The organism is Serratia sp. LTN-2 (assembly GCF_059740205.1).
Genome location: NZ_JCAXDO010000004.1, coordinates 337,895 through 395,565 on the forward strand (window position 1 = coordinate 337,895; position 57,671 = coordinate 395,565).

The window sequence follows — 57,671 nt, forward strand, 5'->3', positions numbered from 1 at the left end:
TCTAAATATGGCTGGGGTGCCAGGATTCGAACCTGGGTATGCTGGTATCAGAAACCAGAGCCTTACCGCTTGGCGACACCCCAATTATGGTGGCTACGACGGGATTTGAACCTGTGACCCCATCATTATGAGTGATGTGCTCTAACCAGCTGAGCTACGTAGCCGATGTTACTTTTTACTTCTTTGATTTGCAAGCAGTTTGTTATGGCTGGGGTACCTGGATTCGAACCAGGGAATGCCGGTATCAAAAACCGGTGCCTTACCGCTTGGCGATACCCCACCTGCAAACAAATCTTATGTTGAAACCCCATTCCCGAAAGAATATGGCTGGGGTACCTGGATTCGAACCAGGGAATGCCGGTATCAAAAACCGGTGCCTTACCGCTTGGCGATACCCCATCAACATACTGCGCCGACGATGAAGAGAAATGGTGCGGGAGGCGAGACTTGAACTCGCACACCTTGCGGCGCCAGAACCTAAATCTGGTGCGTCTACCAATTTCGCCACTCCCGCAAATGCAAAAAAGAGATGGTGGCTACGACGGGATTCGAACCTGTGACCCCATCATTATGAGTGATGTGCTCTAACCAGCTGAGCTACGTAGCCCTCTTTTTTTGCTTTGCCTTCATCGGCGTTGCGGGGCGCATTATGCGTATATGACCGATTTGCGTCAACAAGTTTTTTCCCGAAAAAGCGCCCGGAAGCGCCGTTTGTCTGGGTTGTGAACATTATGGCGATAAAATCGGCAATTCAGGCAGTTGGCGGGCGGAAAAGGCAACAAAAAGGCGGGCCAAAAGGCCCGCCCCGGGGAGAATGCCGCGCGATTATTTATAGGCGGCCTGGTGCACGCCGACGGCGCGGCCGGAAGGATCGTCCATCTTCTTGAACGATTCATCCCACTCGATGGCCTTGGCGGACGAGCAGGCGACGGATGGGCCACCCGGCACGCATTCGGCGGCGCTCGGCAGCGGGAACAGCTCCTCGAAGATTTCGCGGTACAGGTAGCCTTCTTTCGAGGTCGGCGTGTTGTACGGGAAGCGGAAACGCGCGGTTTCGAGCTGTTGATCGCTAATTTGCTGCGCAGCGACCTCTTTTAGCGTGTCGATCCAGCTGTAGCCGACGCCGTCGGAGAACTGCTCTTTCTGGCGCCAGGCCACGCTGGCCGGCAAATAGGACTCGAAACATTCGCGGACGATGTGCTTTTCCATTTTGCCGTTGCCGCACATTTTATCTTTCGGGTTAATGCGCATCGCCACGTCGAGGAATTTCTTGTCCAGGAATGGCACGCGGGCTTCAACGCCCCAGGCGGACATCGCCTTGTTGGCACGCGCACAGTCGAACATATGCAGCGCCAGCAGTTTGCGCACGGTTTCTTCGTGGAATTCGCGGGCGTCCGGCGCCTTATGGAAGTAAAGGTAGCCGCCGAACACTTCGTCCGCGCCTTCGCCGGACAGCACCATCTTGATGCCCATCGCCTTGATTTTGCGCGACATCAGGTACATTGGCGTCGATGCGCGAATGGTGGTGACGTCGTAGGTTTCGATGTGATAAATCACGTCGCGGATGGCATCCAGGCCTTCCTGCACGGTGAAGTGGATTTCATGGTGCACGGTGCCCAGATGGTTGGCCACCTCCTGCGCGGCGCGCAGATCCGGCGAGCCCTCCAGGCCGACGGCGAAGGAGTGCAGCTGCGGCCACCAGGCCTCGCTGCGTTCCTGATCTTCCACGCGGCGCGCGGCGTACTTCTTGGTGATCGCCGAGATGACCGAGGAATCCAGCCCGCCCGACAGCAGCACGCCGTAAGGCACGTCGGACATCAGGTGGCTTTTCACCGACTCTTCCAGCGCGGTGCGCAGGGCGGCGGCGTCGGTCACATTGTCCTTGACGCTGTCGTAATCGAACCAGTCGCGGCGATAGTATTCACGAATCTCCCCGTCCTGGCTCCACAGGTAGCTGCCGGCCGGGAATTCCTTGATGGTGCGGCATACCGGCACCAGCGCTTTCATTTCCGAGGCGACGTACAGGTTGCCGTGCTCGTCGTGGCCCATATACAGCGGGATGATGCCCAGATGATCGCGGCCGATCAGGTAGGCGTCTTTCTCGGTGTCATACAGGGCGAAGGCGAACATGCCTTGCAGATCGTCGAGGAAGTCCGGGCCCTTCTCCTGATACAGCGCCAGGATCACTTCACAGTCGGAGCCGGTCTGGAAAGCATAGCGCTCGCTCAGCTGCTGGCGCAGCGCCTGATGGTTGTAAATTTCGCCGTTGACCGCCAAAACGTGGGTGTGCGTAGCGTTGTACAGCGGTTGAGCGCCGTTGTTGACGTCGACGATCGACAGGCGTTCGTGAGCCAGAATGGCTTTATCGCTGGCGTAAACGCCGGACCAATCCGGGCCGCGATGGCGCATCAGGCGCGACAGTTCCAGCGCTTTCTTGCGCAGTTCAACGGGATCGGACTTCAGATCGAGCACACCGAAAATAGAACACATACAACTCTCCTAACGGGCTTTTATGACTGTGATGTTGTTTTTTACTGTTATGGGCAGCATTGCCGATTCATCAGCGATAACGCGGTTTTGCTGCGCTGTGGTTATGAAAATGCGCCTAAAGCTGCAGGAGATGCAAGCGTTTTAGCCCTACGCTGAGAAATAGTTGTTTGTGTGGTGATGGTTTTTGACGGATTTTCAGTTATCGGCGTTAAAAATTATCGATTATGCAATTTTTAACGCGATAGCAGGATTGCCGGCCAGTGCGACCGGCAATCGATTAGCGATTAGGCGATGAGTTGCCACAGGGTGAAGGCGACGTCCGGCGTCCAGGCGACGTTTGAGGTGTGCGCCTGAATGCAGGTGTATTTCTTGCCTTTATAGCTCACCACATCGCCGGCTTTATAGCTGTGGCTGTTCTGCCACTCGGGCGCGCCCGGATCGGGCGGCGTTCCGTCGTTGGCGGTTTTGACCGCCAACGCGCTGCTGGGCAGCGAGGTATTGCCCTGGGTATCGGTGGCGGTAACGAAGTAGCTGTATTGGGTGGCCGGGGTCAGGCCGCTGTCGGCCAGCGACAGGCCGGCGGTCTGGCCGATCGGGTTGCCGTTGCGGTAGACGGTGTAGCTGGCGATCGGGAAAGCGCCGGTGGCGGCGGCCCAGCTCAGTTTCAGCGAAGTGGCACCCAGTTCGGAGACCGTCAGCGCCGTCGGCGCATTAGGCTTTCCCGGCGGCGGGGTAACGCCACCCTGAATCAGCGGCGCATAGCGGGTTTTGAACTCCCAATTGTAGGCTACGCCGGCTTTGCTCTTGCCGTTGTCCCAGTTGATTGACCAGGTCATCAGACCCTTGATCGACAGGTTTTTGGCGTCGAGACGCGAGAAGGCGTTATACACCGCCTGTTTGTTGACCACGTAGCCGGTGGCGGCGGCGTCGTTGTTGCTCGGCAGGCCGATGACGAATTTCGCCGCCGGGATCTTCGCATAGCCGCGGGTGCCGGTGACCAGGCTTTCCGTCAGATAGTAGAGGAAGTCCTCTTTCATGGCGTCGTTATTCTGCGTGATCCAGGCGTTGAGTTCATCGACCCAAATACCGTCGCCGCCCTGGTTGTAATATTGCGGCGCGATAAAGTCGTAATAGCCTTCAAGGGCGTTGATATAATCCAGATAGGTGCCGTTGGTGCGTAAATACGGGAATTCCGGCGCCATGCTGATAATAAAGTTTTTTCCCTGCGCGGCGTAATAGTCTTTTACTTTTTTCAATGCCGCAGGCAAGACGGTTTTATTATTGGCGGCGCCGATCGCCGCCTGTTCCAGATCGATATCCAGACCGTCGAAGCCATAGACTTCCACCAGGCGAATAATCTCGTCTTTCAGCTTGTCTTCGTCGCCGGCCTTCAGCTCGATGTGCGCGTCTGCGCCGCCGAGGGAGATCAGCACCGCGCGGCCCTGGCTGTTCAGCACGCCCACCTGGCGGCGAAACTCGGCGTCGGACAGGTTGTAAGGCTTGAAGGTCGGGATGCCCTGGCCTTTCATAAAGGCGACGGCCACCACGTTGTACTCGGCGGGAATGTCGGTCAGGTTCATATTGGCGAACTGGCCCTGCTGATAGCCGTCACTGGCGCCGGCGGCCCAGTTGTGCCAGAAACCCATCAGGATTTTTTTATTGGCGATCGTCGGCATAGTGGCCGCGTCATCGGCGGCGAGGGCATTAATACTGTTATTTGTGCTCATGGTGGCCTCATTAATCAGGGGTAAGGGTTTTCCGCTCGCCGGCAATATCCTTTATTGGCGGGGCGTAAAGTTATAATGAGGATTTTTAACGCAGGCAGGCTGAAACCTTTTACGGGCATGCGCGAATTAAATTCACGCTGGCGATAAAGAGAGGGAAATAATGGCGGCCGGGCAGCCGCCATGGCCGTATCAGAAAAGGGTGATATCGGCGACGGAAGGGTAGACGTAGCTCGGGCGGAACGGCATGGTTTCGATGTCGCTCAGCGTGGAGACGCCGGACAACACCAGCACGGTTTCCAGGCCGGCCTGGAAGCCTGCCAGAATATCGGTGCGCAGGTTGTCGCCGACGATCACCGTCTCTTCCGAGTGCGCCTGCATTTTGTTCAATGCGGCGCGAATGATCCACGGGCTGGGCTTGCCGACGTAAAACGGTTTGCGGCCGGTGATCTTCTCGATGGGGGCGCACAGCGCGCCGCAGGCCGGCGAGAAGCCGTGGCCGTGGCTATCCGGGTTGGTGGCGATAAAGCGCGCGCCGTTGCTGACGAAGTAGGCGGCTTTGTGCATCATTTCCCAGTTGTAAGAGCGGGTTTCCCCGACGATCACGAAGTCCGGGTTGATATCGGTGATGGTGAAGCCGGCTTTGTACAGCTCATGGATCAGGGCGCCTTCGCCGACTACGTAGGCCTTTTTGCCTTCCTGACGGCGCAGGAAATCGGCGGTGGCCATCGCCGAGGTGTAGAACGCGCTCTCCGGCACTTCCAGCCCGGCGGAGGCGAAGCGGTTCGCCAGATCCTGCGCGGTTTGCGACGGATAGTTGGTCAGCACCACCAGCGGCATGCCTTGTTCCTGGATGCGCGCCAGGAACAGGTCGGCGCCGGGTACCGGCGTATTGTCATGCAGCAGCACGCCGTCGATATCGCATATAACGTTTTTGATTTTCATTTGTCGCTGTTTCTCATGATTACGGCAGGCAAGGGGTGACGATAACACACCTGCCAGAAGCGGCGGATCAGCTTTCCAGCAATCGCTGCAAGAGCACGCCGTTGAGCATCGCGCGTTTGGCCAGGGCGAAAGCGCCGATCGCCGAGCGATGATTGAGTTCGGAGGTCACGACCGGCAAGTTTTTGCGGAAGTCCTTCAGCACCTGGGTATTGATGCAGCTCTGGATGGCCGGCAGCAGCACCTTGTCCGCTTCGGTGATCTCACCGGCGATCACCACCTTCTGCGGATTGAACAGGTTGATGGCGATGGCCACTGCCTTGCCCAGATAGCGGCCGACGTGTTCGATCACTTCGCTGGCCAGCAGATCGCCGCGGTTGGCGGCCTTGCAGATGGCGTTGATGCCGCAGTCTTCCAGCGTCAGTTTGCTCGGGTAGCCCTGGCTCAACAGCTGGCGCACGCGCTGTTCGATCGCCGCGTTGGCGGCCACCGTTTCCAGGCAGCCGAAGTTGCCGCAGTGGCAGCGTTCACCCAGCGGATCGATTTGGATATGGCCGATCTCGCCGACGTTGCCGTTGTTGCCGAGAAAAATCTGCCCGTTGACGATGATGCCGGCGCCGGTGCCGCGGTGCAGGCGCACCAGAATCGAGTCTTCGCAGTCGCGGGTGGCACCGAAGTAGTGCTCCGCCAGCGCCAGGCTGCGGATGTCGTGGCCGACGAAGCTGGTGACGTTGAAGCGCTGCTGCAGATTATCCACCAGTGCCCAGTTGCTGACGCTGATGTGCGGCATGTAGCGCACCACGCCCAGCGCCGGATCCACCAGGCCAGGCAGGATCACCGCGATGGCGATCAGCTCGCGCAGGCGGCGCTGGTTAGCGTCGATGAATTGGGCGATGGCGGTGAACAGCGCATTCTCCAGCGTTTCCTGGGTGCGTTCCGGCAGCGGATAGTGTTCTTCGCTGAGCGATTTACCGCTCATGTCATACAGGGTGATGGTGGCATCGTGACGGCCGAGACGCACCGCGACGGTATGGAAATGACGGGTTTCCGACACGATGGAGATCGCGCGGCGGCCGCCGGTGGAGGCTTGCTGATCGACTTCTTTGATCAGCCCGCGCTCCAGCAGCTGGCGAGTAATTTTGGTGACGCTGGCGGGGGCAAGCTGGCTGAGTTCGGCAATTTGAATGCGCGAGATCGGGCCCTGCTGGTCGATCAGGCGGTAAACTGCCGCGCCGTTAAGTTGTTTGACTAAGTCAACGTTCCCTATTTGTGCTTGTCCGCCAGTGCTCATCAATAATGTTACTCGCTGTTCATTGAATTAAACCTCGTTACCGTTAACGAGCGTTTTGGTGATCTTGAAATCACGGGTGAAGGCGGTCAAGTTAGCCACCTTGCCGGCTTCGATGGTGCCCAGACGGTGCTCGACGCCGATGGCGCGCGCCGGGTACAGCGTCGCCATGCGCAGCGCTTCGTCCAGCGCGATGCCGATATGTTCGACGCTGTTTTGCACCGCTTCGATCATGGTCAGTGCGGAACCGCTCAGGGTACCGTTCTCATCCACGCACAGCCCGTCCCGATAGTATATTGTTTTACCGGCGAAAATAAATTGGTCAATATCTGCACCCGCCGGCGCGGTCGCGTCGGTGACCAGCACCAATTTATCACCTTTCAGGCGTTTGGCGTTACGGATACTCGCCCAAGCCACGTGATGGCCGTCGGCGATGATGCCGGTATAGACCTCCGGCGTATCGAAGATCGCGCCCATCAGCCCCGGTTCGCGGCCGGTGATATACGGCATGGCGTTGTACAGGTGGGTGGCGAAGCTGATGCCGGCGGCGAAGCCGGTGCGCGCCTGATCGTAGGTGGCGTTCGAGTGGCCGGCGGAGACCACGATGCCGGCCTCGGTCAGTTGCTTGATAAAGTGCGGCTCAACCATTTCCGGCGCCAGTGTCACCTTGGTGATCACGTCGGCGTTGGCACACAGGTAATCGATCATTTCCTGAGTTGGCTTGCGAATGAACGCCGGGTTATGAGTGCCTTTTTTCACCGGGCTGAGATACGGCCCTTCCAGGTGCAGGCCCAGCGCCTGGTTTTGGTGCTTTTTCAGATAAGCGCGCATCACGTCGACGCTGTGCTTCATGAATTCGTCGCTGCTGGTGATCAGCGTCGGCAGATAGCTGGTGCAGCCGGATTTCTCGTTGGCGCGCTGCATGATCTCCAGCGTTTCCTCCGAAATCGCTTCCAGCGAATCGTTGAACTGTACGCCGCCGCAGCCGTTCAGCTGCACGTCGATAAGCCCGGGGGCCAGGATGGCGCCACCCAGGTCGCGCGTTTCGATGCCGGCGGGCAATTCAGCCGCCGGGCAGACTCTCTCGATCAGCCCATCAGCGATAATGACTGCATGGTCATCAAGTACGTCGTGGCCGGTATAGATTCGGCCGTGGGTTAAAGCGAACATCGTAGCCCCCTGCAAAGATTAAAGACTTTTAACGCTTTCCGCTTCTAACTCGCGGAAGTATTTGACGGTTTTGACTTTCAGCTCCATGGTGGCCGGTTCGTCGCACACCACCACTGCTTTGGCGTGCAGCTGCAGGCAGCTGATGGTCCACATGTGGTTGATGTTGCCTTCCACTGCGGCTTCTAGTGCCTGCGCCTTGGCGTGGCCGGTCACCAGGATCATCACTTCTTCCGCGTCCAGCAGTGTGCCCACGCCGACGGTCAGCGCATATTTCGGCACCAGGCTGACGTCGCCGCCGAAGAAGCGCGAGTTGGCGATGCGGGTGTCTTCGGTCAGCGTTTTGATGCGGGTGCGCGAAGCCAGGGACGAAGCCGGTTCGTTGAACGCGATGTGGCCGTCGATGCCCACGCCGCCCATGAACAGGTTAATTTTGCCGTAAGACTTGATCTTCTCTTCGTACTGGCGGCACTCGGCGTCGACATCCGCGGCGTTGCCGTTCAGCAGGTTGATGTTTTCACGAGGAATATCAACGTGATCAAAGAAGTTGCGGTACATGAAGGTGTGGTAGCTTTCCGGGTGTTCCTGCGGCAGGCCAACGTACTCGTCCATGTTGAAAGTCACAACATGCTTAAAGCTTACTTCACCTGCTTTGTGCATCGCAATCAGATGTTTGTAGGCTTCCAGCGGCGTGCCGCCGGTAGGCAGGCCGAGCACAAACGGGCGCTCTGCGGTTGGCTTGAATGCGTTGATGCGTTGAACGATATGACGCGCGGCCCATTTGCCGACTTGTGCGGTATCTTTCAGTGGGATAAGTCTCATCTAACACCTCTTGGGATAAGTAAACTAAAGCTATACTGTACGGGCCTGCGGGAGTCGTAAGCGTAACCCAGCTTTATGATTCTCGCGTGAATCGTCCGTCCGGTTGATTTTTTGAATGATAAAATAAGTTTTGTGTGATGGCCAGCAATCTGGGAGGTAAAGACTACTTTTTGGTGATATTTATCACAAAAAGGGAGGTTTTAATTTGCGATACAAAATAAATTTTTTACACTCGGCATGAGTGATACGTGCCATGCGTTGTTTCTAAAAAGGTAGTGAGAGCTCCAAATAAACTACTAATAGGGTCCGTCCGCGGACAACATAGGGGGAAAAGGTGAACATTCTTAGTTATTTGCAAAAGGTGGGACGGGCGCTGATGGTGCCGGTCGCCACGCTGCCCGCCGCCGCCATCTTGATGGGCGTCGGGTACTGGATTGACCCTGTTGGTTGGGGCGGCGACAACGCGCTCGCCGCTTTCTTCATTAAATCCGGCTCCGCTATCATCGACAACATGTCGGTGCTGTTCGCTATCGGCGTGGCCTACGGCATGTCCAAAGACAAGGACGGCGCCGCCGCGTTGACCGGCTTCGTCGGCTTCCTGGTGCTGACCACCCTCTGTTCACCGGCCGCCGTGTCGATGATTCAGAAGATCCCGCTGGATCAGGTGCCTGCCGCGTTCGGCAAAATCCAGAACCAGTTCGTCGGTATTCTGGTGGGTATCATCTCCGCCGAAGTGTACAACCGCTTCAGCGGCGTCGAGCTGCCTAAGGCGCTGTCGTTCTTCAGCGGCCGCCGCCTGGTGCCGATCCTCATCTCCTTCCTGATGATCCTGGTCGCTTTCATTCTGATGTACATCTGGCCGGTGATCTTCAACGGTCTGGTGAACTTCGGTGAACACATCCAGAAAATGGGCTCGGTCGGCGCGGGCATCTATGCCTTCTTCAACCGCCTGCTGATTCCGGTTGGCCTGCACCACGCGCTGAACTCGGTGTTCTGGTTCGACGTGGCCGGCATCAACGATATCCCTAACTTCCTCGGCGGCCAGCAGTCGATCGAAGCCGGTAAAGCGGTTGTCGGCATCACCGGCCGTTATCAGGCGGGCTTCTTCCCAATCATGATGTTTGGTCTGCCGGGTGCGGCGCTGGCCATTTATCACTGCGCGCGTCCTGAGAACAAAGCCAAAGTGGCGGGCATCATGCTGGCGGCCGCTTTCGCCGCCTTCTTTACCGGTATCACCGAACCGCTGGAATTCTCCTTCATGTTCGTGGCGCCGGTGCTGTACGTAATCCACGCCGTGCTGACCGGTATCTCGGTGTTCATCGCCGCCAGCATGCACTGGATCGCCGGTTTTGGCTTCAGCGCCGGGCTGGTGGATATGGTGTTGTCGTCCCGCAACCCGCTGGCGACCCACTGGTACATGCTGATCCCGCAAGGCCTGGTGTTCTTCGTTATCTACTATGTGGTGTTCCGCTTCACCATCAATAAGTTCAACCTGATGACCCCGGGCCGCGAACTGGCGGTTGCCGGTGACGAAACCGACGGCTACGACGTCAACGTCGACAGCAACGCCGGTAAAGACGAGAACGAAACCACCACGCTGGCCCGCCGTTACGTCGGCGCGATCGGCGGTTCCGACAACCTGACCGGCATCGATGCCTGCATCACCCGTCTGCGCCTGAACGTGAAAGACTCCGCTCTGGTGAATGACGCATTGGCGAAACGCCTCGGCGCATCCGGCGTTATCCGCCTGAACAAGCAAAGCGTGCAAGTGATCGTCGGCACTCGTGCCGAACTTATCGCCAGCGCGATGCGCAACGTGATCGCGGCCGGCCCGGTAGCGGCAGCGGCGGCTCCGGCGGCTGCGCCTGCAGCGGAAGCCAAACCGCAGGCGGTGCCGAACGCGCCGAAAGCCGCGTTTGAAACGCTGGTGGCACCGGTAACCGGTGAAGTGGTGGCGCTCGATCAGGTGCCGGACGAAGCCTTCGCCAGCAAGGCGGTGGGCGACGGCCTGGCAATTCGCCCGACCGATAGCATCGTCGTGGCGCCGGCTGACGGCACCGTGGTGAAAATCTTCAACACCAACCACGCATTCTGCCTGGAAACCGACAAGGGCGCCGAGATCGTGGTGCACATGGGGATCGACACCGTCGCGCTGGAAGGCCAGGGCTTCAAACGCCTGGTGGAAGAGGGCGCGGAAGTGAAAGCCGGTCAACCGATTCTGGAACTGGATCTGGATTATCTGAACGCCAACGCACGTTCGATGATAAGCCCGGTGGTGGTCAGCAACTCTGACGACTACGCCGGCCTGGCGGCACTGGCCAGCGGCTCGGTGGTCGCCGGCCAGACCAAGCTGTACGAGATCCAGAAATAAGGCTGTTTTTACCTGAGTAGTACCTGGGGCCGGTCACGCATCATGGCGGAGTTTGCCCCGACTTGGCGGGAAGAGAGCGATCTCTTCCCGCTTTTTTTATCCCGTTTCGCCCCACGGCGGTGCGCTGCGCGTCGATGGTGCAATGCGCCGCATTTTTCGTGAAACAAACGGTTGTTTCCAGACGTGGCTTGTTGGATCATAGGCGGTTATGTGTAGCGCTTTGCATTGAGGAACAGTGAAATGAGTGAGGCTGAAGCCCGCCCAACCAATTTTATCCGTCAGATCGTCGATGAAGATCTGGCGTCGGGGAAACACACGTCGGTTCATACCCGCTTCCCGCCGGAGCCTAACGGCTACCTGCATATCGGCCACGCCAAGTCCATCTGCCTGAACTTCGGCATCGCCAAGGACTATCAGGGCCAGTGCAATCTTCGCTTCGATGACACCAACCCGGTGAAAGAAGACATCGAGTTCGTGGAGTCAATCAAGCATGACGTGGAGTGGCTGGGCTTTGAGTGGAGCGGCAACGTTCGTTACTCCTCAGACTATTTCGATCAGCTGCATCAATATGCGGTTGAGCTGATCACCAAGGGTCTGGCTTACGTCGACGAACTGTCGCCGGAGCAGATCCGTGAATATCGCGGCACCCTGACCGCGCCGGGCAAAGACAGCCCGTACCGCGGCCGCAGCGTGGAAGAGAACCTGGCGCTGTTCGAGAAGATGCGCAACGGCGAGTTCGCCGAGGGCGCCGCCTGCCTGCGCGCCAAGATCGATATGGCTTCGCCGTTTATCGTGATGCGCGATCCGGTGCTGTACCGCATCAAGTTCGCCGAACACCACCAGACCGGCAACAAATGGTGCATCTACCCGATGTACGATTTCACCCACTGCATTTCCGATGCGCTGGAAGGGATCACCCATTCGCTGTGCACCCTGGAATTCCAGGATAACCGCCGTCTGTATGACTGGGTGCTGGATAACATCACCATTCCTTGCCACCCGCGTCAGTACGAGTTTTCGCGTCTGAACCTCGAATACGCCATCATGTCGAAGCGCAAGCTGCACCAGCTGGTGGCCGAGAAGATCGTCGAAGGCTGGGATGACCCGCGCATGCCGACCGTTTCCGGGCTGCGTCGTCGCGGTTATACCGCCGCTTCGATTCGCGAGTTCTGCCTGCGCATCGGCGTGACCAAGCAAGACAACAACGTTGAAATGATGGCGCTGGAATCCTGCATTCGCGACGATCTGAACGAAAACGCGCCGCGCGCCATGGCGGTGCTGGATCCGGTGAAAATCGTTATCGAGAACATGGGCGACGCGGTGGAAATGGTCACCATGCCAAACCATCCGAACAAGCCGGAAATGGGCAGCCGTGATGTGCCGTTCAGCCGCGAGATCTATATCGATCGCGCCGACTTCCGCGAAGAAGCCAACAAGCAGTACAAGCGTCTGGTGTTGGGCAAGGAAGTGCGTCTGCGCAATGCGTACGTGATCAAGGCCGAGCGCGTCGAGAAAGACGAAGCGGGCGAGATCACCACCATCTTCTGCAGCTACGATGCGGAAACGCTGAGCAAGGATCCTGCCGACGGCCGCAAGGTGAAGGGCGTGATCCACTGGGTGTCTGCGGCGCACGCGCTGCCGGCGGAAATTCGCCTGTACGATCGCCTGTTCAGCGTGCCTAACCCGGGCGCGGCGGAGGATTTCCTCTCCACCATCAACCCGGAATCGCTGGTGATCAAGCACGGCTTCGTCGAGCCGAGCCTGGCGGCCGCACAGCCGGAGAAGGCCTATCAGTTCGAACGTGAAGGCTACTTCTGCGCCGACAGCCGTTACTCTTCGGCCGAACATTTGGTGTTTAACCGCACTGTCGGCCTGCGTGACACCTGGGCGAAAATCGAAGGCTAATCTTAATCGCCTCGAAAATTAATGTATCAGCGCGGCTTAGGCCGCGCTTTTTTATGCCTGCGATTGAGCAAACAACCCATTCCTCTCCCATTTTCTAGCGGGCGCTAAATTAATTACGGCGCGTTAACCAATAAGCTTCTTGATATTGGCCTTAATAGTATTAACTTTTTCTTATATATTTGTGATGCGAATTAATTTCATTTAGAGAGCGCTCTCAGATTTTATCTTCTGACTGACGAATTAGCTCAGGCTGAAACCATTAATCGTCTCTGGTTGACCTTATATCTGTGTTTATTCTGATTTAATTGAATTTTTTATTCGACACCCTCCATGATCGCTGGCGTAACAAATTATCACTGATATGTGCTCCTTGTCATACTTTGACAAATCTTCCTCATTTTTCATTTGATAATTCGCGTCGCGAAAAATAGTCTGTCTGTAGCAATTAGTGCTGTGGGAATAACATCTCGTCGGCAATATTTTTTACCCGTTCGGGTTTTTTATTGGCAGTCGTGCAGGGCAGTGGTGAACACAGGCGGCTGCAACTTTTAAGTTAAGTCAAAGAGGAATTTCAATATGGGTACGCACGGTGCTCAGCGTAAAACGCTGGCGCTCGCAGTCGCGGGCGCGCTGTTGGGAACAGGGTTTGCCATGGCGCCTGAGGCGAAAGCCGCAGGGTTTATCGATGATTCCACGCTGACCGGCGGCATCTATTACTGGCAACGTGAGCGCGACCGTAAAGATCTCAATCCGGACAGCAAGGATTACAACCAATACACCACCAACCTGTCGCACTCTACCGCCAACCTGAGCCTGGATTTCGCCTCGGGCTACGCCTGGGACATGTTCGGCCTGGATGTCGGCGCCTTCACCGCCATCGAACTGGCTGAATCCAGCGCCAGCGGCCACCCGAACGAGATCGCGTTCTCCTCGAAGAACCGTACCTACGACGAAGACTACTCCGGCGACAAAGGCGGCGTCAGCCTGTACAAAGCCGCCGCCAAGTTCAAATACGGCCCGGTCTGGGCGCGCGCCGGCTACATTCAGCCGAGCGGCCAAACCCTGCTGGCGCCGCACTGGAGCTTTATGCCGGGCACCTATCAGGGCGCCGAGGCCGGCGCCAAGTTCGACTACGGCGATGCCGGCGCGTTGAGCTTCTCCTACATGTGGACCGACAAATACAAAGCGCCGTGGCATATCGAGATGGACGATTTCCGTCAGAACGATAAGAAAACCCGCGTCTCCTACCTGCACTCGCTGGGCGCCAAGTACGATTTCAAAAACGATCTGGTGCTGGAAGCCGCTTTCGGCCAGGCCCAGGGTTACGTGAATCAGTACTTCACCAAGGCGTCTTACAAATTCGATGTGCTGGGCAACCCGCTGACTACCAGTTACCAGTTCTACGGTGCGGAAGACCGCATCAGCAACAAGAACGATCCGAACAGCATCTACGACGGCCTGGCCTGGCTGCAGGCCCTGACCTTCGGTTACACCACCGGTCAGTTCAACTGGCGTCTGGAAGGCACCATGGTCAAGGCGGAAGGCAATCAGGGCTTCTTCCTGCAGCGCATGACCCCGACCTACGCCTCGTCTAACGGTCGGCTGGACGTGTGGTGGGACAACCGCTCCGACTTTAACGCCAACGGCGAGAAAGCGGTGTACGCCGGCGTGATGTATGACCTCAGCAACTGGAACCTGCCGGGCATGGCGGTCGGCGGCTCTTATGTCTACGCCTGGGACGCCAAGCCGAGCACCAACCCGAGCTACGATCAGAGCCAGCGCCTGAAAGAGAGCGCCTGGAGCCTGGACGCGATGTACACCATCCAGGAAGGACGCGCCAAGGGCACGCTGATCAAGCTGCACTACACCCAGTATGACAACCACACCAACATCCCGAGCTGGGGCGGCGGTTACGGCAACATCTTCCAGGACGAGAAAGACGTCAAGTTCATGGTCATCGCGCCATTCACCATCTTCTGATGCGTTCCCCGGCCTCGCGGCCGGGGGCAGTTAAGGGAATTCAACGATGAAAAAAATCATGCTGATGTTGGCGGCCGCCGCGGCCTTGAGCGCCTGCGCGCAACCCGCCGCGCCGCCGGAAGACGCCAAATTGAAGCAGGCTTACAGCGCCTGCATCAACACCGCCGAAGGTTCGCCGGAGCGTCTGCAGCCCTGCAAGGCGGTGCTGAACGTGTTGAAACAAGAGAAGCAGCACCAGCAGTTCGCCGCGCAGGAAACGGTGCGGGTGATGGATTATCAGAACTGCATTATGGCGGTGCACAGCGGTAACGGTCAGGCTTACGACGCCAAGTGCGGCAAGCTGTGGCAAGAAATTCGCGATAACAATAATTAAGAAGGACGAGATCATGAACGCATTCAAACTGAGCGCGCTTGCCGCCTTGACGGCAACGATGGGATTCCTGGGCGGCATGGGAAACGCCATGGCCGATCAACAGCTGGTGGATCAACTGAGCCAGCTGAAGCTGAACGTAAAAATGCTGGATAACCGCGCCGGCGAAAACGGCGTGGATTGCGCGGCGCTGGGCGCCGACTGGGCCTCTTGCAACCGGGTGTTGTTCACCCTCAGCAACGATGGCCAGGCGATCGACGGCAAGGACTGGGTCATCTATTTCCACAGCCCGCGCCAGACCCTGCGGGTGGATAACGATCAGTTCAAGATAGCCCACCTCACCGGCGATCTGTACAAGCTGGAGCCGACCGCCAAATTCAGCGGTTTCCCTGCCGGCAAGGCGGTGGAAATCCCGGTGGTCGCCGAATATTGGCAGCTGTTTAGAAATGACTTCCTGCCGCGCTGGTATGCCACGTCCGGCGACGCCAAACCGAAAATGCTGGCGAATACCGACACCGAAAACCTGGACCAGTTCGTGGCGCCGTTCACCGGCGATCAGTGGAAGCGCACCAAAGACGACAAAAACATTTTGATGACGCCGGCTTCGCGCTTTGTCAGCAATGCCGAGCTGCAGACGCTGCCCGCCGGCGCGCTGCGCGGCCAGATCGTGCCGACGCCGATGCAGGTGAAGGTCCACGCGCAGGACGCCGATCTGCGCAAAGGGGTCTCGCCGGATCTGAGCACGCTGGTCAAGCCGGCGGCAGATGTCGTCAACCAGCGCTTTGCGCTGCTGGGCGTGCCGGTTCAGGCCAACGGCTATCCGATCAAGACCGATATCCAGCCGGGCAAGTTTAAAGGCGCGATGGCGGTGCCGGGCGCCTATGAGCTGAAGATCGGCAAAAAAGAGGCGCGGGTGATCGGCTTCGATCAGGCCGGGGTGTTCTATGGGTTGCAGTCGATCCTGTCGTTAGTGCCGACCGACGGCAGCGGCAAGATCGCTACATTGGACGCCAGCGACGCGCCGCGCTTCCAGTATCGCGGCATTTTCCTCGACGTGGCGCGCAACTTCCATAAGAAGGATGCGGTGTTGCGTCTGCTGGATCAGATGGCGGCCTACAAACTCAACAAATTCCACTTCCACCTAAGCGATGATGAAGGTTGGCGTATCGAGATCCCCGGTTTGCCTGAGCTGACGGAAGTCGGCGGCCAGCGCTGCCACGATCTGAGCGAAACCACCTGCCTGCTGCCGCAGTACGGCCAGGGGCCGGACGTCTACGGCGGTTTCTTCAGCCGTCAGGACTATATCGACATCATCAAATACGCCCAGGCGCGCCAGATTGAAGTGATCCCTGAGATCGACATGCCGGCGCACGCCCGCGCCGCGGTGGTGTCGATGGAGGCGCGCTATAAAAAGCTGCATGCCGCCGGAAAAGAGCAGGAGGCCAACGAATTCCGCCTGGTGGATCCGACCGATACCTCCAATACCACCTCCGTGCAGTTCTTTAACCGCCAGAGCTACCTGAACCCGTGCCTGGATTCTTCCCAGCGCTTTGTCGACAAGGTGATCGGCGAGATCGCCCAGATGCATAAAGAAGCCGGGCAGCCGATCAAAACCTGGCACTTCGGCGGCGACGAGGCGAAAAACATCCGCCTGGGCGCCGGCTATACCGACAAGGCGAAACCGGAGCCGGGTAAAGGCGTCATCGACCAGAGCAACGAAGACAAGCCGTGGGCCAAGTCGCAGGTTTGCCAGACGATGATCAAAGAAGGCAAGGTGGCCGACATGGAGCACTTGCCGAGCTACTTCGGCCAGGAGGTCAGCAAGCTGGTGAAGGCGCACGGCATCGACAGAATGCAGGCCTGGCAGGACGGCCTGAAAGACGCCGAGAGCGCGAAGTCGTTCGCCACCTCGCGCGTGGGCGTCAACTTCTGGGATACCTTGTACTGGGGCGGTTTCGACAGCGTCAACGATTGGGCCAATAAAGGGTATGAAGTGGTGGTCTCCAACCCGGACTACGTCTACATGGACTTCCCTTACGAGGTGAACCCGGACGAGCGCGGTTACTACTGGGGCACCCGCTTCAGCGACGAGCGCAAGGTGTTCAGCTTCGCGCCGGACAACATGCCGCAGAACGCGGAAACCTCGGTCGATCGCGACGGCAACCACTTCAACGCCAAGAGCGACAAGCCGTGGCCGGGAGCCTACGGGTTGTCCGCTCAGCTGTGGAGCGAAACCCAGCGCACCGATCCGCAGATGGAATACATGATCTTCCCGCGCGCGCTGTCGGTGGCCGAACGCGCCTGGCACCGCGCCGGTTGGGAGCAGGACTATCGCGCCGGCCGCGAATACAAAGGCGGGGAGACCCACTTTGTCGACACCAAGGCGCTGGAGAAAGACTGGCTGCGCTTCGCCAATATCCTGGGCCAGCGTGAACTGGCCAAGCTGGACAAAGGCGGCGTCGCTTATCGTCTGCCGGTGCCCGGCGCACGCGTAGCGGGCGGCAAGCTGGAGGCGAATATCGCGCTGCCGGGATTGGGCATCGAGTACTCCACCGACGGCGGCAAGCAGTGGCAGCGTTATGACGCCAAGGCCAAGCCGGCGGTATCGGGTGAGGTGCAGGTGCGTTCGGTCAGTCCGGACGGTAAACGTTACAGCCGCGCCGAGAAGGTCTAAGCCCGGCGCATCGGCCTGTCGTCATGGCGGCGGGCTGCTTAACGAAGGGGGAATGCGTCCGCCTCTGCGCGTGTCGGCGTGAAGCGGACGTGAAAGTGAGAGCAGTACGTGGAGTCGCAGTGCCGCTGCAATTGTAGTATTTCATGACATGATCTTTCCCCGGCTGGTCCGGGGATTTTTTTGCTCACCGTTCAGCAAGCATAAAAAAACCGCCTCAGGGTGAGGCGGTTTTTCATAGCCAGTCAGGCTTATTTCTTGTCGTGCAGCGTTTCGTCTTCGCGGCAGTCACCGGTTTCACAGTGGCCGTACAGGTACAGGCTGTGGTTGGTGAGCTTGATGCCGTGCTGCTTGGCGATATCACGCTGGCGCACTTCGATGGATTCGTCACTGAATTCGATCACTTTGCCGCAGTCCAGGCAAATCAGGTGATCGTGGTGATGCTGTTGGGTCAGTTCGAACACGGACTTGCCGCCTTCGAAATTGTGACGTGTCACAATGCCCGCATCGTCAAACTGGTTCAGTACGCGATAAACCGTTGCCAGGCCGATCTCTTCGCCCATATCAATCAGTTTTTTGTACAAATCTTCCGCACTGACGTGATGGCATTCCGGATTTTGCAGTACTTCCAGGATTTTGAGTCGCGGAAGCGTGACTTTTAAGCCGGCCTTCTTCAATGCGATGTTGTTGTCGGTCATGCGAATTCAGTCCTGTTACTATGCTAATCAAGTTGAGGCGTACTCGCCTGTGGCATCGGTCGGCACAAAGAGTTAATGCGTCTCATTATAGAACCGGTTGTACTAAATGGAAACCGCCGGTTGTTAACAAAGATATAATTGCACTATTGCATGTTTTGCATGCAACGCCTTGATGGGTGGGATAAACCGATAACTCAGTCTACCTTGACGGGGTGGGAAGTTACAAATCTGTAGCTTCTATCGCAGCAATCCCTGCTGCCGATGATGGCCCTGTGCGCACACTATGCACTTTACAGGGCCTTTGTTCAACCTTTCGCCAGTTGCGGCGTTTAGCCGACGATATCGGCCAGGCTCAGCTCTTCGACGATCTGTTTGACCCAGGCATCGACGCGCTCGTTGGTCAGCTCCGGCTGGCGGTCTTCGTCGATCGCGAGACCAATGAAGTGGTTGTCGTCCGCCAGGCCTTTGGAGGCCTCGAAGTGGTAGCCTTTGGTCGGCCAGTGGCCCACGATGGCCGCGCCGCGCGGTTCAATGATGTCGCGGATGGTGCCCATCGCGTCACAGAAGTATTCCGCGTAGTCTTCCTGGTCGCCGCAGCCGAACAGCGCCACCAGTTTGCCGTTGAAATCGACTTCTTCCAGCGTCGGGAAGAAATCATCCCAGTCACACTGCGCTTCACCGTAGTACCAGGTCGGGATACCCAGCAGCAGGATATCGAACCCTTCCAGGTCTTCTTTGCTGCTTTTAGCGATGTCGTGTACTTCAGAGACGTCGTCGCCAAACTGTTTCTGGAGAATTTTCTGGATCATTTTGGCAATGTTTTCGGTATTGCCAGTGTCGCTGCCAAAGAAAATGCCTACAGTAGCCATATCGCGTATAACCTTTAAATTCAAGTAATTGCATTACTCGATGCCAGCACTGCCGCCGCTGACGCCGATTAAAATGATGCCATGACAAGAGCCTTTCGCCACGGGGGCGGGCGCCGACAGGCGCAGTCTCTTGCCGGTAAATGCGTATCATGCCAGAAAGTGGCGCCGGGGTTTTATCGCATTTATGCGATGCCGGAGAATGAAGAAAAGCGTGGTCGATCCGGCGTTGTCCTTAACGCCGCGCCGCGCGTGCGGCCGAAGAGATCAATGTTCCGGCTGTTCTTCCGCCAGTTGCGCCAACAGCATCTGCTCGATGAGTTCGCTGCGGCTAATGTTGCGCTGTTCCGCCAGTTTGTTCAGGGCGTCCACCGCATCCGCGTTGATTTTCAGCTCTACGCGCCGCAATCCACGCACTTTATCGCGCCGTAACTGATTGCGCTTATTGATTCTAAGCTGTTCATCGCGGGAAAGCGGGTTGGTTTTCGGGCGCCCCGGACGGCGTTCATCTGCGAACAGATCCAGCGTCGTGCGATCCGTTTGTTCTTTTGCCATAGGTAGCGGTACTGCAAGGGAGTTTGCATCAAAAAGCGCTCGCACGCTTCCGGAGGCATCGGTTAACACACTTCGGGCCAATAAACCCTAACCCAAATTCACCCCCGAACCGGCGTTCGCGAACGCGCTGGCGCGGCGGCAAAATTATAGCGCGCCATATTACCCCAGCAGATGGAGCGGCGACAATGCCTAACTGCGGGCTAAACGCGCTAAGCCGTTATCTTTAGCGCGTTTTTTCGCCAGATGAGCGTATTTTTCAGGCTTCGTCGAGGAAACGGTGGATGGCGCGCAGCACCGCGTCCGGTTTTTCGGCGTGCACCCAATGGCCGGTGCCGGCGACGACATGGGCGCGAGCCTGCGGGAACTGGCGGGCGATGTCCGCACGATAGCTGTCCTGCACGTACGGCGACAGGCCGCCGCGAATGAACAGCGTCGGGTGCGGCCAGGCCGGCACGTCCTGCCAGCCGGTGATGTCTTCGTAGCGTTCGATCAGCACCGGCAGGTTGAAGCGCCATTCGCCATTGTGGAAGGACTTCAGCAGGAACTGGATCACGCCTTCTTCCTGCAGATAGTCGCGCATCAGCTGGGCGGCCGCCTGGCGTTGGGTGATGCCGGCGGCGCTGACGGCCTTCAGCGCGGCGAAGATCTCATCGTGGCGGCGAGTCTGGTAATCCACCGGCGCCACGTCGATGACGATCAGCTTAGCGATGCGCTCCGGCGCGATGGCGGTCAGCGCCATCGCCGCTTTACCGCCCATCGAATGGCCGATGACGATCGCTTTATCCAGCTGCAGTTCGTCGAGCAGCGCCAGCAGATCCTGCGCCATGGCGGGGTAGTTCATGTCGTCGGCGCGCGGGGAGAGGCCGTGGTTGCGCAGATCGACCTTGATCACGCTGTGCTGCTGGTGCAGATCGCGTGCCAGCACGCCCAGGTTGTCCAGATTGCCGAACAGCCCGTGGATCAGCAGCACCGGCAGCGCATCTGACTCGGCGGCCAGCAGTTGATAATGTAATTTCATGGCGAAGTTCATACTGAGAGAGATTCAGATTAGGGTATCATGATTGAATCGCACGATGAATCATGCGGAATTTTCGCGGCGCGGGCTTGGCAGTGCCGGCTATAGGTATTAGTCTGCATTTGCCGTCCGGAGGCACATTGTTGTGTTCGCTCCAGCGCTTTTAACCTTATAATCCCATGGCTTGAATGCAGGATCTGGCTTCAGGTTCTAAGTAGAAAAAACAGTATTGGATAAAGATGAAAACTATTGAAGTCGACGAAGAGCTTTACCGTTATATTGCCAGCCACACGCAACACATCGGTGAAAGCGCGTCCGATATTTTACGCCGCATGTTGAAATTCACCGCCGGTCAGCCGGTGCGCGCGTTGCCTGCCGCCAGTGCGTCGCAGTCCGTCGAGCTGGAAAAGGCGGCCCCGGCGCAGCGTCCGCGCGATCGCGTGCGCGCCATGCGCGAACTGCTGCTGTCGGATGAATACGCCGAGCAGAACAAAGCGGTCAACCGTTTCATGCTGGTGCTGTCCACGCTGTACACCCTCGATGCCGCCGGTTTCGCCGCTGCCACCGAGGCGTTGACCGGCCGTACCCGCACCTATTTCGCCGGCGATCAGCAGACCCTGCTGGCCAACGGCACGCACACCAAGCCGAAGCATGTACCGGGCACCCCTTACTGGGTGATCACCAATACCAATACCGGCCGCAAACGCAGCATGATCGAACACATCATGCAGGCCATGCAGTTCCCGGCGGAACTGATCGAGAAAGTTTGCGGTACCGTCTAATTTAGCGAACAGCCCGTCATGATGGCCGTGCGCGACATATTGCCCGGTCACCGACAGGGATGAGGGAGATATGTCGATGGCGAATAATCCACGTGCCGGGCAGCCCGCCCGCCAAAGCGATCTGATCAACGTAGCCCAGCTGACGTCGCAGTACTATGTGCTGCAACCGGAAGCCGGCAATCCCGCACATGCGGTGAAATTTGGCACCTCCGGCCACCGCGGCAGCGCGCAGCGCCACAGCTTCAACGAAGCGCACATCCTCGCCATCGCCCAGGCGATCGCTGAAGTTCGTCATCAGCAGGGCACCACCGGCCCATGCTATGTGGGCAAGGACACCCATGCGCTGTCCGAACCGGCCTTCATTTCCGTGCTGGAAGTGCTGACCGCCAACGGCGTCGATGTGATCGTGCAGGAAAACAACGGCTTCACGCCAACGCCGGCGGTATCGCACGCCATTCTGTGCCACAACCGCCGTGGCGGCGCGCAGGCCGACGGCATCGTCATTACGCCGTCCCATAACCCACCGGAAGACGGCGGCATCAAGTATAACCCGCCGAACGGCGGCCCGGCCGACACCAACCTGACGTCGGTGATCGAAAAGCGCGCCAACGACCTGCTGGCGCAGCAGTTGAAGGGCGTTCAGCGCCAGTCGCTGGACAAGGCCTGGAACAGCGGCCATCTGCACGCCAAAGATCTGGTGCAGCCTTATGTCGAAGGGCTGGTTGAGGTGGTCGACATGCCGGCCATCCAACGCGCCGGTCTGAAGCTGGGCGTGGATCCGCTCGGCGGTTCCGGCATCGCCTATTGGCAACGCGTGGCGGAGCACTACAAGCTGGATCTGACGCTGGTGAACGATTCCATCGATCAGACGTTCCGCTTTATGCACCTGGACCACGACGGCATCATCCGCATGGACTGTTCGTCCGAGTCGGCGATGGCCGGCCTGCTGGCGCTGCGCGACAAATTCGATCTGGCGTTCGCCAACGATCCGGATTACGACCGCCACGGCATCGTCACGCCGAAAGGCCTGATGAACCCGAACCACTATCTGGCGGTGGCCATCAACTACCTGTTCCAGCACCGCCCGCAGTGGGGCGCCGATGTCGCGGTAGGTAAAACGCTGGTGTCCAGCGCGATGATCGACCGCGTGGTGGCCGATCTGGGCCGCAAGCTGGTGGAAGTGCCGGTCGGCTTCAAGTGGTTCGTGGACGGCCTGTTCGACGGCAGCCTGGGCTTCGGCGGCGAAGAGAGCGCCGGGGCCTCGTTCCTGCGCTTCAACGGCCAACCTTGGTCGACCGACAAAGACGGCATTATCATGTGTCTGCTGGCGGCTGAAATCACCGCGGTAACCGGTGAAAATCCACAGCATCACTATGACGATCTGGCCAAGCGCTTCGGTGCGCCAAGCTACAACCGCATCCAGGCGCCGGCGACGGCGGCGCAAAAAGCGGCGCTGTCCAAGCTGTCGCCGGAGATGGTCAAGGCCAATACCCTGGCGGGCGACCCGATCACCGCGCGTCTGACTGCTGCGCCGGGCAACGGCGCTTCGATCGGCGGCCTGAAAGTGATGACCGACAACGGCTGGTTCGCGGCCCGTCCTTCCGGTACCGAAGAGGCATACAAGATCTACTGCGAGAGCTTCCTCGGGGCGGAACACCGCGAGAAAATCGAGCACGAAGCGGTCGAAATCGTCAGCGAAGTGCTGGCTTCCGCCAAATAATCGCTGTTCTTGTCTGATAAAAAGCGCTGTTTTTACAGCGCTTTTTTTATGCCTGTAATTTAGATATATCTTTTTCTCGGCGCAGGCTTGCGCATTTAGATATATCGATCTAGATTAGCGTTATCGACGCTGTTTAGATATATCTAAACAACCTCGTATTGATGTTCACTGTTAAAGCGAGGTATCACACCATGTTTCATCGATTAGGTTTGCACCGGCATCACCACCACCACCATGAATGCGAAGCAGGCGATGGCCGCCATCATCGCGGCGGGCGCCATCACTTCGGCGGCGACGGCGAAGAGCATGGCCGAGGCGGGCGCGGTGGCCGCGGCGGGCGTCATCGCCTGTTCGAACACGGCGATCTGCGCCTGGTACTGCTGGCGCTGGTGGCGCGCAAGCCCAGCCACGGGTACGAATTGATCAAAGCGATCGAAGAAGCCTCTTCCGGCCTGTACGTGCCGAGCCCGGGGGTGATTTACCCCACGCTGACGCTGCTGGAAGAGCAGGATTTTCTCGAACCGCTCACCACCGGCAACGGCCGCAAAAGCTACCGCATCACCACGGCGGGCGAGGGCGAGCTGCAAAAGCATCAACAGGTAGTTGAAGTCATTCTGGCGCGTCTGGCGGGCGCCGGCCGCGAGCATCATCGGCACGGCAACCTGGCGGAAGGCATTTACGACGCCATGAACCGTCTGCGCAGTCTGCTGCGCGGCAACGTGATGCGCGCCGATCTTACGCCGCAGCAGGTGGAGCGCATCAACGCCGCGCTGTTGACCGCCGTGGCGGCGATCGAAAGCGAAATGCAAATTCAACCCACGCAGCAGGAGAAGAACTGATGCCCGGCCACCGTTTTAACATTACCGTTGAAGCCCTGAGCGATCGCCAGGGCAACCCCGTCGAGAAAACACCGCTGAGTTTTGAGGTGACTAACCACGACGATATTCTCGAGATCGTCGAGCGCATCCGGGCGCGTGACGATCTGAACTTCGGCCCTGAACAGAGCGCGGCCTTCGCGGTAGGGTTGAAACTGTTCTCCGAAGTGATGATTGAAAACCGCAAACATCCGGTGTTCGCTCCGCTGCGCGAGGCGTTTAAAGAATTTATGGTTGGCTTGAAGAAGGGCCCGGCGGCGTAAAGGCGCGGCAAACCGCGCCCGTCGGGGTTAAGGCATGAAACGATAGCCGACGCCGGTTTCGGTCAGCAGATGTTTGGGCCGGGCCGGATCGGCTTCCAGCTTCTGCCGCAGATGGCCCATGTAGATGCGCAGGTAGTGGCTGTGTTCCACGTAGTTCGGCCCCCAGACATGGCTCAACAGCTGGCGTTGGGTAATCACCTTGCCAGCGTTGGCCAGCAGTTCCGCCAACAGGCGAAACTCTATCGGCGTCAGGTGCAGATCTTCGTCGTTGCGTAGCACCCGGCGGTTGACCAGATCGACGGTGATTTCCGAAAAGCTCACCAGCGGGCTTTCCTGCTGGCTGGCGGAGTGGCGGCGCAGCGCGACCCGCACCCGCGCCAACAGTTCGCCGATGCCGAACGGTTTGCTGAGATAGTCGTCGGCGCCGGCGTCCAGCGCGGCGATTTTGTCCTCTTCGGCGTTGCGCGCCGACAGCACGATCACCGGAATGGCGCTCCACTGCCGCAGATCGCGGATGTAGCTCAGCCCGTCGCCATCCGGTAAGCCCAAATCAAGGATGATCAGATCCGGTTTGCGCGTACCGGCCTCAATCAGCCCGCGTTGCAGGGTTTCACTTTCAAACACCCGCAGGCCTTCGCTCTCCAGCGCGGTGCGCACGAAGCGGCGGATCTCTTTTTCATCTTCAACAATCAGAATGTTGGTTGGCGTTATGCTCACGTTTCCCCTGCGTTGATTACAGATCGAAGGCATCGCCGTCGATCTCGGGCGGTTTTTCCAGCGGCAGCACGAAGCGGAAGCTGGCGCCGCCGTTGGCGCCGTTTTCCGCCCAGATGCGGCCATCATGTACTTCAATAATGGCACGGCAAATGGCTAACCCCAAGCCGACGCCGGGGATCGCCGACTCTTTATTGCCGCGTGAAAACTTGTCGAAAATCAGCTGCAGCTGATCGGCGGGGATGCCGGGGCCGTTATCCCAGACCTCGACTTCCAGCCACTCGGGCAGCGTGCGGGCGCGAATGCCGATGGTGGCCTCGGCGCCGGCGTATTTATTGGCGTTTTCCAACAGGTTGGTGAACACCCGTTCCAGCAGGCTGCCGTCGCAGTTGACCAGGATCTGTTCCGGCGGCAGCTCGACCACGATCGGATGCTGGCTGAGCAGCGGCTCCAGCATGTGCAGCGAGGCGCCGACGATCTCTTCCAGCGACTGCCACTCTTTACGCAGGCTGAAACCGCCGGATTGGATGCGCGCCATATCCAGCAGGTTGTTCACCAGCCGGGTGGTACTCAGCACCTGCTGGCGGATCTGACTGGCCTGGGTGGCGTGATTGGAACCTTCGGCCGCCAGGTCCAGCGTGAGAATTTCCGCCTGGCCGAACAGCACGGTCAGCGGCGTGCGCAGATCGTGCGACAGCGCCGCCAGCAGCGAGTTGCGCAGCTGTTCGCGTTCGGCGTCCAGCTTGGCTTCTTCGGCGCTGCGCGCCAGGTGCAGCCGCTCCAGCGCGCTGGCGATCAGCACCGCGAAAGTCTGCAGCAGCCGCTGCTGTTCCGGCACCATCAGCTGGCGCAGGTTGTTGGGCTCGATCGCCAGCAGGCCGAAGGTCTGCTTGGGGGTATTGAGCGGCAGCAGCTGATAAGGCACGCCGGGCAGGGTGTCGGTGCCGGCGCCGGCCGGCAACCCCTTGTCGAAGCTCCAGCGCGCGATGGCCTCGTCTACCGACAGCAGGCCGCCTTCTTCGCCGACCATTTGCTGCAGCCGGCCGTCCTCCTGCGGCAGCAGCAGTACGGTTTTCGCCTGGAAGCTGCTGGAGAGGAAGTGGCGGCTGGTATTGGCGATGTCGGCCACGGTCAGCGCGCGGCTCAGCCCGCGCGACATTTCGTACAGGTGGCGCGCCCGCTGCTCGCGGTAGCGCGCTACCCGGGCCTGATAACGCACCCCGGCGGTCAGGTTGCCGATGATGATGCCGACGGCGAGCATCACGCCGAAGGTCAATAGGTATTGCATATCGCTAACGGCGAACGACCATTCGGGCTGGACGAAGAACAGATCGAAACTGGCGACGTTGATCACCGCCGCCAGCACCGATGGCCAACGGCCGAAGAACAGCGCGACGATCGCCACGCCGAGCAAATAGACCATCACCAGGTTGGCCTGATCGAAGCCCGGCAGCAGCCACTGGGAGAGCAGGGTAATCAGCGCGCACAGCGCCACGGCGACCGCGCAACCGCGCAGCTGCATGCGCCATTTCTCGTTGAAGCCGCGGCCGTCGTGCTCTTTGCCCGGCGGCGGCTGCGCGTTGTCGCTTTCCAGCGCGACGATCACCAGATCGAGATCCGGGCCCAGCCGGCCGAGGCGATCGGCGAAGCTGCCGCGCAGCTTCCAGCGTTGCTCGCTGCGGCGGCCGATGATGATTTTGCCGAGGTTATGCTCGCGGGCGTAGCGCAGCACTGCCCGCTCTTCGGACGGATCGGCCAGGGTGGCGGTTTCAGCGCCCAGCTCCTGCGCCAACCGCAGCGCGCGCAGAATGGCGCGGCGCTGGTTTTCCGGCAGCCGGTGCAGCTTGGGGGTTTCCACATAGACTGCATGCCAGTGGCAGCCTAGCCGCGCAGCCAGCCGGGCGGCGATGCGTACCAGCTTTTCGTTGCCGCTGTTGTGGCCGACGCACAGCAGAATGCTGTCGCGGGTGTGCCACACTTTCTCGCGCCCTTGCGTATCGCGAAACTCGCGCATCTGGTCATCGACCCGATCGGCGGTGCGACGCAGTGCCAGCTCGCGCAGGGCGATCAGGTTGCCTTTACGGAAGAAATGCTCGATGGCGCGCTCGGCCTGGCCGGGAATGTACACTTTGCCTTCGTGCAGCCGCCGGCGCAGATCGTCCGGCGGCAGATCGACCAGCACCACTTCGCTGGCCTCGTCAAACACGTGGTCAGGCACCGTTTCGCGCACCCGCACGCCGGTCACGCCGCCCACCACGTCGTTAAGGCTTTCCAGATGTTGTACGTTGACGGTCGTCAGCACGTCGATGCCGGCGTCCAGCAGCTCTTCCACATCCTGCCAGCGTTTGGGGTGACGCGAGCCGTGGGCGTTGCTGTGCGCCAGTTCGTCCATCAGGATCAGCGCCGGGTGGCGCGCCAGCGCGGCGTCGAGATCGAATTCATGCACCAGTCGGCCGCGATGCTGAATGCGTTTTTGCGGCAGCAGCGCCAGGCCGTCGAGCAGGGCGGCGGTCTCGCTGCGGCCGTGGGTTTCCACCACGCCGACCAGCACGTCCAGCCCCTGAGCGCGTAAGCGCTGGGCCTCCTGCAGCATGGCGTAGGTTTTACCCACGCCGGCGCAGGCGCCGAAGAATACCTTCAACCGTCCGCGCGGTTTTTCATTGGCCAGCGCCAGCAGGCTGTCGGGATCGGGACGCTGCTGTTCTTCTTCGACCATGACAATTCCTTGTGTTACCAAGCAAAAAGGGGTTCGGCACGCCGAACCCTATCACTATGCTGAATCCGACGCGTTACTTCAACGCATCCAGCGCCAGGTTCAGCTTCAGTACGTTGACCACCGATTCTCCCATGAAGTTGGGCGTGGCCCGATCGACGTTGTCGTCGATCAGTTTGGCGACCTGCTCCGGCGGCAGATGGCGCGCCGCCGCGACCCGCGCCAGCTGATACTGTGCGGCGGCGATCGAAATCTGCGGATCCAACCCGCTGCCGGAGGCGGTCAGCAGATCCACTGGGATCGGGCCGCTCATCGCCGGATTGGCCTGGCGCAGCTGCGCCGCGCGTTCGGCGATAGCCTTATCCAGCGCCGGGTTGGTGGCCGCCAGGTTGCTGCCGGCAGAGGCCAGTGGATTATAGGCCGAATCACCGGTGGCCGAAGGACGGCCCCAGAAATAGTCGGCGCGCGTGAAGTTCTGGCCGATCAGCGCGGAGCCGACCGCCTTGTCATCCCGGTACAGCAGCGAACCGTTGGCCGCGCCCGGAAACAGCAGCTGCGCCAGCCCGGTGGTCAGCAGCGGATAGGCGATGCCGGTGATCAGCGTCAGCAGGATCAGCATCACCAGCGCAGGTCGTAAATACATCATGTTCATTTCCCTCAATGGTTAACCGGCGACGTGCAGCGCGACCAGGATCAGGTCGATCAGTTTGATGCCGATGAACGGCACCAGCAGACCGCCGACCCCATACAACCACAGGTTGCGGCGCAGCAGGGCCGCGGCGCTCATCGGTTTGTAGCTCACCCCTTTCAGCGCCAGCGGGATCAGGAACACGATCACCAGAGCGTTGAAGATCACCGCCGACATGATGGCGGAGGCGGGAGAGTGCAGGTGCATCACGTTCAGCGCGTTCAGCTGCGGATAGGTGGCCGCGAACGCCGCCGGAATGATGGCGAAGTATTTGGCCACGTCGTTGGCGATGCTGAAGGTGGTCAGCGAGCCGCGTGTCATCAGCATTTGCTTGCCGATGTGTACCACTTCGATCAGCTTGGTCGGGTTGGAATCCAGATCGACCATGTTGCCCGCCTCTTTGGCGGCCTGGGTGCCGGAGTTCATCGCCACCGCCACATCGGCCTGCGCCAGCGCCGGGGCGTCGTTGGTGCCGTCGCCGGTCATCGCCACCAGGCGGCCCTCCGCCTGATACTGGCGGATCAGCGCCAGCTTGGCTTCCGGCGTGGCTTCCGACAGGAAGTCATCCACCCCGGCTTCGGCGGCGATCGCCGCTGCGGTCAGCGGGTTATCGCCGGTGATCATCACCGTTTTGATGCCCATCTTGCGCAGCTCATTGAAGCGCTCCTTGATGCCGCCCTTGACGATATCCTTCAACGCCACCACGCCCAGCACCCGTGCGCCTTCCGCCACCACCAGCGGCGTGCCGCCGGTGCGGGCCACGCTTTCCACCAGATCGTCCACCGCCCGCGGGAAGTGCCCCTGATTGGATTCGACGTGGCGGCGAATGGCGTCCACTGCGCCTTTGCGGATCATGCGCTCCTGCACGTTGACGCCGCTCATGCGGGTCTGGGCGGAGAAGGGCACGAAGGTGGCATTCAGCGCCTGCAGATCGCGTTCGCGCAGGTTAAAACGCTGTTTGGCCAGCACCACGATGCTGCGGCCTTCCGGCGTTTCGTCCGCCAGCGAGGCCAGTTGCGCGGCGTCCGCCAGTTCCTGTTCTTTCACGCCCGGCGCCGGCAAAAACTCTGAGGCCTGACGGTTGCCCAGCGTGATGGTGCCGGTTTTATCCAGCAGCAGCACGTCCACGTCGCCGGCGGCTTCCACCGCGCGCCCGCTGGTGGCGATCACGTTGGCGCCGAGCATGCGGCTCATCCCGGCCACGCCAATGGCGGACAGCAGGCCGCCGATGGTGGTGGGGATCAGGCAGACCAGCAGCGCGACCAGCACGGTGATGGTGACCACGCTGCCGCTGCCGGCCGCTTCGACGCTGTACTGCGAGAACGGGAACAGGGTGGCGGTGGCCAGCACGAACACGATGGTCAACGCCACCAGCAGAATGGTCAGCGCGATCTCGTTCGGCGTTTTGCGGCGCTTGGCGCCCTCCACCATGGCGATCATGCGATCGAGGAAGGTTTCCCCCGGATTGACGCTGCACTGCACCACCAGCCAGTCGGACAGCACGCGGGTGCCGCCGGTGACCGAGGAGAAGTCGCCGCCGGACTCGCGGATCACCGGCGCGGATTCGCCGGTGATGGCGCTTTCATCCACCGAAGCGCCGCCTTCCAGCACCTCGCCGTCGCATGGGATGGTGTCACCGGCTTCCACCAGCACGATATCGCCTTTGCGCAGGCTCTCGGCGGCCACTTTCTCCGTGGCGCCGTCGCGGCGCGGGCCGGCCAGCTTTTTCGCCCAGCTGGTTTTCTTGGTGCCCTTCAGGCTTTCCGCCTGGGCCTTGCTGCGGCCTTCGGCCAGCGCTTCGGCGAAGTTGGCGAACAGCACGGTGAACCACAGCCACAGGGAGACGCTGCCGGTAAAGGCGGCGGCGCCGTCGGTCTGGCCGGTGAGGATCGCCAGCCAGATGGCGGTGGTCAGAATGCTGCCGATATACACCACGAACATCACCGGATTGCGCCATTGAACGCGAGGGTCCAGTTTTTTCAGCGCATCGATCAGCGCGGTGCGCACCAGAGCCGGTTCAAACAGCGCGCGTTGTTTGCGAGTCATCTCTTATTCTCTCTCTGTGACGTCGGTTAGTTTGCCAACCAAAGTTGCAAATGCTCGGCCACCGGGCCCAGCGCCAGCGCCGGCACGAAGGTCAGCGCCCCCACCAGCAGCACGGTGCCGATCAGCAGGCCGATGAACAGCGGCCCATAGGTCGGCAGGGTGCCGTTGCCCGCCGGCTGGCGTTGCTTGGCGCTCAGTGAACCGGCGATCGCCAGCACCGGCAGGATCACCCCGAAGCGGCCGACGAACATGGCGAAGGCCAGCAGCTGGTTGTAGAACGGCGTATTGACGCTCAACCCGGCGAAGGCGCTGCCGTTGTTGTTGGCGGCGGAAGACAGGGCGTACAGCACTTCGCTGAAGCCGTGAGCGCCCGGGTTGAGGATGCCGGCGCGGCCCGCGTCGGTGCCGATGGCCAGCGCACTGCCCAGCAATACCAGCGTCGGCGTGACCAGGATCGCCAACGCGGTCATCTTCATGTCATAGACGTCGATTTTCTTGCCCAGGTATTCCGGGGTGCGGCCGATCATCAGACCGGCGATAAACACCGTCAGCATCACGAACAGCAGCATGCCGTACAGACCGGAGCCGACGCCGCCGAACACCACTTCACCGATCTGCATCAGCCACATCGGCACCATACCGCCCAGCGCGGTGAAGGAGTCGTGCATGGCGTTGACCGCCCCGCAGGACGCGGCGGTGGTCACCACCGAGAACAGGCTGGTGGCGAGAATGCCGAAGCGCGACTCTTTGCCTTCCATATTGATGTTGCTGTCGGCGCCCAGTGCGCTCAGGTGCGGGTTGCCCGCCAGCTCGGCATACATCACCACCACCACCGCCACCACGAAGATCAGCGCCATCGCCCAGATCAGCGCATGGCCCTGGCGGTTTTCACCGGCCAGTTGGCCGAAGGAGAAGCACAGCGCGCAGGGGATCAGGAAGATGGCCAGCATCTGCACGAAGTTGGTCAACACGGTCGGGTTTTCGAACGGATGCGCCGAGTTGGCGCCGAAGAAGCCGCCGCCGTTGGTGCCGAGCATCTTGATCGCTTCCTGCGAGGCCACCGGCCCCATTGGCAGCGTCTGCTGCGCGCCTTCCAGCGTGGTGACGTGCAGGTAAGGCAGGAAGTTTTGCAGCGTGCCCTGGCTGACGAAGAACAGGGCGATCAGCAGCGCGATCGGCAGCAGCACGTACAGCGTGATGCGGAACAGATCGGCCCAGGCGTTGCCGACGGTCTTGCCGGCGCGGCGGGTAAAGGCGCGGATCAGCGCAAAGGCCACGGCGATGCCGGTGGTGGCGGAGACGAAGTTCTGCACCGCCAGCCCGGCCATTTGGCTGAAATAGCTGAGGGCGCTTTCGCCGCTGTAGGCCTGCCAGTTGGTGTTGGTGACGAAGCTGACGGCGGTGTTGAGCGCCAGATCCCAGGAGAGGCCCGGGAAGCCTTGCGGGTTGAGCGGCAGCGAGCCCTGCGTCATCAGCAAGGCGAACAGCAGCGCCAGGCCGAGCAGGTTGAACGCCAGGATCGCCAGCGCGTACTGCCACCAGTTCATCTCGGTGGCGCGAATGCCGCAGGCACGCCAGACGCCGGCTTCCACCCCGCGTAGCGCAGGCAGCGGCTCACCTTCGATCAGGCGCGCCATAAAGCCGCCCAGCGGCCGGGCCAGCAGAAGAAGCACCAGCAGGAAGCTGGCGATCAGTAAAAAGGCTGAAGCCGCCATCAGAAATCCTCCGCGTTAAACAGGGCGTAGACCAGATAGGCCAACAGCAGCAGAACCAACAGCGCACCACCAATAACGCTGAAACTCACGGGACACCTCCAGAGGTGTTGTTTTTGATAGAGGCAGTGTAGGGAGAGGGGTAGAAAGAAGATGAAAAAATCGGGCAGGCGGGTGTAAAAAAAGTATAAAAATGGCTGAAATTTCAGCGGAAATTGGGCGTTTCAGGCATCAGGCTCGCGGTGAGATTGCGCCTGATGCCTGAATGAGAACGGGCAGAGGCGGGAGATAACGAACCAGGAAATAACCACAATGTAACCCATGTTTAGTTAAAAATTAACTTGTCTGTAACAAAATTACGAATCGCTGAGGTGATTAGCGATTTTTTGTGCGATTTAGTGGTCGGATGAGTAGTAAACTTTCATCAAGTGCGCTAAAATTTTGTCCAGTTACCAAATTACCGATTGTTCATTTGATGCGCCGACGCCGTTTTCCCTGACAAATCAACGGCAGGCGTTTTTAAGGAGGTTCGCATGTCTACTACCTATCACGCTTATTCACTGCATCGGATTCTCCTGCGCCGCAGCGCAGTGGTGATCGCGGGCATTTTGGCCCTGCCGGTGATGCTGTTCCGCAGTGATCGCGGGCGTTTTTACAGCTACCTGCACCGCGTCTGGTCAAAAACCAGCGACAAGCCGGTCTGGCTGCAGCAGGCGGAATTGGCGTCCTGCGATTTCTACTGAGTCACTGCCGATTCACGAAAAACCCTCGCCCTGCGGCGGGGGTTTTTTTATGCCTCTGGCCGCCCCTACCCAACGTAAGGTCGTATTCGGCAAGCCGTTCTTCTACACTTTCCTCATCGGCCAACAACACGGGAGAGCGGTATGAGCGACAAGATCCCTATCGGCATCAGCGCCTGTTTACTGGGCGAGACGGTGCGTTTCGACGGTGGCCACAAGCGGCTGGCCTTTGCGGTGGAACAGTTGGCGCCCTATGTGCGCTTTGAGCCTGTTTGCCCGGAAATGGCGATCGGCCTGCCGACGCCGCGCCCGGCGCTGCGCCTGGTGAAGCAGACGCAGCCCTGGCCGGCGATGCGTTACAGCAATGACGCGAGCGTGGATCTGACCGAGGAGATGCGCCGCTTCTCCGCACAGCGCGTGGCGGCGCTGCAGCATCTGTGCGGCTATATCGTCTGCGCCAAGTCGCCGAGCTGCGGCCTGGAGCGAGTGCGGGTCTACAGCGAAAACGGCAAGGACTCGCGTAAAAACGGCGTCGGGCTGTTTACCGCTGAACTGCTGCGTCAGATGCCGTGGCTGCCGGTGGAAGAAGACGGACGATTGCAGGATGCGGCACTGCGGGAAAACTTCATTGAACGGGTGTACGCGCTGTACGAGCTGAATATGCTGTGGCGTCAGGGGCTGACCCGCGGCGGGCTGATCGCGTTTCACAGCCGCTACAAGCTTTCACTGCTGGCGCATTCGCAGCCGGCGTATCGCGAGCTGGGGCGCTTCGTCGCCGATATTCACCGCTGGGACTCGTTGGAAGCCTTCGCTGTGGAATACCGCAGCCGCCTGATGGCGCTGTTGGCGCACAAGGCGACGCGCCGCAACCACACCAACGTGTTGATGCACGTGCAGGGCTATTTCCGCCGTCAGCTCAGCGCGGCGCAACGCCAGGAGCTGGCGCACCTGATCGACCGTTATCGGCAGGGCATGCAGCCGCTGTTGGCGCCGATCGCGCTGCTTAAACATTACATGGCGGAATACCCCGACCGCTATCTGGCGGAACAACGCTATTTCGAACCTTACCCGGAGGCGCTGCGTTTGCGTTACGGCCATTGATTGACAAGGAGTTTTATGACCACTCATCTGGTCTGGTTGCGTAACGATCTGCGTATCACCGACAACAAAGCGCTGCACGCTGCCTGCAGCGATCCCGAAGCCCGGGTGCTGGCTGTGTTTATCGCCACCCCGCAGCAGTGGCGGCAACATGAGATGGCGCCGCGGCAGGCGGCGCTGATCCACGCCAGTCTGCGGGCGGTGCAGCAGGCGCTGGCGCAAAAAGGCATTGCGTTGCATTGCCATGCCGGCACGGATTTTGCCGCTTCGATCGACTGGCTGGCGGACTATTGCCGGCGGGAGCAGGTGGATGCGCTGTTTTACAATCGCCAGTACGAACTGAATGAACGGCGACGCGATGCGCGGCTGGAGCTGCAGTTGAATGGACGGGTAACGTGCCACGGTTTTGATGACAGCCTGCTGTTGCCGCCGGGCAGCGTGCAAACCGGCGGCGGGGAGATGTACAAGGTCTATACGCCGTTTCGCAACGCCTTCATTCATCGCCTGACCGAGTCCGAGCTCAACTGCCTGCCGGCACCGAAAACCCGTGCCGGTGGCGCGTTGCCTGCGCCTGAGGCGCCGGCGGCGTTCGATTACCCTACGGCAGACATCGGGGATGGCTATCCCGCCGGCGAGGAGGCCGCGCTGCAGCGGCTGCGCGCCTTTTGCCGCGAGCAGGTGCAGGATTACCTTCGCCAGCGCGATCTGCCGGCTCTCGCCGGTACCAGCAGCCTGTCGCCCTATCTGACGATCGGCGCGCTGTCGCCGCGCCAGTGCTTCAACCGCCTGCGTGCCGAATGCCCGCAGTTGCTGGAAGATCGCGAGAGCGGTGCCTTCGCCTGGCTCAACGAGCTGATTTGGCGCGAGTTCTACCGCCATCTGCTGGTGGCCTATCCCGAGCTGTGCCGCCATCGGCCGTTTATCGCCTGGACGGACAAGGTGCGCTGGTGCGATGACGCGGCGAAGCTGCAGGCCTGGCAGCGGGGCGAGACCGGTTACCCGATCGTCGATGCCGCCATGCGCCAGCTGAACGCCACCGGCTGGATGCACAACCGGCTGCGCATGATCAGCGCCAGTTTCCTGGTGAAGGACCTGCTGATTGACTGGCGGGCCGGTGAGCGTTATTTCATGTCGCAATTGCTGGACGGCGATCTGGCGGCCAACAACGGCGGCTGGCAGTGGGCGGCTTCCACCGGCACCGACGCCGCGCCGTATTTCCGCATCTTCAACCCGACAACGCAGGGTGAACGTTTTGATCCACAAGGCACTTTTATCCGTAAATGGTTGCCGGAACTGGCGGATGTGCCCGACAATGACATCCATCATCCTCACCGTTGGGCGGAAAAGCAGCCATGCGTGCTGAATTACCCGCTGCCGATCGTCGATCATAAGCAAGCCCGTCTGGAGACGCTGGCGGCGTTCGAGGCGGCGAAACGGGGAGAGTCTTGAGGCAACTGCAAGGAGCGACGCAATGATGAAAAAGGTGTTGGCCCTGTGCCTGAGCGGCTATTCCGCGCTGGCGATCGCCGGCTTTGACGTGGTGGCGCTGGGCGTCGATGGCGGCGTCAGCGACGGCAACCTGACTTCCTACCTGATCCGCAGCGACAATCAGCCGCAGTATGTGGCGCTGGACGCCGGTTCGCTGCTGCCGGGCATCGCCAAAGGACTGGAGAAGGGCAGCTTCCCGCAGGTGTCGCCCGAGCTGGCCGCGCCTTATACGCCGCAGGGCTATGTGTTCCGGCAGTTGATTGGCAGCTACTTTATCAGCCACGGCCATCTGGACCACGTGGCGGGGCTGATCGTCGGCTCGCCGGAAGACAATAAAAAAACCGTTTACGCCCAGGCGGACACCGTGCTGACCTTGCGTAATCACTACTTTAACTGGAAGGCCTGGCCGAACTTTACCGACGCCGGCAACGGTGCGCGGCTGGGCACCTACCGGCTGCAAACGGTGCGGCCGCAGCAGCGGTTTACCCTCGGCCTGACCGGGTTGACCGGCGTGATGTACCCGCTCAGCCACGATCGCTACCCGTCGTCGATGCTGCTGATTTCCAACGGCAACGAGTTCTTCGCCTATTTCGGCGATACCGGGCCGGATAAGGTGGAGCAGTCGCGCGATCTCGATACCGTCTGGCGCACGCTGGGGCCGCTTGTCGAGCAGAAAAAGCTCAAAGGCATGATTATCGAAACCTCTTATCCCAACGGGGTGGAGGACAAACATCTGTACGGCCATTTGACGCCGGCCTGGCTGCTGAAGGAGCTGAAGAACCTGACGCAGTACAGCGGCGGCGAAGGCTCGCTGAACGGTCTGCCGGTGGTCATCAGCCACATCAAGCCCAGCCTGAAGCAGGGCGAAGACGCGCGCGCCGCCATTGCGCAGCAGCTGGCGCAGGGCAACGATCTGGGGGTGAAATTCATCCTGATGGCGCAGGGCGACCGACAGACATTTTGACTATGAAGAGAGAAGAGAATGCGTAACCTCGATCTGGAACAACTGATCAACACGGAACTGAACGCTGCGGCGTTTCAGGACTACGCCCCCAACGGTTTGCAGGTAGAGGGGCGTGCGCATGTACAGCGTATCGTGACCGGCGTCACCGCCTGTCAGGCGCTGCTGGACGCCGCGGTGGCGCATCAGGCCGACGCGATTATCGTACACCACGGCTATTTCTGGAAAAACGAGGCGCCGGCGGTACGCGGCATGAAACGCAATCGCCTGAAAACGTTGCTGACCCACGACATCAACCTGTACGGCTATCATTTGCCGCTGGACGCGCATCCGGTGCTGGGCAACAACGCGCAGCTGGCGCAGGCGCTGGGCATTCGGGTGATTGGCGAGGTCGAGCCGCTGGTGCCGCACGGCGAATTTGAACAGCCGCTGACCGGCGAAGCGCTGCAGCAGCGTATCGAAAGCCGGCTGGGGCGCGCGGTGTTGCACTGCGGCGATAACGCGCCTGAGCACATTCGCCGGGTGGCCTGGTGCACCGGCGGCGGCCAGGGCTTTATCGACAGCGCGGCGCGCTTTGGCGTCGATGCTTTTATCAGCGGTGAAGTCTCTGAGCAGACCATCCACAGCGCGCGCGAAATGGGCGTTCACTTCTTCGCCGCCGGTCACCACGCCACCGAGCGCGGCGGCGTGAAAGCGTTGGGAGAGTGGCTGGCTCAGCACCACGGCTTTGATGTGACCTTTATCGATATCCCGAATCCCGCCTGATTTCTTCTTCCCCGGATCCAGCCCGGCCTGTGCGCCGGCTGAATCCTTTTACCGTGCTATTTCCTTATTTTCCCTATGGTTGCGTTCTATTGACAGCCGGGGCCGCGTCACGCATAACTGGTGTGTTTTTCATCGCGATAATAATAAGGAGAATAAGGGTGCAACAAGCACGATGTTACCTGTTGGGTGAAAGAGCGGTGGTGCTTGAACTGTCGCCGCCGGTGACGCTGCCCAGCCAGCGGCGCATTTGGGCGCTGGCGGAAAAGCTGAATCACCATCCCGACGTGCGGGAAGTGGTGCCGGGGATGAATAACCTGACGCTGTTGCTGCATACGCCGCAGGCCGACGCCGAAGCGATGCTGGCATTGCTGCAGCAGGGGTGGGAGAGCAAAGAGAGCCTGACGCCGGAATCGCGTCAGGTGGATATTCCGGTTATCTACGGCGGGGAACAGGGCCCCGACCTGGATGAGGTGGCGCGTCATACCGGCATGACGCCGCAACAGGTGGTGGAATGCCACGCGGCGGCGGCCTATGTGGTCTATTTCCTCGGCTTTCAGCCGGGCTTCTCCTATTTGGGTGGCATGCCGGAACAACTGGCGACGCCGCGCCGTGCTGAACCGCGTCTGGCGGTGGCGGCCGGCTCCGTCGGCATCGGCGGTGGCCAGACCGGCATCTATCCGCTGGTGACGCCCGGTGGCTGGCAGCTGATTGGCCGCACGCCGCTGGCGCTGTTCAATCCGCATGAAATGCCGCCGACGTTGCTGCGCCCGGGCGATAACGTACGCTTCGTGCCACAGAAGGAGGGCGTATGCTGATTATTCTGCGTGCCGGCATCTATACCACGGTGCAGGATTTGGGCCGCGAGGGATTCCGCCGTCTGGGCATCAGCACCGGCGGAGCGCTGGATCAACCGGCGCTGAAGATAGCCAACCTGCTGGTGGGCAATACGCCGGAGGCCGCCGGGCTGGAGATCACCCTCGGCCAGTTCAGCGCCGAGTTTACCCGCTCTGGCTGGATCGCCCTGACCGGCGCCGGCTGCGACGCGCAGCTGGACGGCAAACCGCTGTGGACCGGCTGGCGCTATCCGGTGAGAAAGGGGCAGCGGCTGGCGCTGGGCACGCCGAAACGCGGCATGCGCAGCTACCTGGCGATCTCCGGCGGCATCGCCGTGCCGGAAATGCTGGGCTCGCGCAGCACCGATATGAAAGCCGCCTTTGGCGGATGCGAGGGGCGTAATCTGAAGGACGGCGACCGGTTGCCGCTCGGCAAATCTGCCGCTCAACCGCAGCATTCCTGCGGCGTGAAGCAACTGCTGTTCACCAATCGCATCCGCGCGTTGCCGGGGCCGGAGTACGCTGAATTCAGCGAAGAGGCACAGGAGACGTTCTGGCGCGCCGCTTGGCAGCTCAGCCCGCAGAGCAACCGCATGGGTTACCGTCTGCACGGCGGCACGCCGCTGGAGCGCACCACCGACCGCGAGATGCTGTCGCACGGCCTGTTGCCCGGCGTGGTGCAGGTGCCGCACAACGGCCAGCCGATCGTGCTGATGGCCGATGCGCAAACCACCGGCGGTTACCCGCGTATTGCCTGCGTGATCGAAGCCGATCTCTACCATTTGGCGCAGATCCGACTCGGCGAACCGATCCACTTCGTTCTCTGCTCACTGGCGGAGGCGCAGCGCGCCAAGGCCGAGCAGGATCTCTTTCTTCGACAGATTGCCTGGGGGTTACATGATCGTTGATTTGAACGCCGATCTCGGCGAAGGCTGCGCCAACGACCAGGCGCTGCTGCAATTGGTGAGCTCGGCCAACATCGCCTGCGGCTTCCACGCCGGCGATGCGCAGACCATGCGTCAGTCGGTGCGCTGGGCATTGGAGTACGGCGTGGCGATCGGCGCCCACCCGAGTTTTCCCGATCGGGAGAACTTCGGCCGCACCCGCATGCAGCTGCCGCCGGAAACGGTGTACGCGCAGGTGGTGTACCAGCTCGGGGCGCTGGCGGCTATCGCCCGCGCCGAGGGCGGAGTGATGGTGCACGTCAAGCCGCACGGCATGCTGTACAACCAGGCGGCGGTTGAGCCGGCGCTGGCGGAAGCGATCGCCCGGGCGGTGCAGGCGGTCGATCCGGCGCTGCGGTTGGTGGGGCTGGCCGGCAGCGAGCTGATCCGCGCCGGGGAAAAGCTCGGTCTGACCACCCGGCAGGAGGTGTTCGCCGATCGCGGCTACCAGGCCGATGGCACACTGGTGCCGCGCGGCTTGCCGGGGGCGCTTATCGAGGACGACGAGCAGGCGCTGGCGCAAACGCTGGAGATGGTGCGCCATCACCGGGTGCGCAGCGTGGATGGCGTCTGGACCGCGGTTCAGGCGGAAACCGTCTGCCTGCATGGGGACGGCGAGCATGCGCTGGCGTATGCGCGCAAGCTGCGGGACAGTTTTGTCCAGCAGGGGATCCGCGTCAGCGCGGAGCAGTAAAGCAAGACACAACATCACAAGCAAAAAACTATTAGAAAATATCGAGGGAAGACTATGGAACAGGCCGTGAATCTCTGGCCACTGATCGGCATCGCCGCTATCGTGGTCGGGTTTGTATTGCGTTTCAACCCGGTGCTGGTGGTCATCGCCGCCGGCATCATCACCGGTCTGGCGGCGCTGATGCCGCTGGACGTCATTCTGGAAAAGCTCGGCGAAGGCTTTCTCAACACCCGTAACCTGCCGCTGATCCTGCTGCTGCCGCTGGCGGTGATCGGTCTGCTGGAGCGCCACGGGTTGAAAGAGCGGGCGCAGGCGTGGATCGCCAAGATCAAAAGCGCCACCGCCGGCCGGCTGCTGATCGTGTACCTGTTCGTGCGCGAGATTACTGCGGCGATGGGCTTGACCAGCCTGGGCGGGCACCCGCAGATGGTGCGGCCGCTGCTGGCGCCGATGGCAGAAGGGGCGACGGAAAACCGCTACGGCGAGCTGCCGGAGCGCACCCGCCACCGCCTGCGCGCCATGTCGGCCGCCACCGACAACGTCGGGCTGTTCTTCGGCGAAGATATCTTCGTGGCCTTCGGCGCGATCATCTTCATGCACAACTTTATGCTGGAGTCCGGCGGCATTCAGACCGAGCCATTGCATATCGCGCTGTGGGGCATTCCGACCGCCATTTTCGCTTTCCTGATCCACGCTTTCCGGCTGTATCGGATGGATAAACAGCTGAGCGCCGAGCTGGCGCAGCTGAATCAGGCGGCGCTGCAGGCGAAGGGGGAAGCACGATGAACTTCCAGCAACAATATCTCTACTGGCTGGCCGGCGCGGTGCTGCTGATTGTGGCGGTGATGTCCTTTCGCGATCGCGCCAACCCGCGCCGCATCACCACCGGGCTGTTTTGGGGGCTGTACGGCCTGGTGTTCCTGGTCGGCGACTGGACTTACCGCCTGCTGGGCGATGTGCTCGGCGAAGGCAGCAACGAGAAACGCATGCTGCACATCATCGTTGGCGTGGTGGTGGTGGTGATGGCCCTGATCGCCGGCTTCGGCGGCGTGCGCCTCGGCAGCTATCATCAGCGAACGCCGCAGGAGCGCGAGGCCAGCGCCAAGCGGTTGGGCAACAGGCTGTTTATCCCCGCCCTGGCGATCCCGGTGGTGACGGTGATCGGCGTGCTGCTGTTCAACAACGTGCCGGCGTTGCAAAGCGCAGTGTTCGGCAGCGGTAACCACGCGACGCTGATCACGCTGTTCTCGATGACCGTCGGCTGCCTGATTGGCCTGGCGATCGCGGTGAAAATGACCCATGAGAAGGCGTTGCAGCCGGTGCAGGAAGCGCGGCGCCTGCTGGATTCGATCGGCTGGGCGTTCATTCTGCCGCAGATCCTCGCCACGCTGGGCCTGCTGTTTACCGTCGCCGGCGTCGGCACCGCGATCTCGCATTTAACCCAGGAGTATCTGGCGGTGGATAACCGCTTTATCGCCGTGGCGGTCTACGCTATCGGTATGGCGGTGCTGACCATGGTGATGGGCAACGCCTTCGCCGCGTTCCCGATCGTCACCGCCGGCATCGGCATTCCGATCCTGGTGCTGCAACACGGCGGCAACCCGGCGGTGATGGCGGCGATCGGCATGTTCTCCGGCTATTGCGGCACCCTGATGACGCCGATGGCGGCGAACTTCAACATTGTGCCGGCGGCGCTGCTGGAGCTGCCGGACAAGAATGCGGTGATCAAGGCGCAGGTGCCGACCGGCGTGCTGCTGCTGTTGGTTAACGTGTTCCTGCTGTATTTCCTGATGTTCCTGTAGGAGTAAGGATGCAAAAAGTATTGATTACCGGCTTCGAGCCGTTTGGCGGTGAGCGCCTCAACCCTTCCTGGGAAGTGGTGAAGCAGCTCAACGATCTGGAACTGGTCGGTACGCGCATTGTGGCGCGCCAGCTGCCGTGCGTGTTCGGTGCGGCGCTGGAGGCGCTCAACGCGGCGATCGATGAGGTGCAGCCGCTGATGGTGTTGGCTGTCGGCCAGGCCGGCGGCCGCACCGATATCACGATTGAGCGGGTGGCGATCAACGTCGACGATGCGCGCATTCCCGACAATCAGGGGCAGCAGCCGGTGGACGAGCCGATCGTCGCCGGCGGCCCGGCGGCCTATTTCAGCACCTTGCCGATCAAGGCGATGGTCAGTTCGATGCGCGAGGCCGGCATTCCGGCCTCCGTTTCGCAGACCGCCGGCACCTACGTGTGCAACCATGTCATGTATGGCTTGTTGCACCGGCTGAGCGGCCAGCGCGAGGTGAAGGGTGGGTTTATTCATATCCCGTACCTGCCGGAACAGGCGGCGGCGCACCCCGGCGCGCCGAGCATGGCGGCCTCGACGGTGCTGTTTGCGCTGGAGCTGGCCGTTTCCATCGCTTTGCAGGTGGAGCACGATCTGAAAGTGGCGGGCGGTGCAACGCATTAAGCCTGATAATCCCCGGCGCATCGGGCTGCGCCGGGTCTACGTAAGGAGTGGTCTATGCCGGAAGGACCGGAGATTCGCCGGGCGGCGGACAAACTGGCGGCAGCGGTGATCGATCAGCCGCTGACCGCCGTCGATTTCGCTTTTCCTCAGCTGAAACATTATCGCCAGCGTTTGCTCGGCGAGCGCATCGTCGCCATCGAGCCGCGCGGCAAGGCGCTGTTGACCCACTTTTCCAACGGGCTGACGATGTACAGCCATAACCAGCTGTACGGCGTGTGGAAAGTGGCGGCGGCGGGGGAGACGCCGGAGACCAAGCGCGATCTGCGGGTGCGGCTGGAAACCGCCCACCGCGCGATATTGCTCTACAGCGCTTCCGATATTACCGTCGGGCCGCGCGAGGAAATAGAGCAACACCCGTTTTTGCAACGCATCGGCCCCGATGTGTTGGACATGTCGCTGACGGTAGACGATGTGGCGGAGCGGTTGCTGACGCCGCGTTTTCGCCGCCGGCAACTGAGCGGCATGCTGCTCGATCAGGCGTTTCTTGCCGGATTGGGCAACTATCTGCGCGCCGAAATCCTGTGGCAGGCCGAACTGGCGCCGCAGCACAAACCGCAGGATCTGACGCCAGAGGCGCTGCGCCACCTGGCGGAGGCATTGCTGGCGGTGCCGCGCCTTTCCTACCAGACGCGCGGGCAGGCGGATGACAACCGTCATCACGGCGCGCTGTTTCGCTTCAAGGTGTTTCATCGCAGCGGCGAGCCGTGCGAACGCTGCGGTGGGATGATCGTGCGCACCGAGTTGTCGTCGCGGCCGTTCTATTGGTGCCCGGGCTGCCAGAAATAGCCAAAAAAAACGCCGCCCGAAAGGGCGGCGCTGTACGTTTCAGCCGGGAAGGCGGCTTACTTGTTTTTCAGCTGGGATTTGAAATCACGCTCGGCATAGCCGGTGTACAGCTGACGCGGACGGGCAATTTTGATGCCTTCGTCGTGCATTTCGTTCCAGTGGGCGATCCAGCCGATGGTGCGCGCGATGGCGAAGATGACGGTGAACATGGAAGAAGGAATGCCCATCGCCTTCAGGATGATGCCGGAGTAGAAGTCGACGTTCGGGTACAGTTTCTTCTCGATGAAGTACGGGTCGTTCAGCGCGATGTGTTCCAGCTCCATCGCCACCTGCAGCAGGTTGTCGTCCTTCTTGTTCAGCTCTTTCAGCACTTCGTGACAGGTTTCGCGCATCACGGTGGCGCGCGGATCGTAATTCTTGTACACGCGGTGGCCGAAGCCCATCAGGCGGAAGGAGTCGTTCTTGTCCTTGGCGCGTTTGATGAACTCTGGAATGTGCTCGACGGTCTTGATCTCTTCCAGCATTTTCAGCGCCGCTTCGTTGGCGCCGCCGTGCGCCGGTCCCCACAGGGAGGCGATGCCGGCCGCGATGCAGGCGAACGGGTTGGCGCCGGAAGAGCCGGCGGTGCGCACGGTCGAGGTGGAGGCGTTCTGCTCATGGTCGGCGTGCAGGATCAGGATGCGATCCATGGCGCGCTCCAGCACCGGGTTCACCACGTACTCTTCGCACGGGGTGGCGAACATCATATGCAGGAAGTTGCCGGCATAGGACAGATCGTTGCGCGGATAAACGAACGGCTGGCCCAGGGAGTATTTGTAGCACATCGCCGCCACGGTCGGCATTTTGGACAGCAGACGGAACGCGGTGATTTCACGGTGACGCTCGTTGTTAACGTCCAGCGCATCGTGGTAGAACGCCGCCAGCGCGCCGGTCACGCCGCACAGCACCGCCATCGGGTGCGAGTCGCGACGGAAGCCACGGAACAGATGGGTGATCTGGTCGTGGATCATGGTGTGGCGGGTCACGGTGGTCTTGAAGGTTTCGAATTCTTCCGGCGTTGGGGTCTCGCCGTACAGCAGGATGTAGCACACTTCCAGGTAGGAAGATTCTTTCGCCAGCTGCTCGATAGGGAAGCCGCGGTGCAGCAGCACGCCTTTGTCGCCGTCGATGAAGGTAATCTTGGATTCGCAAGAAGCGGTGGAGGTAAAGCCGGGATCAAATGTGAAATAACCTTTGGAACCCAGAGCGCGGACATCGAGGACATCGGGGCCCAGTGTCGGTGTCAATACGCCCAGTTCGATCGGAGCTTCGCTGTCATTAATGGTTAGCGTCGCTTTCTTATCAGTCATTTACTGTCTCCTTAGCGCCTTATTTTAAAAACCACTAACAACTGAAATACCTTAAATCTCTGCAGGTTGCCCGCAAAAAAATGGTGCGGACGCTAACTCTGTGAGCGACTGCGCAACTGTGCGCGGGTAGGGTACAGAGTGCTGACCAGGCGAACGAGACGGGTGACCAGTTGTTAACGATTCATAGTAATTCGTTATAGTCTGTTAATCTTACCTATGAGCTGTTCGAAGAGATGTGAACCTATCCCAATAATCTGTTTTTATGTGCTTTATTTGCTTTTGACGCCGGCAAACTCGAGCGGGAAACAACGGCTATTGGGATAGGTTCGCCAAATACACTGTTGCATAACTCGAACCCGGGAGGAAGTGTATCTGCTGACCCATAGCGCATCATAGGACCGTTTGTGCCCCTATATGTAATGGAAATGTTGATCTCTTGTCAAATCAGATAATTAATTTTGCACTAATTGTGAAATCCGTGATCTGAATCACTGTTCGGGGGAAATGTTATCAAAGCGGTTGTATGAGAATTGTAATCAGAATGTGATCCTCCTATACTGCCGCCAGGTCTCCGGATTACCCTGAAGTAGGAGCACCCAGCGTTATAAATGCGCGCCGTTTGAGCACAGAGGATGTTGATGTTTGAGCGCGTGACGTGTAAGGGTTTTAGGCTCTTAACGCTGTCTGATCCCCGCCCAGGCCCGGAGGAAGGAAAATAATAAGAGCTGTGTGGGCAAATACGTGAAAAAACAACGACCTGTCAACTTGGATCTGCAAACGATCCGGTTCCCCGTAACTGCGATAGCGTCTATCTTACACCGAGTCTCTGGCGTAATTACCTTCGTTGCCGTGGGTATCCTCCTCTGGCTGCTGGGCCTGTCACTCTCTTCCCAAGAGGGGTTCCTGCAGGCGGCCGCCATCATGAATAGCTTCATCGTCAAATTCATATTCTGGGGCATCCTCACGGCGCTGGCCTATCACATTTGCGGTGGCATCCGTCACTTGTTAATGGATTTTGGCTATATCGAAGAGAGTTTGGCCGCCGGCACCCGTTCCGCCCAGGTGGCGATCGGTCTGACCGTCGTGCTGTCAGTTCTGGCTGGAGTCCTCGTATGGTAAACAACGTTTCTGCATTAGGGCGCAACGGCGTGCACGATTGGCTGCTGCTGCGCGCTTCCGCTATCATCATTACCCTGTACGTCCTGTATATCCTGGGCTTTTTCGTCACGGCTCCGGAACTCACTTATGACATCTGGCGCGGTTTCTTCGCCACTTCCATTACGAAAGTGTTCACTCTGCTGACCTTGCTGTCGATTCTGGTGCACGCCTGGATCGGGCTGTGGCAGGTGCTGACGGACTACGTCAAGCCGCTGGCGGTTCGCCTGGTGTTGCAGCTGGCTGTCGTGGTCGCGTTGCTGGTCTATTTACTGTACGGAACAATCGTAGTGTGGGGTGCTTAAATGAAACTGCCAGTCAGAGAGTTTGATGCCGTCGTAATCGGCGCCGGCGGTGCGGGCATGCGTGCCGCGCTGCAAATTTCCCAAGCGGGCTCGACCTGTGCCCTGCTGTCCAAAGTTTTCCCGACCCGTTCCCATACCGTGTCCGCACAGGGCGGCATCACCGTCGCGCTGGGCAACAGCCACGAGGACAACTGGGAATGGCATATGTACGACACGGTGAAAGGTTCCGACTATATCGGTGACCAGGACGCCATCGAATATATGTGTAAAACCGGCCCGGAAGCGATTCTGGAACTGGAACACATGGGGCTGCCGTTCTCTCGTCTGGACGACGGTCGCATCTATCAGCGTCCGTTCGGCGGCCAGTCGCTGAACTTCGGCGGCGAGCAGGCGGCGCGTACCGCAGCCGCAGCCGACCGTACCGGCCATGCGCTGCTGCACACCCTGTACCAACAGAACCTGAAAAACCACACCACCATCTTCTCCGAGTGGTATGCGCTTGATCTGGTGAAAAACCAGGACGGCGCGGTGGTCGGCACCACGGCTATCTGCATCGAAACCGGTGAAGTGGTTTACTTCAAAGCCAAGGCCACCGTGCTGGCGACCGGCGGCGCAGGCCGTATTTACCAGTCCACCACCAACGCCCACATCAACACCGGCGACGGTGTCGGCATGGCGCTGCGCGCCGGCGTGCCGGTGCAGGACATGGAAATGTGGCAGTTCCACCCGACCGGCATCGCCGGCGCGGGCGTGCTGGTGACCGAGGGTTGCCGCGGCGAAGGCGGTTACCTGCTGAACAAACACGGCGAGCGCTTCATGGAGCGTTATGCGCCGAATGCCAAAGATCTGGCGGGCCGCGACGTGGTTGCCCGTTCGATCATGATCGAAATCCGCGAAGGCCGCGGCTGCGACGGTCCTTGGGGCCCGCACGCCAAGCTGAAGCTGGATCACCTGGGTAAAGAGGTGCTGGAATCCCGTCTGCCGGGCATTCTGGAACTGTCCCGCACCTTCGCGCACGTCGATCCGGTGAAAGAGCCGATCCCGGTTATCCCAACCTGTCACTATATGATGGGCGGCATTCCGACCAAGGTGACCGGTCAGGCGCTGACCGTGAACGAGAAAGGCGAAGACGTGGTGATCCCGGGGCTGTTCGCCGTGGGCGAAATCGCCTGCGTATCGGTGCACGGCGCCAACCGTCTGGGCGGCAACTCGCTGCTCGACCTGGTGGTGTTCGGCCGTTCCGCCGGTATGCACCTGCAGGAATCGCTGGAAGAGCAGGGCGTGAGCCGTGACGCCAGCGACTCCGACGTGGAAGCCTCGCTGGACCGTCTGAACCGTTGGAACAACACCCGTTCCGGCGAAGACCCGGTTGAAATTCGCAAAGCGCTGCAGTCTTGCATGCAGCACAACTTCTCGGTATTCCGCGAAGGCGATGCGATGGCCAAGGGCCTGGAAGAACTGAAAGTGATCCGTGAACGTCTGAAGAACGCACGCCTGGACGATACCTCCAGCGAGTTCAACACCCAGCGCATCGAGTGTCTGGAGTTGGATAACCTGATGGAGACTGCGTATTCCACCGCCGTGTCGGCCAATTTCCGTACCGAGAGCCGTGGCGCACACAGCCGCTTCGACTACCCGGAACGCGATGACGCCAACTGGCTGTGCCATTCGCTGTATCTGCCGCAATCGGAAAGCATGACGCGCCGCGAAGTGAACATGCAACCGAAGCTGCGCCCGGCATTCCCGCCGAAAGTGCGTTCTTACTAATTGCGGAGATCGACAGATGAAACTCGAATTTTCCATTTATCGCTACAATCCGGATGTCGACGACGCCCCGCACATGCAGGACTACACCCTGGAAGCGGAAGAAGGCCGTGACATGATGCTGCTGGATGCGTTGATCCAGCTGAAAGAAAAAGACCCGACCCTGTCGTTCCGTCGCTCATGCCGCGAAGGCGTGTGCGGTTCCGACGGCCTGAACATGAACGGTAAAAACGGCCTGGCGTGCATCACCCCGGTTTCGTCGCTGCGCAAAGGCAACGGCAAGATCGTGATCCGTCCGCTGCCGGGCCTGCCGGTGGTGCGCGATCTGGTGGTGGATATGGGCCAGTTCTATACCCAGTATGAAAAGATCAAGCCTTACCTGCTGAACGACGGCAAGAACCCGCCGGCGCGCGAGCACCTGCAGTCGCCGGAGCAGCGCGCCAAGCTGGACGGTCTGTACGAGTGCATTCTGTGCGCCTGCTGCTCGACCTCTTGCCCATCGTTCTGGTGGAACCCGGACAAGTTCATCGGCCCGGCCGGTCTGCTGGCGGCGTATCGCTTCCTGATCGACAGCCGTGACACGGAAACGCAAGAACGTTTAGATGATCTGGACGACGCTTTTAGTGTTTTCCGCTGCCATAGCATTATGAATTGTGTCAGTGTATGTCCTAAAGGCTTGAACCCGACGCGTGCTATCGGGCATATCAAGTCCATGCTGCTGCAACGCGGCGCATAAACGGAATGAGATGCTGCGCCGGGCTCTTTTCCGGCGCACGTCCCATAGGGGAGGGAACCTCTAAAAACTGACCCGCGGCTGCGGCGCTATGCAGCCTGGTTCTTCCGCCGGTTTTTAGAGGTTCCTTGTAAGGGACCGCAAGGTCCATAACAGAACGTATCGGGCCGTCATGGCCGCAAGTACGTCGAGTGAACCGTTTTACGGCAAACCGTATTCATCACGGTAATTATGTTAACCACGGCGAAAACTAAAGCTTCAAAGCTTAAGGGATCATGATGCAGAACGGCGCAATGAAGGCCTGGCTGGATTCCTCCTATCTGGCGGGCGCGAACCAGTCTTACATAGAGCAGCTCTATGAAGACTTCTTAACCGATCCGGGTTCCGTTGAAGATAGCTGGCGTTCCATTTTTCAACAGCTACCAACCGCGGGTGTCAAACCCGATCAGCTTCACTCTCAAACGCGCGATTACTTCCGCCGCCTGGCGAAAGACTCCGCGCGTTACAACACCACCATCACCGATCCGGAAACCGACGCCAAACAGGTCAAGGTACTGCAGCTGATCAACGCCTTCCGCTTCCGCGGGCATCAGCATGCCAACCTCGATCCGCTTGGCCTGTGGCAGCGCGAGCAAGTTCCTGACCTTGATCCCGCTTACCACAACCTGACCGAAGCCGATTTCCAGGAAACCTTCAACGTGGGCTCTTTCGCCATCGGCAAAGAAACCATGAAACTGGGCGATCTGTACGCCGCGCTGAAGCAGACCTACTGCGGTTCGATCGGTGCGGAATACATGCACATCACCAACACCGAAGAGAAACGCTGGATCCAGCAGCGCATCGAATCGGTGGTGGGGCGCGCCAGCTTTACCGCCGACGAAAAACGCCGTTTCCTGAACGAGCTGACCGCGGCGGAAGGCCTGGAACGTTACCTGGGCGCCAAATTCCCCGGTGCCAAACGCTTCTCGCTGGAAGGCGGCGACGCGCTGGTGCCGATGCTCAAAGAGATGGTGCGCCACGCCGGTAAGAACGGCACGCGCGAAGTGGTGTTGGGCATGGCCCACCGCGGCCGTCTGAACGTGCTGATCAACGTGCTGGGCAAAAAGCCGGCCGATCTGTTCGACGAATTCGCCGGCAAGCATAAAGAACACCTCGGCACCGGTGACGTGAAATATCACCAGGGCTTCTCCTCCGACGTGGAAACCGAAGGCGGCATGGTTCACCTGGCGCTGGCGTTCAACCCGTCGCACCTGGAGATCGTCAGCCCGGTGGTCATGGGATCGGTACGCGCCCGTCGCGATCGTCTGGACGAAGCGCGCAGCAACATGGTGCTGCCGATCACCATCCACGGCGACGCCGCCATCACCGGCCAGGGCGTGGTTCAGGAAACCCTGAACATGTCTCAGGCTCGCGGCTACGAAGTGGGCGGCACCGTGCGCATCGTCATCAACAACCAGGTTGGTTTCACCACCTCCAACCCGCTGGATGCGCGCTCTACCGAATACTGCACCGACATCGCCAAAATGGTTCAGTCGCCGATCTTCCACGTTAACGCGGACGATCCGGAAGCCGTGGCCTTCGTCACCCGTCTGGCGTTGGATTTCCGTAACACCTTTAAGCGTGACGTGATGATCGATCTGGTCTGCTACCGTCGCCATGGGCACAACGAGGCCGACGAGCCGAGCGCCACCCAGCCGGTGATGTATCAGAAGATCAAGAAACACCCTACGCCGCGCAAAATCTACGCTGACGTTCTGACCGAGCAGAAAGTGGCCAGCCTGGAAGATGCCACGGAAATGGTCAACCTGTACCGCGACGCGCTCGACCGCGGCGATTGCGTGGTTGAAGAGTGGCGTCCGATGAACCTGCACTCCTTCACCTGGTCACCGTACCTGAACCATGAGTGGGACGAAGAGTACCCGAGCAAGGTTGAGATGAAGCGTCTGCAGGAACTGGGCCGCCGCATCAGCACCGTGCCGGAAGCGATCGAAATGCAGTCGCGCGTGGCGAAAATCTACGCTGACCGCGCCGAGATGGCCGCAGGCAACAAGCCGTTCGACTGGGGCGCCGCCGAAACGCTGGCCTACGCCACCATGGCGGATGAAGGCATTCCAATCCGCATCTCCGGCGAAGACGCCGGCCGCGGCACCTTCTTCCACCGTCACGCGGTGGTGCACAACCAGAAAAACGGTTCGGTCTACGTTCCGCTGGCGAACATCCACAGCGGCCAGGGCGAATTCAAAGTTTGGGACTCCGTGCTGTCTGAAGAAGCGGTGCTGGCGTTCGAATACGGCTACGCGACGGCGGAACCGCGCACGCTGACCATCTGGGAAGCGCAGTTCGGCGACTTCGCCAACGGCGCACAGGTCGTTATCGACCAGTTCATCAGCTCCGGCGAGCAAAAATGGGGCCGTATGTGCGGCCTGGTGATGCTGCTGCCGCACGGCTATGAAGGCCAGGGCCCTGAGCACTCTTCCGCGCGTCTGGAACGCTATCTGCAGCTGTGCGCAGAGCAGAACATGCAGGTGTGCGTCCCGTCCACGCCGGCGCAGGTTTACCATATGCTGCGTCGCCAGGCGCTGCGCGGTATGCGTCGTCCGTTGGTGGTGATGTCGCCGAAGTCGCTGCTGCGTCACCCGCTGGCGATTTCTTCGCTGGACGAGCTGGCCAACGGCACCTTCCTGCCGGCGATCGGCGAGATCGACGACTTGGATCCGAAAGCGGTCAAGCGCGTCGTGCTGTGCTCCGGCAAGGTCTACTACGACCTGCTGGAACAGCGTCGCAAGAACGAGCAGAAAGACGTGGCCATCGTGCGTATCGAGCAGCTGTATCCGTTCCCGCATCAGGCCGTTCAGGCCGTGCTGGAGCAATACTCGCACGTGCATGATTTCGTCTGGTGTCAGGAAGAGCCGCTGAACCAGGGCGCCTGGTACTGCAGCCAACACAACTTCCGTGAAGTGGTGCCGTTCGGGGCTTCTTTACGTTACGCAGGACGTCCGGCCTCCGCTTCTCCGGCGGTGGGCTATATGTCCGTACACCAGAAGCAGCAGCAGGCTCTGGTGAACGACGCGCTGAATATTGACTAATGTTCGCTCGCTTGCCGGCCGAGGGGCCGGCAAGCAGATGATAAAAAACTTAAGGGAAAGCTAAATGAGTAGCGTAGATATTCTGGTTCCTGACCTTCCTGAATCGGTTGCCGATGCGACCGTAGCCACCTGGCACAAAAAACCGGGCGACAGCGTGCAGCGTGATGAAGTCCTGGTTGAAATCGAAACCGACAAAGTGGTGTTGGAAGTGCCGGCCAGTGAAGCGGGTATTCTCGATGCTATCGTGGAAGAAGAGGGCGCGACCGTACTGTCTCGCCAACTGCTCGGCCGCATCCGCCCAGGCGACAGCTCCGGCAAGCCGACCGCCGAGAAGAACCAGGAGAAAGAATCCACTCCTGCACAGCGCGCTACCGCGAGCCTGGAAGAAGAAAGCAATGACGCGCTCAGCCCGGCGATTCGCCGCCTGATCGCCGAACACGACCTCGATGCCGGCGCCATTAAAGGCACCGGCGTAGGTGGCCGCATCACCCGTGAAGACGTGGAAGCGCACCTGGCCAAAGGCGGCGCCGCTGCCAAACCGGCCGCCGCCGCTGAAGCCGCACCGCAGCCTGCTCTGGCCGGCCGCAGCGAAAAACGCGTGCCGATGACCCGCCTGCGCAAACGCGTCGCCGAGCGTCTGCTGGAAGCGAAGAACAGCACCGCGATGCTGACCACCTTCAACGAAATCAACATGCAGCCGATCATGGACCTGCGCAAGCAGTACGGCGAAGCCTTCGAGAAACGCCACGGCGTGCGTCTGGGCTTCATGTCCTTCTACATCAAGGCGGTGGTTGAAGCGCTGAAGCGCTTCCCGGAAGTGAACGCGTCGATCGACGGTTCCGACGTGGTTTACCACAACTACTTCGACATCAGCATCGCGGTTTCTACCCCGCGCGGCCTGGTGACGCCGGTACTGCGTGATGTGGACGCCATGAGCATGGCTGACATCGAGAAGAAAATCAAAGAGCTGGCCGTTAAGGGCCGCGACGGCAAACTGACCGTGGAAGAGCTGACCGGCGGTAACTTCACCATTACCAACGGCGGCGTATTCGGCTCGCTGATGTCCACCCCGATCATCAACCCGCCGCAGAGCGCCATCCTGGGCATGCACGCCATCAAAGATCGCCCAATGGCGGTCAATGGCCAGGTGGTGATCCAGCCGATGATGTATCTGGCGCTGTCTTATGACCACCGCCTGATCGACGGTAAAGAATCCGTCGGTTATCTGGTGACGGTCAAAGAGATGCTGGAAGATCCGGCTCGTCTGCTGCTGGACGTCTAGTAACCCTTGCCGGGCGCGGCGTGCCGCGCCCGCACTCTGTGCTATGTGGCCGGAAAACCATGCGGTTTGCCGCGGAATAATGGTCCGGCTAAAAACCTTCAGAACTGAATGGATAGAACATCATGAATTTACACGAATATCAGGCAAAACAGCTGTTTGCTCGGTATGGCATGCCGGCACCAACCGGTTACGCCTGTACCACTCCGCGTGAAGCAGAAGAAGCCGCATCCAAAATCGGCTCCGGCCCGTGGGTGGTGAAATGTCAGGTTCATGCTGGCGGCCGCGGTAAAGCGGGCGGCGTTAAAGTCGTCAACAGCAAAGAAGATATCCGTGCTTTCGCGGAAGCCTGGTTGGGCAAGCGTCTGGTGACTTACCAGACTGACGCGCTGGGCCAGCCGGTTAACCAGATCCTGGTTGAAGCGGCGACCGACATCGATAAAGAACTGTACCTGGGCGCCGTCGTAGACCGCGCGACCCGTCGCATCGTATTCATGGCGTCTACCGAAGGCGGCGTGGAAATCGAGAAAGTGGCGGAAGAAACCCCTGAACTGATCCACAAAATGACCATCGATCCGCTGGCGGGTCCACAGCCTTATCAGGGCCGTGAGCTGGCCTTCAAACTGGGCCTGACCGGTAAGCAAGTCAGCCAGTTCGCCAAGATCTTTATGGGTCTGGCGACGCTGTTCCTGGAGCGTGACCTGGCGATGGTTGAGATCAACCCGCTGGTGATCACCAAGCAGGGCGATCTGGTGTGCCTGGACGGCAAACTGGGCGCCGACGGCAACGCCCTGTTCCGTCAGCCTGAACTGCGTGAAATGCGTGACCCTTCTCAGGAAGACGAGCGTGAATCCCGTGCGGCTCAGTGGGAGCTGAACTACGTTGCCCTCGACGGCAACATCGGCTGCATGGTTAACGGCGCCGGTCTGGCGATGGGCACCATGGACATCGTTAAACTGCACGGCGGCGAACCGGCCAACTTCCTGGACGTGGGCGGCGGTGCGACCAAAGAGCGCGTGACCGAAGCGTTCAAAATCATCCTGTCCGACGACAAGGTGAAAGCGGTTCTGGTTAACATCTTCGGTGGTATCGTACGTTGCGATCTGATCGCCGACGGCATCATCGGCGCAGTGGCTGAAGTGGGCGTTAACGTCCCAGTCGTTGTGCGCCTGGAAGGGAACAATGCCGAACTGGGCGCCAAGAAACTGGCGGACAGCGGCCTGAATATCATTGCTGCGACCAGCCTGACTGATGCGGCTCAGCAAGTTGTTGCAGCAGTGGAGGGTAAATAATGTCCATTTTAATCGATAAGAACACCAAAGTAATTTGCCAGGGCTTCACCGGTAGCCAGGGGACTTTCCACTCCGAACAAGCTATCGCTTACGGCACCAAAATGGTTGGCGGCGTAACTCCGGGCAAAGGCGGCACTCAGCACCTGGGCCTGCCGGTGTTCAACACCGTGCGCGAAGCGGTTGAAGCGACCGGCGCGACCGCCTCGGTCATCTACGTTCCAGCACCGTTCTGCAAAGACTCCATCCTGGAAGCGATCGATGCCGGCATTAAACTGATCATCACTATCACCGAAGGCATCCCGACTCTGGACATGCTGACCGTGAAAGTGAAGCTGGACGAAGCCGGCGTGCGCATGATCGGGCCGAACTGCCCAGGCGTTATCACTCCGGGCGAGTGCAAAATCGGCATCATGCCTGGCCACATTCACCTGCCAGGCAAAGTGGGCATCGTTTCCCGCTCCGGCACCCTGACCTATGAAGCGGTGAAACAAACCACCGATGCCGGTCTGGGCCAGTCCACCTGCGTGGGTATCGGCGGCGACCCGATCCCGGGTTCCAACTTCATCGATATCCTGAAGATGTTCCAACAGGATCCGCAGACCGAAGCGATCGTGATGATCGGTGAGATCGGCGGCAGCGCTGAAGAAGAAGCGGCGGCTTACATCAAAGAACACGTCACCAAACCGGTTGTCGGCTACATCGCCGGCGTCACCGCGCCGAAAGGCAAGCGTATGGGCCACGCGGGCGCCATCATCGCCGGCGGCAAAGGCACGGCGGACGAGAAGTTTGCTGCGCTGGAAGCAGCGGGCGTGAAAACCGTTCGCAGCCTGGCGGACATCGGCGACGCGGTAAAAGCGGTGCTGAAGCGCTAAGAGTTTAGTACGAAATAACACTATCTCGACATGTTTGGCCACCCATTGGGTGGCCTTTTTTATGGGCGAAGATCAGAACTCGTTGAGCGCCTTGATCAGCGCGATCCGATCCTGGAGGCGGCGCTGTTGCACCGGATCCGCCGCGGTCTGCCGCTGCTGATCCAGCGAGGTGAGGGCGGCGCGGCAATCGTCGGCGTTGCTGAACAGCGCCTCTTTGACGTTGATCGACGCAACGTTGGTGTAGCGGCCGTCGTCGGTGGTCGGCACCTGGATAACGCCCTCATTGAGCAGCCGTTTGACGATCGCCCGCTGCGGTTCGTATCCCTCCATGCCGATCAATTTCCAGCGCTGCGGCGTCACGCCCTGATAGTGGCCGTGTTTCACCTCCGTCAGGTAGCGCAGTGTCAGGTGGCGAATGGTGCCTTCTTCTTCCCCGTAATGCGCTTTGCTGTCGAACAGCACCGGGAAGGATTGTCCCTCCAGCGCGCCGCCTTTTTGCGTCAGATGGCCCATGCGGTAACTGTTCATGCCCAGGCGGATCGGCATGTCGTCGGTGACCGGCGTGCCGTCCGCCAGGCGCAGATCGACGATGCGTGAACCGGCGGGTTGGCGCAGATCGATGGTGTAAGTGACGCCGTCGAAGAAATCGTTGGTGGAATATTTGGACGAACGTCGCGCCGGATTAAAGCTGTAGGTGACGTCGCCCGGCTGCAGCTGATTGAAGTAGTCTGCGGACCATTCCATGTAGCGTTTAAGCGCTTTGCCGTTGAGCTGATAAACGGTGATCTCGCCGCCGGCGTATTGGTAGTTAAAGGCGATATCTTTGGCCTTGATATCGCCGACGTCCAGCTTGGCGCGATCGTTGTCGATCTGCAGGGCGATCACCTGCGCCAGCGGCGCATAGTGCCGGGCGGCCTGCTGGAACAGCGCGCTGATGCCGGTATCCTGCACGTGCACCTGAGGAATGCCGCGGAACTCGTCGGCAGGTACCAGATCGCTGCCGCTCAGCTTCGCCACCACCCGATTGGCGTTGGCGCGCAAAATGTCGTGATACGGCTGGTAGAGCGCCTGCATGGCGCTGTCCGGCGTCAGCCCTTTGATGGGGTAGGTGTAGCTGTTTTTGTCGATCAGCGTGAATTTGCCGTCGCGGCGTTCAAATTGCAGATCGATGCGCGACAGCGCGCGGCCGTATTTATCCGGTTCGGTGATGATGACGCCGTTGACCACCGCTTTGTCGATCTTCACATGCATGTGGCCGGCGACGATCGCCGCCAGCTCCGGGTTGGCGTTAGCGATGTCGGCCACGCCGGTGCCCGGGCGCTGGTTCTCGTTGTCGATGCCCATGTGCGCCACCAGCACGATGGCGTCGACCTGGCCATCAATTTGCCTGATGACCTGTTTCACCGCCTGCACCGGATCGGTGAAGTTCAGCCCTTTGATGCGGTCGGTGCCTTTGGCGAATTCGGCGGTCATCGGCGTGTCCATGCCGATAATGCCGATCTTCACGCCCTGGCGTTCAACGATGGTGTAAGCGGGCAGGTAGGGTTTGCCGCTGTCCCAGACGATATTGCCTGCCAGCGCCGCCCCCTTGAACTGTTTGAGCGGCGTAGCCAGCACCGGCAGACCGAAGTCGAATTCGTGGTTGCCCATCACCCAAACATCGTAATTGAGCGCGTTGAGGCCCAGCATCATCGGGCTGACGGCTTCATGCTTGAAGGTTTCGACGAAGTTGCCCTGGATAGTGTCGCCGGCGTCCACCAGAATCAGGTTGGGCTGTTCGGCGCGCACCTTTTTGACCTGGGTGGCTATCTGGCTCAGGCTGCCCGCCAGGTTTTCCGTATCGCTGGCGTAGTCCCAGGGCACGAAGGTGCCGTGCAGATCGGAGGTGCCCAATAGGGTGATGTTTACCGTGTCGGCGGCCATGACGTTTCCCGAGAGTCCCAAGACAGAGGCAAAGATGATTTTTTTCATAACTTATTGTCGCTCAATGCAATTTTAACATAAGTGGTCATTTTGCTACAAAATCGCAACCTTTACGATCCAATAGCGAGAAATAGACTAATATAGGAGGGAGATTTGTTGTTTTGTGACTGCAATCACTGTCATGACTTAATGGAAATAAAAGGTTAATTATGTCGCAGAATAAGCGCGTAATAATACAATGGCGGCTCTTTTAAATTACATTTATTTAACACAAAAATATCATTAAAAAACAATTAAACCATTGCGCAACATGACCCTAAGAAAATTATGCGAAATGTGCTGATGAATATGGAAATAATATGCGGATAGGCTTAAATTGTCTCAGATCAAATTAGGCCGAAGTACCTCTTTCGGCTAAGATTTGACCTGTAACCAAAAGTCCAACCCACGTCACGTAAAAACCTATTTATTGTGTGGGATTGGGCGAGTATCATCCATGTTGTGATTATGGATGGTTGATCTTGTTGCATTTGTTACCCGTTGTCGGTTTTCAGTGGCGCGCTTGTCGACGGCCCGAGAGGCTATTGGCCGAGTGTGCGGTTGAAAGCGGAGAAGCTGGATCAAATTTGTTGTGTTTAAGGGCATTCACTGCGGGGCGTTACTGGCGGCTTTGAAAGAAGCGTGCCGATAACCGCGTGTCGGAGTCTTCCTG

General features: G+C 59.9%; 47 protein-coding genes and 6 tRNA genes. 29 read left to right on the forward strand and 24 right to left on the reverse strand.

All coding sequences use genetic code 11. The annotated features are described in order from the left end of the window. Positions 1-8 precede the first annotated feature (8 nt). The 12 genes from AC6BYQ_RS11520 to nagB all read right to left on the reverse strand — a co-directional run bounded on the left by AC6BYQ_RS11520 (position 9) and on the right by nagB (position 8,433). Positions 9-83, reverse strand: a tRNA-Gln gene (locus tag AC6BYQ_RS11520). Positions 84-87: 4 nt separating this feature from the next. Continuing rightward, positions 88-164: transfer RNA gene (locus AC6BYQ_RS11525), tRNA-Met, on the reverse strand. 41 nt (positions 165-205) lie between these two features. Beyond that, positions 206-280, reverse strand: a tRNA-Gln gene (locus AC6BYQ_RS11530). A gap of 44 nt (positions 281-324) precedes the next feature. After that, positions 325-399 (reverse strand) — tRNA-Gln (locus AC6BYQ_RS11535). A 30-nt stretch (positions 400-429) separates the two neighbouring features. Continuing rightward, positions 430-514: transfer RNA gene (locus tag AC6BYQ_RS11540), tRNA-Leu, on the reverse strand. 16 nt (positions 515-530) lie between these two features. After that, positions 531-607: transfer RNA gene (locus AC6BYQ_RS11545), tRNA-Met, on the reverse strand. Positions 608-825: 218 nt separating this feature from the next. Next, a complete protein-coding gene (gene asnB / locus AC6BYQ_RS11550) occupies positions 826-2,490 on the reverse strand; it encodes an asparagine synthase B (protein WP_498056894.1) in 1,665 nt (554 codons plus the stop codon). 284 nt (positions 2,491-2,774) lie between these two features. Continuing rightward, positions 2,775-4,217 (reverse strand): chitinase ChiC, encoded by a 1,443-nt coding sequence (chiC, locus tag AC6BYQ_RS11555; protein WP_063918896.1) that lies wholly within the window; start codon positions 4,215-4,217, stop codon positions 2,775-2,777. A gap of 189 nt (positions 4,218-4,406) precedes the next feature. Further along, entirely contained in the window at positions 4,407-5,159 is a 753-nt protein-coding gene (locus AC6BYQ_RS11560) for an HAD-IIA family hydrolase (protein WP_019454065.1), read from the reverse strand. Between the two features lie 67 nt (positions 5,160-5,226). Continuing rightward, on the reverse strand, positions 5,227-6,447 hold the full coding sequence (nagC, locus tag AC6BYQ_RS11565) for a DNA-binding transcriptional regulator NagC (protein ID WP_074055163.1): 1,221 nt from the start codon (positions 6,445-6,447) through the stop codon (positions 5,227-5,229). Positions 6,448-6,474: 27 nt separating this feature from the next. Then, positions 6,475-7,614: an N-acetylglucosamine-6-phosphate deacetylase gene (nagA, locus tag AC6BYQ_RS11570; protein ID WP_025160041.1), complete on the reverse strand. Its 1,140-nt coding sequence runs from the start codon at positions 7,612-7,614 to the stop codon at positions 6,475-6,477. An 18-nt stretch (positions 7,615-7,632) separates the two neighbouring features. Then, a complete protein-coding gene (gene nagB / locus AC6BYQ_RS11575) occupies positions 7,633-8,433 on the reverse strand; it encodes a glucosamine-6-phosphate deaminase (protein WP_004939952.1) in 801 nt (266 codons plus the stop codon). A 334-nt stretch (positions 8,434-8,767) separates the two neighbouring features. Here nagB and nagE point away from each other — a divergent pair, with 334 nt between their 5' ends. The 5 genes from nagE (at position 8,768) to AC6BYQ_RS11600 (ending at position 17,733) form a co-directional block, all read left to right on the forward strand. Then, entirely contained in the window at positions 8,768-10,804 is a 2,037-nt protein-coding gene (gene nagE, locus AC6BYQ_RS11580) for an N-acetylglucosamine-specific PTS transporter subunit IIBC (protein ID WP_025160040.1), read from the forward strand. 240 nt (positions 10,805-11,044) lie between these two features. Next, a complete protein-coding gene (glnS, locus tag AC6BYQ_RS11585) occupies positions 11,045-12,709 on the forward strand; it encodes a glutamine--tRNA ligase (RefSeq protein ID WP_019454061.1) in 1,665 nt (554 codons plus the stop codon). 576 nt (positions 12,710-13,285) lie between these two features. After that, positions 13,286-14,689, forward strand: coding sequence for a chitoporin ChiP (gene chiP / locus AC6BYQ_RS11590; RefSeq protein WP_498056895.1), 1,404 nt, complete (start codon positions 13,286-13,288; stop codon positions 14,687-14,689). A gap of 46 nt (positions 14,690-14,735) precedes the next feature. Continuing rightward, the gene (gene chiQ / locus AC6BYQ_RS11595; protein ID WP_004939944.1) at positions 14,736-15,062 is read left to right on the forward strand and encodes a ChiQ/YbfN family lipoprotein; all 327 of its coding nucleotides are present in this window, start codon (positions 14,736-14,738) and stop codon (positions 15,060-15,062) included. Positions 15,063-15,075: 13 nt separating this feature from the next. Then, positions 15,076-17,733, forward strand: a complete 2,658-nt coding sequence (locus AC6BYQ_RS11600; protein WP_019454059.1) for a beta-N-acetylhexosaminidase — start codon at positions 15,076-15,078, stop codon at positions 17,731-17,733. Between the two features lie 248 nt (positions 17,734-17,981). On the opposite strand, the gene fur is transcribed toward AC6BYQ_RS11600, so the two are convergent. From fur to ybfF, 4 genes are all read right to left on the reverse strand, one after another. Beyond that, complete coding sequence (gene fur / locus AC6BYQ_RS11605; RefSeq protein ID WP_019454058.1) at positions 17,982-18,428, reverse strand: ferric iron uptake transcriptional regulator; 447 nt, start codon at positions 18,426-18,428, stop codon at positions 17,982-17,984. A gap of 329 nt (positions 18,429-18,757) precedes the next feature. After that, a complete protein-coding gene (gene fldA / locus AC6BYQ_RS11610; RefSeq protein ID WP_004939938.1) occupies positions 18,758-19,297 on the reverse strand; it encodes a flavodoxin FldA in 540 nt (179 codons plus the stop codon). A gap of 264 nt (positions 19,298-19,561) precedes the next feature. Then, positions 19,562-19,849, reverse strand: coding sequence for a LexA regulated protein (gene ybfE, locus AC6BYQ_RS11615; protein WP_004939936.1), 288 nt, complete (start codon positions 19,847-19,849; stop codon positions 19,562-19,564). A gap of 256 nt (positions 19,850-20,105) precedes the next feature. After that, on the reverse strand, positions 20,106-20,879 hold the full coding sequence (gene ybfF, locus AC6BYQ_RS11620; protein WP_019454057.1) for an esterase: 774 nt from the start codon (positions 20,877-20,879) through the stop codon (positions 20,106-20,108). Positions 20,880-21,103: 224 nt separating this feature from the next. Here ybfF and seqA point away from each other — a divergent pair, with 224 nt between their 5' ends. From seqA to AC6BYQ_RS11640, 4 genes are all read left to right on the forward strand, one after another. After that, positions 21,104-21,646, forward strand: a complete 543-nt coding sequence (seqA, locus tag AC6BYQ_RS11625) for a replication initiation negative regulator SeqA (RefSeq protein ID WP_019454056.1) — start codon at positions 21,104-21,106, stop codon at positions 21,644-21,646. 76 nt (positions 21,647-21,722) lie between these two features. Continuing rightward, positions 21,723-23,366, forward strand: coding sequence for a phosphoglucomutase (alpha-D-glucose-1,6-bisphosphate-dependent) (gene pgm, locus AC6BYQ_RS11630; protein ID WP_063919580.1), 1,644 nt, complete (start codon positions 21,723-21,725; stop codon positions 23,364-23,366). Positions 23,367-23,557: 191 nt separating this feature from the next. Then, positions 23,558-24,205 (forward strand): PadR family transcriptional regulator, encoded by a 648-nt coding sequence (locus tag AC6BYQ_RS11635; protein WP_063918898.1) that lies wholly within the window; start codon positions 23,558-23,560, stop codon positions 24,203-24,205. Next, positions 24,205-24,504: a DUF3861 domain-containing protein gene (locus AC6BYQ_RS11640; protein ID WP_019454052.1), complete on the forward strand. Its 300-nt coding sequence runs from the start codon at positions 24,205-24,207 to the stop codon at positions 24,502-24,504. Before AC6BYQ_RS11635 ends, AC6BYQ_RS11640 begins: the two co-directional genes overlap by 1 nt. 27 nt (positions 24,505-24,531) lie before the next feature. Here AC6BYQ_RS11640 and kdpE read toward each other — a convergent pair whose 3' ends face one another. The 6 genes from kdpE to AC6BYQ_RS11670 form a co-directional block, all read right to left on the reverse strand. Continuing rightward, positions 24,532-25,221, reverse strand: a complete 690-nt coding sequence (gene kdpE, locus AC6BYQ_RS11645) for a two-component system response regulator KdpE (protein WP_019454051.1) — start codon at positions 25,219-25,221, stop codon at positions 24,532-24,534. A gap of 16 nt (positions 25,222-25,237) precedes the next feature. Beyond that, positions 25,238-27,934 (reverse strand): two-component system sensor histidine kinase KdpD, encoded by a 2,697-nt coding sequence (gene kdpD, locus AC6BYQ_RS11650; RefSeq protein ID WP_074055157.1) that lies wholly within the window; start codon positions 27,932-27,934, stop codon positions 25,238-25,240. A gap of 73 nt (positions 27,935-28,007) precedes the next feature. After that, complete coding sequence (kdpC, locus tag AC6BYQ_RS11655) at positions 28,008-28,577, reverse strand: potassium-transporting ATPase subunit KdpC (RefSeq protein ID WP_498056896.1); 570 nt, start codon at positions 28,575-28,577, stop codon at positions 28,008-28,010. Between the two features lie 18 nt (positions 28,578-28,595). Then, on the reverse strand, positions 28,596-30,665 hold the full coding sequence (gene kdpB / locus AC6BYQ_RS11660) for a potassium-transporting ATPase subunit KdpB (RefSeq protein ID WP_019454048.1): 2,070 nt from the start codon (positions 30,663-30,665) through the stop codon (positions 28,596-28,598). A gap of 26 nt (positions 30,666-30,691) precedes the next feature. Next, complete coding sequence (kdpA, locus tag AC6BYQ_RS11665) at positions 30,692-32,380, reverse strand: potassium-transporting ATPase subunit KdpA (RefSeq protein WP_498056897.1); 1,689 nt, start codon at positions 32,378-32,380, stop codon at positions 30,692-30,694. Next, positions 32,380-32,469 (reverse strand): K(+)-transporting ATPase subunit F, encoded by a 90-nt coding sequence (locus tag AC6BYQ_RS11670; protein WP_016928742.1) that lies wholly within the window; start codon positions 32,467-32,469, stop codon positions 32,380-32,382. Before AC6BYQ_RS11670 ends, kdpA begins: the two co-directional genes overlap by 1 nt. A 441-nt stretch (positions 32,470-32,910) precedes the next feature. Between AC6BYQ_RS11670 and AC6BYQ_RS11675 the strand changes: the two genes are divergently transcribed. The 12 genes from AC6BYQ_RS11675 to nei all read left to right on the forward strand — a co-directional run bounded on the left by AC6BYQ_RS11675 (position 32,911) and on the right by nei (position 43,201). Further along, complete coding sequence (locus tag AC6BYQ_RS11675) at positions 32,911-33,120, forward strand: YbfA family protein (RefSeq protein WP_004939916.1); 210 nt, start codon at positions 32,911-32,913, stop codon at positions 33,118-33,120. A gap of 141 nt (positions 33,121-33,261) precedes the next feature. Continuing rightward, a complete protein-coding gene (locus tag AC6BYQ_RS11680; RefSeq protein WP_019454046.1) occupies positions 33,262-34,218 on the forward strand; it encodes a YbgA family protein in 957 nt (318 codons plus the stop codon). Positions 34,219-34,233: 15 nt separating this feature from the next. Next, on the forward strand, positions 34,234-35,664 hold the full coding sequence (gene phrB / locus AC6BYQ_RS11685) for a deoxyribodipyrimidine photo-lyase (RefSeq protein ID WP_498056898.1): 1,431 nt from the start codon (positions 34,234-34,236) through the stop codon (positions 35,662-35,664). A gap of 22 nt (positions 35,665-35,686) precedes the next feature. Further along, positions 35,687-36,667 carry an MBL fold metallo-hydrolase gene (locus tag AC6BYQ_RS11690; RefSeq protein ID WP_019454044.1) on the forward strand — a complete coding sequence of 327 codons (981 nt, stop codon included), beginning with the start codon at positions 35,687-35,689 and terminating at the stop codon, positions 36,665-36,667. An 18-nt stretch (positions 36,668-36,685) separates the two neighbouring features. Further along, positions 36,686-37,429, forward strand: a complete 744-nt coding sequence (locus tag AC6BYQ_RS11695; RefSeq protein ID WP_019454043.1) for a type 2 GTP cyclohydrolase I — start codon at positions 36,686-36,688, stop codon at positions 37,427-37,429. Positions 37,430-37,587: 158 nt separating this feature from the next. After that, on the forward strand, positions 37,588-38,244 hold the full coding sequence (pxpB, locus tag AC6BYQ_RS11700) for a 5-oxoprolinase subunit PxpB (RefSeq protein WP_025160036.1): 657 nt from the start codon (positions 37,588-37,590) through the stop codon (positions 38,242-38,244). Beyond that, complete coding sequence (gene pxpC / locus AC6BYQ_RS11705; RefSeq protein ID WP_063918906.1) at positions 38,238-39,170, forward strand: 5-oxoprolinase subunit PxpC; 933 nt, start codon at positions 38,238-38,240, stop codon at positions 39,168-39,170. The genes pxpB and pxpC overlap by 7 nt, the downstream gene beginning before the upstream one ends. Continuing rightward, a complete protein-coding gene (pxpA, locus tag AC6BYQ_RS11710) occupies positions 39,160-39,900 on the forward strand; it encodes a 5-oxoprolinase subunit PxpA (protein WP_498056899.1) in 741 nt (246 codons plus the stop codon). The genes pxpC and pxpA overlap by 11 nt, the downstream gene beginning before the upstream one ends. Before the next feature lie 54 nt (positions 39,901-39,954). Beyond that, a complete protein-coding gene (locus tag AC6BYQ_RS11715; protein ID WP_016928734.1) occupies positions 39,955-40,686 on the forward strand; it encodes a DUF969 domain-containing protein in 732 nt (243 codons plus the stop codon). After that, entirely contained in the window at positions 40,683-41,702 is a 1,020-nt protein-coding gene (locus AC6BYQ_RS11720) for a DUF979 domain-containing protein (protein WP_498056900.1), read from the forward strand. Before AC6BYQ_RS11715 ends, AC6BYQ_RS11720 begins: the two co-directional genes overlap by 4 nt. An 8-nt stretch (positions 41,703-41,710) precedes the next feature. After that, positions 41,711-42,355 carry a pyroglutamyl-peptidase I gene (pcp, locus tag AC6BYQ_RS11725; RefSeq protein WP_019454038.1) on the forward strand — a complete coding sequence of 215 codons (645 nt, stop codon included), beginning with the start codon at positions 41,711-41,713 and terminating at the stop codon, positions 42,353-42,355. Positions 42,356-42,409: 54 nt separating this feature from the next. Continuing rightward, positions 42,410-43,201 carry an endonuclease VIII gene (gene nei / locus AC6BYQ_RS11730; protein ID WP_197667255.1) on the forward strand — a complete coding sequence of 264 codons (792 nt, stop codon included), beginning with the start codon at positions 42,410-42,412 and terminating at the stop codon, positions 43,199-43,201. A 56-nt stretch (positions 43,202-43,257) separates the two neighbouring features. Here the strand turns inward: nei and AC6BYQ_RS11735 are convergent, their stop codons facing one another. After that, positions 43,258-44,550, reverse strand: a complete 1,293-nt coding sequence (locus tag AC6BYQ_RS11735; RefSeq protein WP_016928730.1) for a citrate synthase — start codon at positions 44,548-44,550, stop codon at positions 43,258-43,260. A 729-nt stretch (positions 44,551-45,279) separates the two neighbouring features. Here AC6BYQ_RS11735 and sdhC point away from each other — a divergent pair. From sdhC to sucD, 8 genes are all read left to right on the forward strand, one after another. Next, positions 45,280-45,669, forward strand: a complete 390-nt coding sequence (sdhC, locus tag AC6BYQ_RS11740; RefSeq protein WP_004939893.1) for a succinate dehydrogenase cytochrome b556 subunit — start codon at positions 45,280-45,282, stop codon at positions 45,667-45,669. Next, positions 45,663-46,010 carry a succinate dehydrogenase membrane anchor subunit gene (sdhD, locus tag AC6BYQ_RS11745; protein ID WP_004939891.1) on the forward strand — a complete coding sequence of 116 codons (348 nt, stop codon included), beginning with the start codon at positions 45,663-45,665 and terminating at the stop codon, positions 46,008-46,010. Before sdhC ends, sdhD begins: the two co-directional genes overlap by 7 nt. Next, positions 46,011-47,777, forward strand: a complete 1,767-nt coding sequence (gene sdhA / locus AC6BYQ_RS11750; protein ID WP_015376974.1) for a succinate dehydrogenase flavoprotein subunit — start codon at positions 46,011-46,013, stop codon at positions 47,775-47,777. Positions 47,778-47,793: 16 nt separating this feature from the next. Next, complete coding sequence (locus tag AC6BYQ_RS11755) at positions 47,794-48,510, forward strand: succinate dehydrogenase iron-sulfur subunit (RefSeq protein WP_015376975.1); 717 nt, start codon at positions 47,794-47,796, stop codon at positions 48,508-48,510. Positions 48,511-48,785: 275 nt separating this feature from the next. Continuing rightward, positions 48,786-51,593 carry a 2-oxoglutarate dehydrogenase E1 component gene (gene sucA / locus AC6BYQ_RS11760; protein WP_004939884.1) on the forward strand — a complete coding sequence of 936 codons (2,808 nt, stop codon included), beginning with the start codon at positions 48,786-48,788 and terminating at the stop codon, positions 51,591-51,593. Between the two features lie 64 nt (positions 51,594-51,657). Next, positions 51,658-52,875, forward strand: coding sequence for a 2-oxoglutarate dehydrogenase complex dihydrolipoyllysine-residue succinyltransferase (gene odhB / locus AC6BYQ_RS11765; RefSeq protein WP_498056901.1), 1,218 nt, complete (start codon positions 51,658-51,660; stop codon positions 52,873-52,875). Positions 52,876-52,997: 122 nt separating this feature from the next. Continuing rightward, the gene (sucC, locus tag AC6BYQ_RS11770; RefSeq protein WP_015376978.1) at positions 52,998-54,164 is read left to right on the forward strand and encodes an ADP-forming succinate--CoA ligase subunit beta; all 1,167 of its coding nucleotides are present in this window, start codon (positions 52,998-53,000) and stop codon (positions 54,162-54,164) included. Then, positions 54,164-55,036, forward strand: coding sequence for a succinate--CoA ligase subunit alpha (gene sucD / locus AC6BYQ_RS11775; RefSeq protein WP_004939878.1), 873 nt, complete (start codon positions 54,164-54,166; stop codon positions 55,034-55,036). The genes sucC and sucD overlap by 1 nt, the downstream gene beginning before the upstream one ends. Before the next feature lie 72 nt (positions 55,037-55,108). Here sucD and AC6BYQ_RS11780 read toward each other — a convergent pair whose 3' ends face one another. Continuing rightward, positions 55,109-57,007: a bifunctional metallophosphatase/5'-nucleotidase gene (locus tag AC6BYQ_RS11780; RefSeq protein ID WP_025160035.1), complete on the reverse strand. Its 1,899-nt coding sequence runs from the start codon at positions 57,005-57,007 to the stop codon at positions 55,109-55,111. Between the last annotated feature and the right edge of the window lie 664 nt (positions 57,008-57,671).

Excerpts from the sequence above, each read along its gene's own strand:
- sucA (WP_004939884.1), top strand. The coding sequence starts at position 48,786 with ATGCAGAACGGCGCAATGAAGGCCTGGCTGGATTCCTCCTATCTGGCG.
- AC6BYQ_RS11780 (WP_025160035.1), bottom strand. The coding sequence starts at position 57,007 with ATGAAAAAAATCATCTTTGCCTCTGTCTTGGGACTCTCGGGAAACGTC.
- AC6BYQ_RS11690 (WP_019454044.1), top strand. The coding sequence starts at position 35,687 with ATGATGAAAAAGGTGTTGGCCCTGTGCCTGAGCGGCTATTCCGCGCTG.
- nei (WP_197667255.1), top strand. The coding sequence starts at position 42,410 with ATGCCGGAAGGACCGGAGATTCGCCGGGCGGCGGACAAACTGGCGGCA.
- kdpC (WP_498056896.1), bottom strand. The coding sequence starts at position 28,577 with ATGATGTATTTACGACCTGCGCTGGTGATGCTGATCCTGCTGACGCTG.
- ybfE (WP_004939936.1), bottom strand. The coding sequence starts at position 19,849 with ATGGCAAAAGAACAAACGGATCGCACGACGCTGGATCTGTTCGCAGAT.
- AC6BYQ_RS11755 (WP_015376975.1), top strand. The coding sequence starts at position 47,794 with ATGAAACTCGAATTTTCCATTTATCGCTACAATCCGGATGTCGACGAC.
- AC6BYQ_RS11680 (WP_019454046.1), top strand. The coding sequence starts at position 33,262 with ATGAGCGACAAGATCCCTATCGGCATCAGCGCCTGTTTACTGGGCGAG.
- AC6BYQ_RS11635 (WP_063918898.1), top strand. The coding sequence starts at position 23,558 with ATGTTTCATCGATTAGGTTTGCACCGGCATCACCACCACCACCATGAA.
- pxpC (WP_063918906.1), top strand. The coding sequence starts at position 38,238 with ATGCTGATTATTCTGCGTGCCGGCATCTATACCACGGTGCAGGATTTG.
- sdhD (WP_004939891.1), top strand. The coding sequence starts at position 45,663 with ATGGTAAACAACGTTTCTGCATTAGGGCGCAACGGCGTGCACGATTGG.
- sucD (WP_004939878.1), top strand. The coding sequence starts at position 54,164 with ATGTCCATTTTAATCGATAAGAACACCAAAGTAATTTGCCAGGGCTTC.
- pcp (WP_019454038.1), top strand. The coding sequence starts at position 41,711 with ATGCAAAAAGTATTGATTACCGGCTTCGAGCCGTTTGGCGGTGAGCGC.
- AC6BYQ_RS11600 (WP_019454059.1), top strand. The coding sequence starts at position 15,076 with ATGAACGCATTCAAACTGAGCGCGCTTGCCGCCTTGACGGCAACGATG.
- asnB (WP_498056894.1), bottom strand. The coding sequence starts at position 2,490 with ATGTGTTCTATTTTCGGTGTGCTCGATCTGAAGTCCGATCCCGTTGAA.
- seqA (WP_019454056.1), top strand. The coding sequence starts at position 21,104 with ATGAAAACTATTGAAGTCGACGAAGAGCTTTACCGTTATATTGCCAGC.
- AC6BYQ_RS11675 (WP_004939916.1), top strand. The coding sequence starts at position 32,911 with ATGTCTACTACCTATCACGCTTATTCACTGCATCGGATTCTCCTGCGC.
- AC6BYQ_RS11695 (WP_019454043.1), top strand. The coding sequence starts at position 36,686 with ATGCGTAACCTCGATCTGGAACAACTGATCAACACGGAACTGAACGCT.
- chiC (WP_063918896.1), bottom strand. The coding sequence starts at position 4,217 with ATGAGCACAAATAACAGTATTAATGCCCTCGCCGCCGATGACGCGGCC.
- AC6BYQ_RS11720 (WP_498056900.1), top strand. The coding sequence starts at position 40,683 with ATGAACTTCCAGCAACAATATCTCTACTGGCTGGCCGGCGCGGTGCTG.
- pgm (WP_063919580.1), top strand. The coding sequence starts at position 21,723 with ATGGCGAATAATCCACGTGCCGGGCAGCCCGCCCGCCAAAGCGATCTG.
- kdpB (WP_019454048.1), bottom strand. The coding sequence starts at position 30,665 with ATGACTCGCAAACAACGCGCGCTGTTTGAACCGGCTCTGGTGCGCACC.
- AC6BYQ_RS11560 (WP_019454065.1), bottom strand. The coding sequence starts at position 5,159 with ATGAAAATCAAAAACGTTATATGCGATATCGACGGCGTGCTGCTGCAT.
- chiQ (WP_004939944.1), top strand. The coding sequence starts at position 14,736 with ATGAAAAAAATCATGCTGATGTTGGCGGCCGCCGCGGCCTTGAGCGCC.
- AC6BYQ_RS11640 (WP_019454052.1), top strand. The coding sequence starts at position 24,205 with ATGCCCGGCCACCGTTTTAACATTACCGTTGAAGCCCTGAGCGATCGC.
- nagC (WP_074055163.1), bottom strand. The coding sequence starts at position 6,447 with ATGAGCACTGGCGGACAAGCACAAATAGGGAACGTTGACTTAGTCAAA.
- phrB (WP_498056898.1), top strand. The coding sequence starts at position 34,234 with ATGACCACTCATCTGGTCTGGTTGCGTAACGATCTGCGTATCACCGAC.
- glnS (WP_019454061.1), top strand. The coding sequence starts at position 11,045 with ATGAGTGAGGCTGAAGCCCGCCCAACCAATTTTATCCGTCAGATCGTC.
- pxpA (WP_498056899.1), top strand. The coding sequence starts at position 39,160 with ATGATCGTTGATTTGAACGCCGATCTCGGCGAAGGCTGCGCCAACGAC.
- nagA (WP_025160041.1), bottom strand. The coding sequence starts at position 7,614 with ATGTTCGCTTTAACCCACGGCCGAATCTATACCGGCCACGACGTACTT.
- kdpA (WP_498056897.1), bottom strand. The coding sequence starts at position 32,380 with ATGGCGGCTTCAGCCTTTTTACTGATCGCCAGCTTCCTGCTGGTGCTT.
- sucC (WP_015376978.1), top strand. The coding sequence starts at position 52,998 with ATGAATTTACACGAATATCAGGCAAAACAGCTGTTTGCTCGGTATGGC.
- ybfF (WP_019454057.1), bottom strand. The coding sequence starts at position 20,879 with ATGAACTTCGCCATGAAATTACATTATCAACTGCTGGCCGCCGAGTCA.
- kdpD (WP_074055157.1), bottom strand. The coding sequence starts at position 27,934 with ATGGTCGAAGAAGAACAGCAGCGTCCCGATCCCGACAGCCTGCTGGCG.
- AC6BYQ_RS11715 (WP_016928734.1), top strand. The coding sequence starts at position 39,955 with ATGGAACAGGCCGTGAATCTCTGGCCACTGATCGGCATCGCCGCTATC.
- chiP (WP_498056895.1), top strand. The coding sequence starts at position 13,286 with ATGGGTACGCACGGTGCTCAGCGTAAAACGCTGGCGCTCGCAGTCGCG.
- sdhA (WP_015376974.1), top strand. The coding sequence starts at position 46,011 with ATGAAACTGCCAGTCAGAGAGTTTGATGCCGTCGTAATCGGCGCCGGC.
- fur (WP_019454058.1), bottom strand. The coding sequence starts at position 18,428 with ATGACCGACAACAACATCGCATTGAAGAAGGCCGGCTTAAAAGTCACG.
- fldA (WP_004939938.1), bottom strand. The coding sequence starts at position 19,297 with ATGGCTACTGTAGGCATTTTCTTTGGCAGCGACACTGGCAATACCGAA.
- nagB (WP_004939952.1), bottom strand. The coding sequence starts at position 8,433 with ATGAGACTTATCCCACTGAAAGATACCGCACAAGTCGGCAAATGGGCC.
- odhB (WP_498056901.1), top strand. The coding sequence starts at position 51,658 with ATGAGTAGCGTAGATATTCTGGTTCCTGACCTTCCTGAATCGGTTGCC.
- AC6BYQ_RS11735 (WP_016928730.1), bottom strand. The coding sequence starts at position 44,550 with ATGACTGATAAGAAAGCGACGCTAACCATTAATGACAGCGAAGCTCCG.